Source organism: Nostoc sp. NMS7, from assembly GCF_017115085.1.
Lineage (GTDB): Bacteria > Cyanobacteriota > Cyanobacteriia > Cyanobacteriales > Nostocaceae > Nostoc.
Genome location: NZ_JABXKJ010000253.1, coordinates 1 through 57671, shown reverse-complemented (window position 1 = coordinate 57671; position 57671 = coordinate 1). Strand labels below are relative to the sequence as shown.

Genomic DNA, 57671 nt, shown 5'->3' with positions numbered 1-57671 from the left:
ACAGGTAACGGGGGCAAAGACATCTTAAGTGGTGGCAGTGGCAATGATGAATTTGTGATCGCGGACTATGACACTGGGCGCATCACCGATTTTGGTGGCATTGGTAAAGGAATAAACCCAACACCCGGAGTCATTGCGGAAGTGGATACTCTAAAATTCCAGGGCGATGGCTTAACTGCCCAAAATATGCTGCTGACCAAGAATGGCAGCAATTTAGAAATCGGCTTTGAAAATATATATGACATCAATGAAGGTGTATCTTATCCCAGAGTCATTCTGCAAAACTTTGCCTTGGAAAACCTAGATAACTTGAGCGAATCTACTGGAGCCACTGTAAACTTGGGTAATATAGAGTTTGATGGGCAAACTAGCATTACGGACAGCTTTGATGTTTTCAATGCCAACTCTACTCAAAGCAGCGTCTTCAAAAAGAACACAGTTACCTTCCTGAATGACCTATCGAACAATGTTAACGGCTTTGATAACTCAGATGATGTGATTAATGGTCAGGGGGGTGACGACATCATCAACGGCTTGAGTGGTAATGACATCCTTAGAGGTGGTGCGGGAAATGATACACTCAACGGTGGTGCCGGAAATGATACCCTCAACGGTGGTGCCGGAAATGACATCCTTAATGATAGTTTGGGCAATGACATCCTTAATGGTGGTGCGGGGAATGATACCCTTAATAATAATAGTAATGGTATAGGCAATGACACCCTCAGCGGAGGCGCTGGTAACGATTACTTAAATGTTAAGTCTTTGGAATCTGATTCCGCTTCAACGGGTAATAACCTGCTGTATGGGGGCAATGGCAATGATGTTCTTAGCGCCTCTGGCGGCTATTTAGACTATCGTGATGAGATCACAATTGACAATTATCTATCGGGAAATAATACCCTTAAGGGAGGCGCTGGTGATGATAATTTGTCCATTGCAGCATCAAATGGCAATAACATCCTCTGTGGAGATGATGGTGACGATACCTTGTCGTCTGAGTATTCAACAGGCAATAACATCTTCTCTGGAGGCAACGGCAATGATCATCTCTCGATCTTTAACTTCGGCCTCATTATCTACGAAGGTAATAAGACTCTTGATAAAGGTAATAACACTCTCGATGGTGGCGTTGGTAACGATACCTTGGATATTCTTTATTCAGCAGGTAATAACATCCTCTCTGGAGGCGATGGCAATGATCAACTTTATATATCAGTAGAGAAAGATTATGGCAGTAATACCCTCAATGGAGGGAATGGCAATGATACCATTACTATAAATTTAATAGGATCTACTACAGATTCCTTAGTAACTCAAGTGGTAGATGGAGGTAATGGGGACGATTTGTTAAACGTCTATTACGAAAAAACTACAGGGGGGATAACCTCTACAATCAATGCCAGTAATAATAGTGGATCGATTACGACAGGGAGCAATAGCGTTAATTACAAGAATATTGAACGATTAGATATTACTGGTACAGATTACAATGACAATATATTGGGAAGCAATGGCAACGATACTCTCTCCACTGGCGATGGTGGCAATGATACCATCGATGGAGGGAATGGCGACGATTTGTTGATTGGCTATTACGGTAATTCTACAAAGGGGATCACAACGACCATCAATGCCACTACTAATAGTGGAGCAATTACGGCTGGGAACAATAGCGTTAATTACAAGAATATTGAACGATTAGATATTTTTGGTACAGACTACAATGACAATATATTGGGCAGTAATGGCAACGATACTCTTGATGCGGGCACTAGTGGCAATGATACCATAGATGGAGGGAGTGGCGACGATTTGTTGATAGTCTATTACAGTAATTCTACAAAGGGGATCACAACGACCATCAATGCTACTACTAACAGTAGAGTAATTACGGTAGGGAGCAATAGTGTTAGTTACAAGAATATTGAACGATTAGATATTTCTGGTACAGTCTACGATGACAATATATTGGGTAGTAATGGTAACGATACCCTCTCTGGGGGGGGTAGTGGCAATGATACAATCAATGGAGGTAATGGTAACGATACCCTCTTCGATACCCTCTCTGGGGGGGGTAGTGGCAATAATAGGATAGATGGAGGTAATGAGGACGATTTGTTGATAGTCGGTTATGGGAATGCTACAAAGGGAATAATTTCCACAATCAATCCCACTACTAACAGTGGATCGATTAGGGCAGGAACCAATAGCATTAGTTACAAGAATATTGAACAATTAGAGATTTATGGTACAGACTACGATGACAATATAGTGGGGAACAATGGCAACGATACTCTCTCCGGGGGCTATGGAAATGACACCCTCAGAGGTGGGAACGGTAGTGATACTTTTGTTTTCGATAATCCATATGGCGGAGGTATTGATAATCTTTATGACTTCAACCCCACTAATGACCTGATTGAGGTATCTGTTTCATACAGTGAGCCATCACCACGTCCACTTCTGGCAAGTCAGTTTACTTTGGGAACATCTGCAACCACTAGCGATCAGCTATTTATCTATAACACCTCTACAGGTGCATTATTCATTGACGAAGATGGCAGTGGGTCTGCGTTCTCTCAGAAACAATTTGCACAATTCTCTCCTGGATTGTTATTAACCAACAAAAATTTTGTTGTGGTTACAATACCTTAGCCAAATTACGAGGGTTCAAGGGCTGTAGAAGCATTGTGAATACGACCAAAAGAAGTAAGCTTGGCAAAAATCTCGGCTAATAAAATAGGCTCTGGTGGTTCTGGAAGTATTTTTAACATTTCACGAACATATCGAAAACCACGACAGTAAGCCTTCAGATCAACAATGCCTGCACCAGGATTATCTTGACGAAACTGAACTAGAAAATAATGGGATAAATTGACCATAAAAAAAGAGAGATTAGCAGCATTAGTCATCGCAGTTTGACCCAGATTCATAAAATCTTCAAATCCCCAAAACTGTTTGGCATCACGAAAATTAAATTCGATTTGGAAGCGTAGTCTGTAAAAAATTTAATATACAGCGTATTTCAGATAAATGAAGTACACGGGTAGGGGCACAACATGTTGTGCCCCTACGATTATCTGTACCTCACTAAGTTGCAATCTGCTGTATATTCCCAATAAATACTTTTATGATTAAGTATAAAATTTGTAAATTTTTGTATGCTGAATCATAAATTAATAGTAAAAACTTTGACGTAATAATTAATTTGAGAGTATTATTTGAAACAACATAAATCTTTAAAATGATGTTTATACTTAAAATTAGGTAAATGAAAGTAGGTGCATAATGAAACTACAAGATTTTTTGGTAAAAGAGGAAAAATGGGGATTTGAGGCGATCGCTGATGACGCAGACTTGGCTCGTCAGATTCAGATATTGTTAATCAGCTTAGGTTTGCTAGAACCTCCAGCCGATGGGAAATTTGGCCCTGTTTCTGTGATATCTCTCAAAAAATTTCAACAATTAGCAAAGACTGGAGAGACTGACTTTTTAGGAGCAGTCACAGCCAAGAAACTGATTGAAACCAAACCAGATGATCTTCCTAAACCCCCCTTAAAACTTGGTAATGACATTGCTAGCAGGATTGTGAAATACTTGCAATCTAAAAATTATCAGGTATTCACCAATCCAAAAGAATATAACATTGTTTATGTAGAGGGTATAAATGCAGACTGGACTCTCAACAATGATGCACCGAATGAATTTAATGATCGGCGGATTGTCATTGAAGTAGTAAATGGTGTTCCCAAAATCGTAGAACACTGGGAAGCTACTACAGAACCAGGGAAATACTACACTTATAATTCGATGAATCCTAAAGGAGCAGCTAGGATTCAGTTTGGACAATACAAAGCTTGGGCTGTTGGCATCCACGGCACAGCAGAGCCTCACGAAGCATTAGTGCAAGTTGGAGATATAACTGTTTGTAGAGATTTCAACAAAGATTTTAAACGGACTGGCGACAAACTTGATACAGGTGATAATTTTTATGTGAATCAACATTACGGCTTTGATTTTCCCCGGAATGATATTCGCCTTGCCAGTGCGGGTTGTTTAGTGGGACGTACCCGTGAGGGACATAGAGACTTTATGGCGATTGTTAAACAAGACCGTCGTTATGTCGCTAATCGCAAATATGCTTTCTATACTAGCGTGATTCCTGGCGATGATTTACTCAAAACGTTTCCAAGATAAGTTCAGGAGTGCTGAGTAAGAAGTAGTAGTTATGAATCTTCACACTCAGCACTGTTTCGGTAATAGGCAATTGCTAGCGGTTGTTGTGATGATGCAATCTTTAGTAGAGTAGCACAGCTCTGCTACCCTACTTTGTGTTAATCTAACTTTGTTCTTGTGGTTGCCCTATCTCTGCCGTCAGCTTCTCTTTATCTTGCCTACGTTTTTTGGCGTAAAGTTGAATAGTTACTGCCATGAAAATAATCATTGCAAAAATGCCCCAGACAGTGATATCCGTAGGTAGATTATTCTTAAACACAGCCAGCAACACGATCGCTACTAACATAACTGTAGGTGCTTCATTTAAAGCACGTAATTGCTGACTATTCCAGCCACATTCATCTACTGCTAATTTCTTCATCAGCCGAGCGCAGTAATGATGATAGCCAATTAAAATAGCCACAAACAGCAGTTTGATATGCAACCACCCCTCTTTTAAAATATCCGGTTCAGTGCTTAATAAACCGATAGCCATTGCGATCGTCACAAACATTCCTGGGTTGGTGATAATATAGTAGAGGCGCTTTTCCATAATTTGATACTGGTTTTTGAGTATCGTTCGCGCTGGTTCAGGTTCAAGGTTCGCTTCAACGTGATAGATAAAAAGACGTACTAAGTAGAACAAACCAGCGAACCAAACTACAAATCCAACAATATGAAATGCTTTAAACCATGAATAAGCCATGAATTCTAATCTCCTTTACTTGTGGTTGTGAGACATTTTTAGTGGTAATAAAAAGTTCACAAATGCAGGTGGGGATAACATTTATCAATCTAGCAAAAATCCCGAATTCATGATTAACACAGATAAATATCTGTGTTAATCATGAATTCATTTTTATAATATCGATTTTTGCTAGAGGTAGATTGTCAATAAGCATCTTTACGACGCACAAAGGGTAAAAGGTCTTCTAAAATCGCTTCATGGTAGTGTTCTTGAGGATAATGTCCGACGTTATTAAGTTTTATTAATTCAGTATTGGGTACGGAATTTGCAAAATTTTGGGCAATTTCTACAGGTAGCCAAGGGTCAATCATACCCCATTGAATTAGAATTGGCTGTTGCCATTCTTTAAAGCCAGATTGGATTTCTGTCATTGCTGAATCAAGCTGTAAATTGCGAATACTTGCTAAGAGACTTCGACCAGATGTAGAAGCTTTCAAAAATGGTTTTCGATAAATATCTAAATCTTTATCTCCGATGCGATAACGGCTTCCACCTTCTAGCGTCCGGTCAACCAAAAGCGGGTCTTGGGTCATTACTTCACCTGCCAAAGGTAAACCCATTTGTTTAATTTTCCAGGGTAATTTGGCAGTAGTTGATATTGGTGTATTTAAAATAGCTATATTGGCAATTTGTTCTGGGTGACGCAAAGCATATTGTAATCCCACAGAACCTAAAAACCCTTGTACAACTAGAGAAAAATGTTCAAGTTCTAACGCTTTAATAAATCCTTCTAAAGCTGTGATAAAAGCATCAGGAGTATAAGCAAAATCTCGTTTTTCTGGTTTTGCAGAAAAGCCATAACCAATCCAATCAGGAGCGATCGCTCTTGTACCCTGATTCGCTAGAGCAGGTATAATATTACGCCAACTATAACTTTGTGAAACTAACCCGTGTAGCAACAACACAGGCGCTAAATCAGTTCTGCCGATTGGTAAAGATTCCCGATAAAACCATTCCAGTGAATCTACATTAATTTTATGTTCTGTTATTGACACGCTATTTTCCTATAGATTGAGCATGGGGCATTGGGCACTTGTACTGAGCGAACGCGAACAGCGCGGTGCCCTGAGCTTGCCGAAGGGTTTCGTAGAGAAGTATTGGGCATTGGGCATGGATTATTCTCCTTGTCCCCCTTGTCCCCCTCATCCCCCTTGTCCCCCTCATCTCCCCACTCCCTAAGAAATAATCATCTCACGAATTGCATAAGCTGTAGCGGGTGCTAGTAAAACGCCGTTGCGATAGTGTCCGGTAGCCAAGAGGACATTAGTAAACCCTGGCAACTTACCAATAACTGGAGCTGGGCGTCCTTCAGGACGGGGACGTAACCCCGACCAAGTGCGGAGAATCGTTGCTGTGGCTAACTCTGGGCAAAATGCGATCGCTTGTTCTCTAACAAATTCCAGCAGTTCTTGATTTGGCGGTATTTCATAACCATTGGTGGGAAATTCCACTGTCGCACCCACCCAATAATCTCCACCGCCCACAGGAACAATATGGACATCGTTACCCGTTATCGCTGGCTGGAAGTCGGGATTACCTAATGGATGCCCCACACGTAATTGCAACGCTTGCCCAAGTACGGGGCGAATATCAACCATCTGATTTAATTTTGCCGTCAGTGGTGTTGAACCTAGTCCGGCGGCGATTACAAACCAATCTGCGGCTATTTTTCCTTCTGTAGTCTCAAGTTGATTGCAAAATTGGGGAGAAGATTCAGGTGTTGAGGTTGGGGTATCCAAAACAGCGACACCAAATTTGAAAGTCACACCATTTTGCTGGGCAGCCTCAACTAAAGCTAATGTGAGGGCAGTTGGATCAAGTTGGCGGTCTTGGGGAGAATAGACAGCACCAGTAATTTTTTTGTGATTAATTTGAGGACAAATATTCTGGAGTTTAGCCGTGTCCCAAATTTCCAAATCCCAGCCTTGAGAGTGGCGAATTTCTACCAGTTTCTCCCATGCTGATATCCCCTCTAAAGAAGGGGAAAAATCAGATAAAAGCATGAGAATTCCCTGACGATTAAAAGGGATTTTGCGACCAGTTAAAGTTTCTAGTTCAGGAATCAAGGTTTCATAGCGTTGGATGCTAGTTTGTCGCATCTGCCAAGCCTTCCCCTTGATTTTTTGGCTGATTGCGCCCATCAAAACGCCAAGTGCAGCGCCCGTGGCAGCTTGTGCAGGTGGTTCTCGGTCGAAAACTGTGATTTTTAGTCCTTTAACTAGACTTAGTTCATAGGCGATCGCAGCCCCAACTACACCACAACCGATAATAACTACATTCATGACTTGTGCTTAAAGTTAGAAGTGAGAAGTTAGAAGTTAAAAGTGAGAAGTTAAAAATTCCTAACTCCTAACCCCTAACTCCTAACTCTTAACTATTAACTCCTAACTCTCTTCTGCTTTAGGAAGCAGCTGGAGGAATTTGTCAACGTCTGCGAAAGCAGCTTGGGAGTTAATCAAGGCAATTTGAGGATTGCTAGCACTAGTAGCTTTATCAAGTTTAACTAGGTGGTTAAAGAAATCTCGCGTTATTTGACGTGCTGTGGGTTGGTCTTTAGGTAGAAGGTTGGGAGTGACATAAGTCAGATTCAGCCTTGCTTCTGTTATCGGACCATGTATAAAGTTACGCACATTAATCCAATCACCTCTTTGGATCAGGGTTTTCAACTCTTGAGAGCGATCGCGCACAGCCTGAATTTCAGGAATATATGCCTGAATTCTTTCAAGTTGTGCTGCTGTATAAGTCGGAGGTGCCACCGCGACACCAGGACCGCCACAACTAAAGAGAAATGTGGACAATAATACTAGAAAAAATGAAAAAACTGAGCGTTGACGCACCATACATTTTGTTTGCCGATTACCAGTGTCATTTTAGATCGCTAGCGCAATTTATCCTTCTTGTCAGCCAAGGATTTTGCAGAAAATCTTGATATTTTTTATAAAGGGCAGAGTTTCATCTGCTTTTGAGGAATTTTTAAGTATAATTACTTAATAGGTGTTAGCCAGTCCCAAACAAGAAGCGATTTTTGGCATCTGTTTGTTACCAGGATTGTTAGGGAAGGATGATTTAGACTTGCTAAATTTCAAAGGTCTTTGATAAGCTGAAGCACCAATAATGTAAGCCTTGTGGCGGTTTTTCTGTCTTCACATCCCTGAAGATGCTGACGCAATATAGGAGTGTTTTTTAGTGAACGCAGCTGAACAGGCAACGAACCTTGAACTCGCCAGCAACATTGCTACGGTGGTTAATTTGTTCAAATTCGAGTTTCCTGATGCCAAATCTGATCTCAAACCCTGGAAGAATGACCCAGAAACCAGGGAGTTAGTCGATCCAGATTCTATAGATATTGGCTTTCACTTTCCTGGTATCAGCAAATCTTGGCGAAGTCGCAGTATTTTAATTCAAATCCGATTTTATCAAGATCCCATCAATAATTCCCGGCGGGCGATCGGCGTGGAGGTAGCTGGATTTGATCATCGCGGCGAAGCTTGGCGACTTTCTACAGTAGAAAACTGGAGTATTGTCGGCGCATCTTCGCCTTCTGGTGAAATTGGGGATAAGCTCAAACAGATTTGCCGACAGATTTTAGAAGTTTTTAATAAACCAACTGATTGAAGTCAACTTAAGGTTAAAAGGGCAGTTATAAACCTCAACTACACGAGGCTTTACCCTGCTTCGTAGGTTTCAAATGATTATTTGTCTCGTTCCCATTAGAGACTGGGAATGCCTAATGGGGGCAGTCTCTAGCTGGAAACGAGGTTTTTAGGACTTACGCAAACAATAGCTGAAACTATGATTTTTAGGTAGGGGCAATACCTGGCGGTCAGCTAAAGCTAGATGAATTGCCCCTACCGCGTGTAGTTTTGCGTAAGTCTTAGTTTTAAAGGAGTTTTATCTGAAGTTCACACGTATGTTCTTAAACTACGCCCAATTGCGATTATTTTATGCAAATATATCGCTTAATTTTCCAGGCGATCGCTACTTCGTGGTTCGGAATTGCAAAATACTTTTTAGTTCCTCTTCTTCTTCCTTGAGAACATGGTAAAGTTCCCAGTTTTGTTGGAGATTTAACCAAAACTCTGAGCTATTTCCAAAAAATTTTGATAACCTGATTGCCGTACTAGGTGTAATACCTCGCTTTTGATTTACAAGCTCATTTATTCGCTGATAAGGAACGTGAAGTGCATCTGCAAGTTCTCTTTGAGTTATTCTCATTGGGTCTAGAAAATCTTTAAGTAATATTTCACCTGGATGTGATGGGGATCTATACTTTGGAACTCTCATCTGTTGTTATCTCCTAATGGTAATCGACTATTTCAACTTCTGATGGACCTTGGAGTGTCCATATAAAGCAAATACGATATTGGTCATTAATCCGAATGCTATGCTGACCTTTTTGCTCACCTTTTAGTACTTCTAACCTGTTACCTGGTGGAACTTTAATGTCATCTAAAGATAATGCTGCATTAAGTTGATCCAATTTTCTGCGTGCAACTTCCCAACAGTATATAGGACATTGCTTTCGAGCTTCCTTTGAGTCATTGCCATCAAAAATATCTTCGGTTCCTTTATCCTTAAACGATACGATCATAATTAGCATGATGACACGGTTATCATGCTATCAAAAAACGGAGTAGCATTATAGTCCTCTGGTAGATTCCCATCTCCCTTATCTCCCCAACCCCCCTTGGTGTTCACAATGAAAACCTTGATGCTCCCAAGCTTGCATATCTACTTGGGTAAGCCTTGTCACATTTGAGCATTGCGGTTGAATAATTTGACTTAAAATCGCCCAAAATAGGCTGCGTGTTAAATCTAATCCAGTTTTAGGCCAAGATTCACGATTACCAGGAACACCCAACTCCTGAACAATCTCTGACTCTACCCAAATACCATGAGTGCCCAAAAGAATCTGTGCCATCCATTTGGCTCTGGGTAAGTGACTTGGCGAGGTAATCAACATGACTTTATGCACTCCCCAACGCCGGAGAATCGGGATACCATAATAGAAATTTTCAAAGGTAGAATTAGCGCACTTTTCTAACCAAACGTTTTGTAACTCTGCTAATTCCGGCTGAAAAATTAACCATATACAGGGGTCTGGGGAACCATGAGAAATTAAAATTGGGGTTTGCGGATATTGTTTTGCTTGTTGAGCAACATAAATTTCTCGATTAATACTGCCACCAAGCACAAACAAAGCATCTACTGGCTGCGAAGAAGCAAAAACTAAGGTTATAGTGGTAAAAATCAGCCAAGCGCCCAGAACAAAGTACAATCCAATAGTTAGTTTTTGTAACAATTGCCACAGATTAGCAAATTTTCTTTTAATAGAAATTAATAATTTGATGGTAAATTTGCGTTTCATGACTTAGGTAAGAAAACCGGATTTAATAGCTGTATAACAGTGCTGCAATTGAGCCATCCAAGTGCTATCTTATAAAAGTAATCAAGAAGTGCAAACATGACGCTAGTCAAAGTGTCACATATTCACTATAGGCTTCGGGAGAAAGCTAACAAACTGAGAAATGCTTGTTAACAATGGAGTATTTTCAGCATCATTCAACGATAAAAAGGATCGAGGGAGCATAGCTGAGTTTAGGGTATAAAAACTGAAATTTTCTGGAAAGCCTGATTGTTAAACTGTCAACAACACAATTATTCCAACTGATATAATACATGAACCAATCTGCCAAAAGTTACTCGCCGCTTCAAGTAGCCTTGATTGGTGGAGCGATCGCCACTACTGCTACAATGTCTGTGTTCGGTCCCGCCTGGACTCGTGATGTCCGTGCCGCTCTAGCCCTACAAGACAGCCCGAAAGCGATAGTTGATCAAGTCTGGCAAGTGGTGAATCACGAATATGTTGATGCTAAATTTAATCAACAAGATTGGCAAGCAACCAGACAAAGCCTGTTGAGCAAAGACTATTCTTCTCGTGAAGAAGCTTATACTGCCATCCGCGAAGCTTTACAGAAGTTGGGAGATCCTTACACTCGGTTCATGGACCCCAAACAATTTGAAGCCCTGACTAGCCAAACATCTGGGGAAGTTTCTGGCATTGGGATTCGCATGGAAGTAAACCAAAAAACTCAGCGGCTCACTGTTGTCGAAGCCATAGAAAATTCTCCCGCACTGAGAGCTGGGATCAAAGCAGGCGATGAAATTTTGGCAATTGACGGCAAACCCACTCTCAAAATGAAAGTGGATGATGCCTCTAAGCTAATTCGTGGCAAAGCGGGTACTCCCATCAAGCTACGGCTGGGACGGATGCGGCAAAATGCCTTTGATGTCAAGCTGACGAGGGCAAATATTGAGGTGCCAACGGTACGTTATACCCTCAGACAAGAAGGGAATCGCCGCGTTGGCTATATCCGTTTGCGGGAATTTAGCGCCCACGCCGCAGACCAAATGCAACGAGCCATCCGCGATTTGAACACTAAGAAAGTTGATTCTTATGTGTTGGATTTGCGAGGAAATCCTGGTGGTTTGTTGCAGGCTAGCATTGAAATTGCGCGAATGTGGTATGATAACGGTGGCATTGTCAAGACAGTAGACCGTGTGGGCAGCAGTGAGGTAACTAAAGCCAATCGGACTGCGCTGACAAATCGTCCTTTGGCGGTCTTAGTAGATGGTAATTCAGCTAGTGCTAGCGAAATCCTCACAGGGGCACTCAAGGATAATAAGCGGGCGGTAGTCGTAGGTGGTCAAACCTTTGGTAAGGCATTAGTCCAGTCAGTTCATGAACTCGCAGATGGTTCCGGCTTGGCTGTCACCATTGCCCATTACTACACCCCGGCGGGAACGGATATTAACCATAAAGGGATCACCCCAGATATTAAGCTAGACTTGACAGAGACACAAGAGCGTCAGTTGGCTTCTAATCCAGATTTAATCGGAACCAAGAGTGATCCCCAATATGCGCGTGCGATCGCAATTCTATCAAATAAGAACTTTGCCCAGCCGCCGGCAAATCAACCCACTCAACCCATGAGTCGCGCCAGTGACTTGAAATTGTAATTCAGGAGGGCTGAGTAAGAAGTAGTACTGATGAATCTTCCTATTCAGTACTGTTCATATATTCCCAAATCAAGATTTTTGGAGTTATAAAAACTGCTTGATATTGTCGTTCTAGGATTTTGGTTTGGGAATACTAGCTAGTAACCCCATCTCCCAAATCTCAGATTTATGAATCATCAGCCAGTTGATGCAACCACCGCCACCAGCTTTTTACCAATGGTGTCGGTGGTTGTTCCTATTTATAACGGTGAGGCGGATTTATCAGACTTAATCAATTGTCTGTTGTCTCAAACCTACCCAAAAGACCGGGTAGAGTACTTATTGGTGGACAATAATAGTAGCGATCGCACTCTTACCATCCTGAAAACATCTGCTGAAAATTGCCCAATTACAATTTACCCGTTGAGCCAAAACCAAATTCAAAGCTCATACGCTGCTCGTAATACTGGGATTCACGCCGCTAGCGGTGAAATTATAGTTTTTACCGATGCAGATTGTCGTCCACAACCGCAATGGTTAAATGCATTAATTGCGCCTTTTATCAACAAAGAAGTGGTAATTGTCGCTGGTGAAATTTTGGCACTACCAGGCACAACTCTGCTAGAACAACATGCAGACCGTCAAGAAACTTTGTCACAAAAGCATACCCTTGACCATTCCTTTCGTCCCTATGGTCAAACGGCTAATTTAGCGATTCGACGCATTGCCTTAGAAAAAGCGGGTTTATTTCGGCCTTATCTTACCACTGGTGGCGATGCAGATATTTGCTGGCGGATTTTGGGGGAAAACATCGGGCGTTTGGAATTTAGCGCGAATGCGATCGTTCAGCACCGCCACCGTGCTACACTTGAAGAACTCCAAAGTCAATGGCGGCGCTATGGACGCTCAAATCGCTATCTGCACGAACTGCACGGTGTCGATTTGATGCGAGAGATTACACCCAAAGAATGCGGCTATCGCTTAGTACGTTGGTTATTGAAAGAAATACCAAGGGATATTAAGAAGGCAATCGCGGGTCAAGCCACCCTTGTAGATTTATTAAATACTCCCATTGGTTTGTTCACAGCTAGGGCGCGTGCTGCTGGGCAACGAGATACCAAGCTGCCAGAGAATGCCAAGATCATTGATCGGCTGCAAGAATAAGGGACTGACAATTAACAATTCAAAATGACGCTCTCTACGAGACCCTTCTCTACGAGACGCTGCGCGAACGGCAAGCTCAGGGCATCGCGCTGCGCGAACGCGGACTCGCTAACGCTGCGTTAACAAAATTCAAACATTTTAGACATTTTCAGACGGAGATTTTAACCCTTTGATTTACGATAAAAAAATATCCAACTACTTATTGTGGGGTGAGTCGGAAAGCCATTGGTGTTAAGTTAAGAAAAAATCTGCTTTGAGAAGACGTTTTACCCTCATCCCCTAACCCCGAATCCCAAGTTGGGATTCGGGGAACTAGAGAATTTGCTCCCCTCTCCCAATTTTGGGAGAGGGGCTGGGGGTGAGGGTCAAACTCTTGATCAATGCCCGTCAACTTTCGCTAAATTGGAAAAAGGAAAACTCAAGGAAATTTTAAATGTCAGCACAATTGTTACTGGTGGATGATGAACCAGGGATACGGGAAGCCGTGAAAGACTATTTGCAAGAGAGCGGTTTCAGCGTTCAAGTCGCCAGTAACGCCTTTGAAGGTTGGGAATGGATGCAGCTGAATACACCGGATTTAGTGATTTCCGATGTGATGATGCCTCAAGTAGATGGCTATCAGTTCCTCAAGCAACTGCGAGAAGATCCCCGTTTCCAAGCACTCCCGGTAGTATTTTTAACTGCTAAAGGTATGACAGGCGATCGCATCCAAGGCTATCATGCTGGTGTTGATGCCTATCTACCCAAACCCTTCGATCCCGACGAGTTAGTGGCTATAGTTGAAAATTTGCTAGCCCGCCGCGCCGCTAAGTCCGCAAGTACCGGAGATGACGCTGAAACCCCCGATCTTGCTGAACTAGCCAATCAGATTGCCCAAATTAAGGCATTGTTAACTCAAAGAAATGCCATTTCCCAATCGCCAGCCCCTTTCAAAATTGATTTGACTCCCAGAGAACAAAGTGTTTTGAACTTAGTCGCTGAAGGGTTGATGAACAAAGAAATCGCCCGTCGCTTAGAAACCAGCGTTCGCAATGTAGAAAAGTACGTCAGCCGTTTATTTAGTAAAACTGGCACCAGTAGCCGTACAGAGTTAGTTCGTTTTGCCCTAGAACACGGTCTTGCTAAATAGGCATTGGGCACTTGTACTGAGCGAACGCGAACAGCGCGGTGCCCTGAGCTTGCCGTTCGCGCAGCGTCTCGTAGAGAAGGGTCTCGTAGAGAAGCCGTTGGCGTAGCCTCTCATAGAGAAGTATTGGGCATTGGGCATTGGGCATTGGGCATTGGGCATTGGGCATTGTTATTTTCCTTGTCCCCTTGTCTCCCTTGTCTCCCTTGTCTCCCTTATCTCCCTTTCCCCATCTGTAAAGACACAGGGGTTTGTTATTCCTGCAATGTTTTAATAAAAACTCGGTAAAATGCACCCGGCTGAATTTGCTCTCAGATTCTACCAGTACTCTTTGCTACAAAGTTTTTAATAGCGGAAACTGTTTCTGGGACTTTGTGCTGCTAAATAAGACCTTCACAAAGTAGAAATCACAATATTTTATGAATTCTACTTACTGCTAAGTTTTTATGGCAACGCAAGTATGGGATCAACATTTGATTTTGATGCCCAATTCACGTTGTTTAACTACTTAAATTACACCTTTAAGTTTGGGGATTTTCAGCAACATTACGCAAGCGCATTAGCTGACGCCGCATTTGAGGTGAGGCTTTGAACTCAGACACTTCCTGCGCTTTAACGGACGCTTGCAACGTCTCCAGAAAGTCATCAGAACCTTCGGTTAAAGCATCAAGTAACACCTGTAATAGTTGTTCGCGATCGCCCAATAGACTCTTTTCCTCAATCAACCGGAATTTGAGATGTATTTCGCACTCATAAACACCTACTTCGAGATTATTTATTTGGCGTGGTAATGCTTTGGAGTTCATAGCTATTGAGATTCCTTTACTTGGTGGTCATGAGGCTAAAGAGGTAGATGTCCAGCAAAATTATTTGTATCTTTTTTGAATCCAAAATGCTTCAATTAAGACTTTTCCTTTATCAATCTCCTTTGTATCCCATTTCACTCTCCTGTATTTTTTTTCAAGGTAGATTTTGATGTTCCTGTGCCAGATATAGCTTATGGTAAGCCATAACTATTATTCAGTTTTTAAAATTCTACACAATAAAGTTTCTGTAAGAAATTGCTCGACTTTTTTAAACCTTTTTACATCAACTTTATGTTAACGTCAACAACAGTTTTACTTGTTACTTTAATTTTGGTGTTTATACGTAAGTAAAACCGCTTAACTTTTTTGAGTTTATTAAAACCAGTGGTCGATGTAGCGCTATTCCGTAAAATTACTTGATGTACGTTTTTATCAACAGCAAATTCCGAATAAATTTCTGAACATAGTTATTAAGCTAAAAATTTTTGTTCTCCATTAAAAAATATACCCAGATGAAATTATTCCTGCCGAGTGCCTGCCCCTACTGTCTTTTGGGCTTAATGAATCCAAAAATCTTCGCAGTAGGTAAGATTAGTACCCTAAATAAAAACACTCTACCCAGTAATTTTTACAGAAAAATAATTGGACTACTGTCAGTACTAGCAGTAAGCTATGTCTTCAACTCTTAACAGAAGTATTAAGTTAATCAGTACAGGTGATATTTTTACTTATGCCCATTCAATATACTCTTTTAAAACTGCGTTCAAAGCTTGTAAATTGAGAGCATTCAAGCTTCAGATATAACGTCTACAATAATTTCAGTGTAATCCACCCAAATCTTACACCCTTTTATGGATAACCCAATGTTGCTCAAGTCCACAACCCGGCATGTCCGCATTTTTGCAGGCGAAATTGACCGGGATGGCGAACTGGTTCCTAGTCAACAGGTCTTAACCTTAGATATTGACCCAGATAACGAATTTAACTGGAATGAAGATGCGCTGCAAAAGGTTTACCGAAAATTTGATGAACTTGTAGAAGCATCTAGTGGCGTAGACCTCACCGAATATAACTTACGCCGTGTGGGGTCAGACTTAGAGCATTATCTGCGATCGCTCCTGCAAATCGGCGAACTCAGCTACAATCTCTCTGCCCGCGTTACCAACTACAGCATGGGAGTCCCTCAAGTTGCAATTGAGGAGAAATAAGCTCAATACTTGGTAGCGGGCTGGCTGAACCCTTGACAATTCCGGTCATAGGGAATCAGCCCCTTCCCGACGCTCTCAGGGGGAAAATTCCAAGTCTCTGACGCCACGTGCTTTAAGTCGGGCATTGCCCGCCCAACGCAGTGGCTCCTCCTTGTAGGAGAGAGATGAAGAAGAGAGGTTTTTTTAATTCGTCAGCTACTTTGGGCAAAAGTATATTCAATTATCTTAATTCTTAATTAAAGTTAATTGTTGCTATCCTACTTATAAACTAAATAAATACCAACATTATCTGTCTGTTGATGATGGGGTAATTCAGCAAAAGCAAATAACATAGTCATGCTTGGGTTATGCTTTGGGGACAGGGTTGGAGTTAGTTGCTTATTGATGGAGAGTCACAGAGCAATAGAAGCTATGATCAGGCTGTCGGGTTGACTTGGGAGCGTATTCTTTGGATAAATAAGCTTTAGCACCTGCTGATATCCGCCAGCTAAAATCATCATCTAAAGTCTGGGTATGTCAAATTTCAGAAAGATGAGCGGTCTAGATTGTCCCTACTAATGCTGTTAAAGAAATTGCCAATCGCTGATCGGTGGGAAAACTATGGAAAATGACGCGGCAACGCTCTACTGTCCAAATGAAAATTGTCAGGCTGCTAACCCCCTGACTCACAAGTTTTGCCAGCGATGTTCCACGCCCCTACCCAAAAATTACCTCTGGGCTGTGGTAGATGGCCCGAGTGTGGGTAGCCCTGGAGAAATATTAGCCGATCGCTATTTAGTCCTTGACAAATTTGTTCTTTTAGATACGAAGCCTGGTTTATTAGCCCTAACGCCTGAGTTAGATAATCTCCAGATCCCCAAAGCTTACTTGAGACTCATTCCTTACCGCTTACACGTACCGCAGTTATATGGAGTGCTTTTTGTAGGTGAGGGAACTGAGCATCGAGAAATATTACTCTTAGAAAAACCGCCTCTATTAGTAGATGACACAATCCAACAAGTGCATTTGTGCAGCGAGTTAACCACCGCTTGGCGTGATGCAACATCAATGCGCCAACTCAATTGGTTATGGCAAATAGCTCATTTGTGGCAACCTCTGACGAGTGAAGGTGTCGCCTCTAGCTTACTTGACTCATACATATTACGGGTAGAAGGATCATTAGTACGGTTGTTGGATTTGCGTTTCGATGTCGCAACATCACCAGAATTGCCCGAATTAGGTGAATTTTGGCAGCAGTTGGTCAGTGATGCCAAACCAGCTATAGCTGAATTTGTTGATCAGGTTAGCCTTTCCTTAATTCAGGGAAAGATGAATTCCAGCGAGCAATTAATCGGAGTTTTAGATCGGGGACTGGCTGGGTTAGGGCGATCGCAAACACCTACGATCCAAATTATCACCAAAACCGACACTGGCCCAAGTCGCCAACGTAACGAAGATGCCTGTAGCCCCCCCAGTGGTACTCTGGTGAGCAAACCACCCCAGCCAACAGCCTTAGCAATTGTCTGTGATGGCATCGGTGGACACGAGGGCGGCAATGTCGCCTCAAATTTAGCGATTGAAACGATTCAGCAGCAGGTACAGCAACTAACAAAAGTTCCCTACGACCACATAGACCCTTCACTGCTGCTTGATGACCTAGAAAAGGCAGTGGCTATTGCCAACGACAAAATTAGTCAGCGCAATGACGCTGAAAATCGCCAAGGGCGTCAACGCATGGGCACGACTTTAGTCATGGCTTTGCCTGTTGCACACGAAATGTACATTACCCATGTTGGTGATAGTCGTGCCTACTGGATTACACGCCACGGCTGTTATCAAGTTACCCTTGATGATGATGTCGCCTCCCGCGAAGTGCGGCTAGGTTATGCGATTTACCGCGAGGCTGTGCAACAGAGTGCTGCTGGCTCTCTGGTTCAGGCTTTGGGGATGGGTTCCAGCACTTCATTGCATCCCACTTCGGGACGGTTTATGCTCGATGAAGATGCTGTTTTTCTGCTCACATCCGATGGTTTGAGTGATTTTGATCGGGTGGAAGAGTGCTGGGAAACAGAAATTTTACCGATTCTGCTTGGAGAGACAAATATAGTAAATGTTGCCGATAGATTAGTGGAAATCGCTAATACTAAAAATGGACACGATAATGTCACCGTCGCTTTAGTCCACTATCAAGTTCAATACTGGGAACCAGAAATCACCATTAAAGCAGTGATTCCAGAGAGTTATTCCCCGAAAACTGTTGATTTGCCCTCCAGAGCGACAGATACGACACTTTTAGGTAGCCCAAACCATAAAACTCAGGTGATTCCCGAAAAGGAGCCGGTCAAAACTCGCCAATTGCCGCTACAGTGGATAGTTCCGCTAATATTTGTGATCGCAGCAGGTGCTTTAGGATTCTTCGTGAAGCAACTGCGATCGCCATCAGGGATACTTCCCATTGTTTCCAATCCCACACCAACTCAAAATCCTACCATTGAAGCGATACCCACAGCGCGATCGCTTGCTAACCTTTCTCTTGGTTGGGTAATTAAAACCAACAAGGAAATTCCCTTAGGAAACAACCAATCACTTCCCCGTGGGACTTTTTTAGAAGTTATTCAGAAAAAATCAAATCCCCAACCTGCTTCTGGGGATTTTTCGGTGTCTATGCGAGTCTGTGCCAATAAAAGCACACAAAGTTCAGCTAATACTAATAACCCAGCAGTAATTATCTCGGTTCCCCAAAATCCCAAACCTTTGCCAGCAACAGTATTGCTGAACTTGTCCCAACTGAGGAGTTTTGGCGTCTCTGTTTTACAATCAGACGTACCAAATCCATGTAGAACTGTCACACAACCGCCAGTTACTCAACCAACTGACAACAATCCTACTTAGATAACAGTAGGACTTAGGCAATAACTCTCTGAAACCTTATTCCTTTGCGTCCTTTGCGGTTCGTTTTTTCATGATTTTGCGTCGTTCACTTTAATTAATCCATGCCATCCCTGAATTTGGCGATCGCCCGTCTTTTAAACACTGGCACTGACAACTTCGCCATTTGGGTGGTCAAGGCTCCCTATCCCAGTGGCTACGTTTTACGTGACTGTGTATGGCCTGCTGAACTCACTCAAGTCTGGCAAGAATGGCAACAGATGTTTGCTGGTCATAGTCGCCTCGATATTTCCTCAAACTCAACATCTCAAAAAGCATTGCCCATAGATTGGATTTCACTCCCTTCAAGTGAAACCACCAGTCCCTACAGCAGTCGTCTGATGCAATACTTGGGAATGAATTTATGGCGCTGGGTATTCGAGGGACAAATTCTCGGTAGTCTAGAACGTAGTCGCGGGATTGCGATGGGTCAGCATACACGTTTGCGCTTTCGATTAGAAATTCGTGACCCAAATCTCATCGCTTTCCCTTGGGAAATTATGCAGTGTGAGCCAGGTCAATCGGCTATGTCTCTCTCCCCAAATTTGCTATTTAGTCGCACCAGCACTGAAGTTGACGCCTTACCGGATTTGCGAACTGACAAGGCTTTAACTATCCTGCTGGTTTTAGGTCATGATCAAAACCTGCAACTGGAACAAGAAGCTGCAATCTTACAGCAAATTCTTGCAGATACGTCCGTGGGTAGTAATTCCCAAAGATATGCACCTTGTATAGTGAATCAACTCCTACAACCAACTCCCCAGCAGTTGATTGATGAATTAGAAACCAAAGCATACAATGTTTTCTTTTACGCTGGGCATGGTTTGCCAGACCCAGACGGGGGCTTACTATTTTTACGACCAGATATGCCCCTGAATGGGATAGAATTGGCGCAAGTACTCACCCGTACAGGTGTGAAACTAGCGGTTTTTAACGCCTGTTGGGGCGCACAACCTGCTGCTAGGAATCATCAAGCCATACCTACCAGCAGTTTAGCAGAAGTCCTAATTCGTCATGGTGTGCCTGCGGTTTTGGGAATGCGCGATGAAATTGCTGACCAGGAAAGCCACAGTTTTATTCAAGCCTTTACCAAAGCTTTGCGATCGCACAAACCAATTGATGAAGCCGTAGCACAAGCTAGGCAAGAGTTGTTAACATTGTATAAATTTAATCAACCTGCTTGGACTTTGCCTGTTCTCTACCTGCATCCAGATTTTAATGGCGAACTCATTAAGAATCTGGATGAAGGTATTACGGAAATACCAGACACAGCCATTCCTGATCTAGGTTCCCCGCTTCTAACTGCTTCTTTGCGATCGCTGACTCCAAAAGGTAAAACCTGGTTGTTGCGTTATGGAGTTACCCGCATCGGTCGCACAAACGACAATGATATTGTCATCCCCGAACCATCTGTATCCAAACGCCACGCCGAAATCTTCTGCCGTAATACTGTTACTGATGCTACATTCATCCGAACTTATTACTTGCAAGATTTTTCCACCTACGGTACAACCTGGTTTTTAGGACTTAATGGTTGGCAACAAATCCTCCGAGAGGAAGTCCCTTTGAAATCGGGGATGCAGTTAAAGTTTGGAAGTGCCAGAGGTGAAACTTGGGAGTTTATGATTGAGGACTCGTAGTAGAGCGATCGCAGAAATGGATTTTGATGTTGAGCATCAGCTTTTGAAATCTGTTTTTGCGGAAATCTCTTCTCAGGAATTGTAGTTATCAATACTACCAAATAATATTGAGGCATAAAAAATGTCTAAAAAAATTAACGGCTCAGAGACTTTCTCTTCTTTGCCATCTCAAATAGAATTAGAGTTTTTAGAAGCGTTATTAGAACCAGAGGATGCTACCTATCCCTGGAATCCAGGTGATGAGCAATCAGAAGCTTATTTTCAGGAACTAGAACAACAGTTCGGAATGCCAGATTTCCTTGAGGAAGAACTGACAAGGCGATCATCAGATTTTTACAGCCATGTAGACACACTTTGGTCTGGTATTGCTTCTACACCAGACGACAATCACAACCAACAACAGGCAGTAGTGCTTAATCTTCAAGAAGCATTACGTACTACTTTTTCTGCCTCTGTCCCCCAAGTATTGCTCAACGCCATCGCTAGCAAAGCTGCTGAGATATTTGCTGCTGGCCAATTAATCGGTGAGCAACTGGTTGAGTGCGTTCAGACAGTCCTACCAACTTGGGGAAAAGAGGATCTTTTAGTTTTGGCTCGTCCTTTTACTTACGCGATGCGAAGTAGCGAATCGCAAAACGCGGCATCTGCGCCCAGTAATCTTCAAAATAGCGAGTGGACAGCTTTATCAGAAGTAGAGAAGGCAAAGCTGAGTTTAGCGATCGCTTCCTATGCTTTGACTCAACTTAACAAGTCTCAGTCGGAACCATAAATCGGGAACAGGTGACAGGTGAGAGGAAAAGTAGAGAAAGCTAAAATTTTGAGCATACCTTGTGTTGGCAGCAGCTCGCCTTTTGCATTTACTATGTTCAGAGGCATATCTTGCAAAGATATTGGTTTGCCTTACACAGAGTCAAAAATCAACACTTTTGCAACAAGTTTAATGATTTTTATTTTTGTAGGTATAGTTAACCCAGAATCAATTCAGGATACGCTGATATTCAAACTAGGCCATCTATCCCAAGAGATAAATACTGTCTTTTTCTTTGTAAGGGTAGAATTTTGAATTCTTATTTTGGGCCAATAAATCGGGTAGCAAAATTTTGCGATCGCGTCGGTGATAGCGCCCGTGCCTTGAGAATTGCCGCCATCAAAAAGGCGTAAGACAATACCCCAACAACTACCAACAGCAAGGCATTGATTGAGCCTGTAGCATTCCACAAAGCATGGAGCGCAGAGGCACTAAGATAACCAATAGAAAGAATTTGCCAACTTCTCCTGGGTTTGAGGACAGCCAACCCGATAAAATAACCCAGGTAGCCACTATAAGCCATGTGTCCGGCTACAGAGCCTAAAATTCGCGGAATTAGCAGTTGTAAACCCGCCAGTTGACCCGCCGCGCCTGTACCCACCTGTTGCGAGATATTTTGAGTAACATCTGGCACATATTGTCCGAGAGTTTCCAAGAGAGTGAAGCCCACAGCAGAAGCTGTTCCCAGGAGAATACCATCTAGAGGTTCCCAAACCCCGATGCGTTCCCGCCAAGGTGAAGACAACATTCTACCGATAGCAAAAGCCCCTAGTACAGGCAATGCCTTGAGTAATTCCTCCATCAAGCCAGCGCCAAAAAACATCCGCACCAGTAACTCTGTGAAGGTAATAGATTCTTGGGACGAGGGTAAGTTTCCAGGTAGGACGCCGCGAAACACGAAGATAAATAAACCCAACACCGGACTGAGCAAAATCAGCATCGTACCCAATGCCGCAGCTATTAGCACCCACCAAGGCTTCTGTTTGCCGCAAAGTTGGTAAACAAAATAGTAGGCAGCGAAGGCGATGTAAGTTGCGACAATAACTTGATTAGCTTGGGGCTGACCAACTGTAGCAAACATTAACACTACAAAGATTACGGTGAGTATTCCCGGTATGAGGTAAGCTTTCCGAGTTAAATCTTTACCAGTGGAAATAATCGGGAAAAGCTGGGTAAAGCTAACAGAATCTGGCTGCTTTAATTGCGTGTGGTTGTGGTAGTTCGTCGCCGAAGGTAATGGTGTAAGTTGGTTAACTGTCGTGGCCGGTGTCACTGAGGTAAACTCGTACTCAAAAACGTATTGTGGCCCATCAGCACCGAGAGAAATGCGATCGCCTGGGTGCAATTCCTGACATTCATACAAGCGTTGTCCATTCAAATAAGTACCATTAGCACTATTCAAATCACACAACACCCAGCTGAATTTGCTATCTGGAGATAGAGAAAGGGGACGAACCACCGCATGACGACGAGATACCATTCGGTAGATCATGGCATCCAAGACAACTTGGCAGCTGGGATCGCGTCCAATTACCATTTCTTTACTGGGGGGCAGCGAGTAGCGAGATTCTGATCCCAAATCTGCCCCATTACCAGACACTAGCCGCAGAAATGCATTATATCTCGCGTTTTTGCCTGTCATCGATAAGAAGTGCGTTTCTAAACTAATTCTTCACATAATTTGGCAGCAGGACTAACCTTAGCCACATTAACAGCAGCATTGCTAAATCCACTATAGCTTCACTTTCTGCTAAGAAATTTAAAATTTCCAGATGCAAAATTTCAAATTCTTTTACCTAATGTGAAAAAGTATTCGATCTACTGATACTTTGTCTTCAACTTGGCTTGTTACGCAGATGAATCCGATTGTATCGGTAGTGTACTTTTAATATCCTAACTGCTAAATTAAACACATGACAATTTATCAAAAAATAGTAGTTTTTACTGCATTTAGTTTCATTCCCAAAATATATAATTTTCAGTCGTCATCTGTCAGTTTTTTTGCCGATGATAATTGACTAATTTTGTCTCAGTAGAAATGGAGTTAAAAATTGCGAAGGAGTGCCGGAGGCACGCTACGCGATTGTTAATGACTATTGACTAATTAAAGTAAATGAAATTCTACCATTGCTGTAGGAAAATTTTTGTTTTCATGTCCGGCGCGGCTGAGTTTAATCAAGGCAAAACGCTGTAAAGGCGTTAAAGCTGCCCAATGTTGCTGTGTTAGGGTTACACCTATTTCTTGAGCTTTTTGTTGAAGGCTGGCTGGTACAGTGGCAGAGTCAAGCCATGCAGGATGAGGCTCAATGGGCAATTTTGTTGCTGGTATACCTGTGCGTTGTACAATTAAGTCCTGGATATACTTGCCGTAAGACTCAATTTCGGTTTCTGTAGTGCAAGGTAATTCGACTAAAGCTTGACGCTCTGCTGTAGTCATTTGATTCCAATCAGACAATTTTAGCTTGATGCCACAGCTATCTAATTTGCAACGCACCTGCATGGGGATGCAACGCAAAGAATCAACAAAGTCTGCTTCAAATTGAAAGAAATCTGTCATTGTTCGACAAATCTAAAGTTGATGGGTGAGAGTGGGGAGTGGGAAAAGCGGGAAGTTTTGTGGCTCTTGTCTTTATCCCCATTACGAATTATTTTAACTTCCATCTTTGGAATTACTGATCCGAATTATTAAATAACTAATTGATAGGGACAGAATAGCTATACCTAGACCAATTATATCAAGACCTCCAACCTTGTCAAAGTCAAGAAGAATAATTTTTCTGGCTACAGCAATTAAAGAAGTAACAATGACTAACTCAACCTGAAAAACGTGTTTTCGTAAATAGGCTGTAATATTTTCTAAAATCTCTAAAGCAATTAAAATATTTAAAAATAAACCGAAAATCTTATATAAGGTTGTGTTAAATGTACCATAAGGCGCTGTAAATAACTCTTTAAAAATAAATATTCCTAAATCTGTAATCGCTACCAAAATCACAATTACCATGAAAATAGATAAAGCTTTAGAAACTAGCACTTCTATATTTTCGATAACGTGCATGAAGTTCTCATCTCTGGTAGTTACTAAAATTCGCCTCAGTAGTTTTTTCATGTGCTGCACCCGATTCTAAAATAAAACAAAATCCCATAGATATATCTAGAGGATTAAAAAAAAGATGCGTTGCGAATACTTTGTAAGTTTTCTATCTGTTTTTTATTCTTTATCCATAGTTAAAATCTCCGCTAGTAAAACCTCTTTTCACTAGGTATTTTACCTCTTTAGATATGATAATTGGTATCAATCAAAAGTAGAGAGTCATAAAAAATGATCATAACTATTGACTATTGATTATTGACAAAATTACCTATTGGTGGTTAGAAATTACCACTTTCTAGGTACACTTTGCGGCTGACGATTGTGAGGACTGGAGTTGATGATTTTTGATTGTAACTTCCACCAAAATTGGTATCAGCTGCACTGCACAGGCTTTTAATTCTGGTTGCAGCGAATCAGGGCAAGATTCTGGATGGGTGAGGGCGTTAGCTTCGGCATTGTCTGCCCACAGCGAACCCCAGTGCATGGGGACAAAAACTGTACCAGGCGCGATCGCTTTTGTGACTTTAGCCGGAAACTTCGCTTTACCCCGACGCGATCGCACTTCTACATACATACTATCTACAATATCTAACTTAGCAGCATCACGGGGATGAATCTCAATAAACGGTTCAGGATGCATTTTGCAAATTTTTTCAATTCGCCCGGTGCGCGTCTGCGTATGCCAATGTCCGTAAAGTCGTCCATTAGTTAGCACAAAAGAATAATCTGGGTCTGGTGGTTCTGCCAATCCCTTTGAGTAATATGCCCCAAATCGAGCGCGTCCATCAGGGGTGTGGAAGCGGAGATTGGTGTAAAGGCGTTTGTTAGAGACGCGATTAATCGCGTCTGTACAATTAGGACTCTCTTCAGGATAAGGCCATTGAGTCGGGCCTTCAGCTTGTAATTGCGCGTGACTGATACCTGTCATATCGCAGGGGCGAGTTTTAGTCAGTTTGACAAACTCAGCATAAACTTCAGCCGAGTTAGTAAAGGCAAATTCTTTCTCAAAACCTAACCTACGTCCAACTTCGGCAAAAATTTCCCAATCTGCTTTAGCTTCTCTTGGCGGTTGGCGGAATGCTTGAGATAGAGTTAACACCCGTTCGGAATTTGTCATCACACCAGTTTTTTCACCCCACTGGGCTGCTGGTAGCAGAACGTGAGCGTAAGCAGAGGTTTCTGTGGGATAATAAGCGTCTTGGTAAATGGTGAAAGGCGATCGCAATAACGCCTTTTTAGTTCGCTCTAAATCTGGCATACTCACAGCTGGATTAGTCGCTGCAATCCACAATAACTCTACAGCGCCATTTTCCAAGCCAGTAATCATGTCCCAAGCAGTCAAACCGGGATTGGGCGAAATTTGTCCTGGCTTGAGTCCCCAAAACTCCTCAACTTCTGCACGGTGCTGAGGATTTTTCACCACCCGATAACCCGGTAATAAATTCGCCAAACCCCCGGCTTCCCGTCCTCCCATCGCGTTTGGCTGACCAGTGAGGGAGAAAGGACCAGCCCCAGGTTTGCCAATCTGTCCAGTCATCAGGTGCAGGTTAATGATAGTTCTGACCTTAGCTGTCCCTTCTGAGGATTGATTCACACCCATTGACCACAAAGACAGTACCCGCTCAGATTTACCCCAATAGCGAGCTGCTGTTTCTAAATCTTCAATGCTGATTCCACATTGATTTGCTACTATTTCTGGGGAATAGTGGCGAATCACTTCAGCATAAGCCGGAAAGTTGCTGGTGCAGTCGTCCATGAACATGGTATCAATATAGTTCCAGCGCATCAACAAATGGGCGATGCCGTTCAATAAGTCGATATCTGTACCGGGACGAATAGCTAAATGCAAATCAGCGGCTTCTGCGGTTGGTGTGCGACGGGGATCAACCACAATCATTTTGACTTTGCGGTTCTTTTTGTGATGTTTTTGCAGTCGGTTAAAAACGATGGGGTGACATTCGGCTGTATTAGTGCCAATTAAAAATACACAGTCTGTTAACTCCAAGTCTTCATAACAACATGGCGGTCCATCTGAGCCAAAGCTTTGAATGTAGCCAGACACAGCACTAGACATACATAAACGTGAGTTGGCATCAAAATTATTAGTACCCAGACAGCCTTTCATGAGTTTCTGGGCTATGTAGTAGTCCTCGGTTTGAAACTGACCGGAACCATACATACATAAGGCTTCTGGCCTTTGGGTGAAACGCACGGTTTGAATGCGCTTGGTGATCAGATCAAAAGCTTCATCCCAACTAACGCGGCGAAACTCTTGATCTAAGGAGTCTCGCACCATTGGGTAATGTAATCTATTTTTATCTAAAGATTCTGCGATCGTTGCACCTTTGACGCAAACCATACCCTGACTAGATGGATGGGCTTTATCGCCCCGCACCCGCCAAATTGGATTTCCTTGGCTATCTCGATTAGTTGCTTTGCCATGTTGGGCTGGAGGTGAAACTTCTAAACCACAGCCAACACCACAGTAGGGACATCAAATAGGCAACACCAATACCTGCACTGATCATTGTCATTGTCCATTTACGGGAGCTAAATTTATCAGAAATTAACCCCCCACTCGGACGAGAAATCAAATTTAAGAACGGATAGGTAGCAGCAATCATCCCAGCAACAACATGCTCTAAAGCAAAGGTTTTTTCAAAAAATGCTGGGAGCATAGAAACAACTGCCAGTTCACTGCCAAAGCTAGTTATATAAGTGAATTCGAGTAAGGCTACTTGACCAAATTTGAAGCGTTCAGATGGAGCGTAGGTTTTTTTGCCAATTAAAAGTTCTCGGTTTACCACCCAAGCTTTGTAACTTTGGTAAGCAAACAATCCTGCTAATAGCAACCAAGTAAAATACATTTGGCTCAGAGTCAGGAAGTGAATGTTCTTTTGTTCCAAGCGCCAAGCTAATAAACCCAAGGCGAAAATCAAGCCGAAATTTGAGACAATCATCGCCCAGAAGCTTTTAATACTGGTTACTTCTAGAGAACCATTTTTCTGAGGTTTCTTGTAAACTTTCCCAGTGGGTGTATCTTGGACGCTGTTGTAATAAATTACGCCGTAGATGGCTGCAATAATCCCTGTAAGTGCGATCGCAAACCTCCAGTTAGAAGCACCACCAGCGAAAAAGCTAGTAGAAACTGCCAGCATCGGTAAGGCAAACTCTGCGCCAAAAGCCCCAAAGTTACCCCAGCCGCCATAAATGCCTTGGGCAATGCCCATTTCCTTCGGCTGGAACCATTCCGCCACCATGCGAATACCAACCACAAACCCAGATCCAACAATTCCCATCAGCAAACGGCTGATGACTAGTTGATTAAAGTCTTGCGCTAGCGCCGTCGCCAAACAAGGAACAACCGCAAACATCAACAGCATTGAGTAGGTGATTCTGGGGCCAAAACGATCCAGAAGCATCCCAATAATTAGTCGTGCGGGGATTGTGAGAGCAAGGTTACAGATACCCAAAGTTTTGATTTGCTCTGGCCCTAAATGTAGCTCTTTGCCAATGGTTGTCGCAAAGGGAGCAAAGTTAAACCAACAAACAAAGGTGAGAAAGAAAGCAAACCAAGTCTGATGTAAAATGCGGTAGCGATCGCTGAATGAAAATAATTTTTTAAGCATTCTAATCTTTATGAATTGAATAAAACAGTGAGTTGAGCCTTTGAGGTTAAAGTATGAGTTTTGCCCAATTCCGAATGGCACTAAGTTAAAATACAGCCCTTGCCCTGACTGGTTAAGAGCCTCTAGGCTCTTAACCCATTCTGGGAGGCTCCGCCTCCAGTGGCTTGACCAGAGGCAGAGCCTCTCAGAATACATTCCCAGTCTTAAGACTGGGAACGAGGCGAACTCGGAAGTTGCACCTTTGCTCAATGCCCCATGCCCAATTCCCCCGATAAGCACTAGCAGTTACTAACTAATAGGGTTTCTTCTTTGAGTTTTGCCCCAAAGTTTTTGATGAGTAAGTCTTGTAATACTGGCTGCAAGTCTTGGCATGGTATGCCTTTGATGACGCAAGTTCCTAAATGGGCATCTTTGCCAACTTTGCCGCCCATATATATGTCAACGCCTTCTAAGGTTTTGCCATTTTTGCGAGTTTTAGTTCCCATCAAGCCAATGTCTGCAACTTGGGGCTGTCCACAGGAATTGGGGCAACCTGTCCAGTGAATTCGCACTGGATTGGTGAAGGTTAACTCTTCTTCCAAGGCTTTAATCATTGCCAGGGCGCGGTTTTTGGTTTCGATGAGAGCAAAGTTGCAAAATTGTGCGCCTGTGCAGGATACTAGCGATCGCGTCAACAAACCTGGATCAATAGAAAATCTTTCCAGCAAAGGTTCTATTAAAAATGTTGCTAAACGCGAGTCAGAAATGTTGGGGATAACGATGTTTTGTTCAATTGTAAAGCGGATTTCGCCACTACCGTAAACTTCTGCTATACGTGCGATTTCAAACATATCTTCGGCATACAACCGACCAACAGGAATGTGCAAGCCTGCGTAATTTAATCCTGGCTGTTTTTGTTTGTATACCCCGATGTGGTCACGTTTTTCCCAGTCGATTTCGTCTTTTGCAGCTACGGGTAATAATGATTTACCCAAACGGTTTTCTACTTCTGCTCGAAACTTTTCTAAACCCCATTCATCAATTAGCCACATCAAGCGGGATTTTTGCCGATTAGCACGCGGCCCGTGATCACGAAAGACTTCCAAAACCGCTCTACATACAGCTACCACATCTTCTGGAGCCACCCAAGCATTTAGGGGAATCGCCGCTTCACAACGTTTAGCTGAGAAAAAGCCACCTACTAAAACGTTAAACCCGAAAACTTTTCCGTGGGAATGGGCAGAGGCTAAATTTTGCTCCCCTGCTTCTTGAAATGCTGGCACAAAAGCCAAATCGTTGATTTCAGCGTGAACTGAATTGTCTCGTCCGCCTGCGATCGCAATGTTAAACTTCCGTGGTAAGTTGCTAAACTCTGGATTTCCTTCCCCTTTGTTGGTGAGCATATCTTGAATTTGCTGTACCAACTCTCGCGTGTCGTACAACTCATCTGCATCCAACCCCGCCACGGGATCACCTGTAATATTGCGGACATTATCCATCCCTGACTGGACAGTAGTTAAACCAACTGCGTGAAATCTATTAAAGATATCTGGCAAATCTTCAATCCTGATCCCGCGTAATTGGATGTTCTGTCTCGTAGTAATATCAGCGCAACCATCATCTCCGTAACGCTGCACCACTTGGGCTAAAACACCCATCTGACTGCTGGTGAGAATACCGTTGGGCATCCGCAATCGCATCATAAACTTACCTGGGGTAACTGGGCGAAAAAACACACCCACCCATTTGAGTCGATGATCGCGGTCTATTTCGTTCATTCCTTCCCAGCCCAAAGCGGCAAATTTCTCTATCTCACTCTTAATGGCGAGTCCATCTTTTTCTGCTTTGAATTTCTCGAACTTATTCAGGCTGGTGGTGGTAGTTGTTGTGTCTGTCATCAGGCTGACTCTCGTTTTAAATTACTGAATATGGTGAGAATTTGTGGTGATAATTGCCCAATATCAACCAATGCGTAGTTGCATCAGATGTTGTATCTACGAGGCTTAGGGAATAAAAACTTAATATTTGCTTACGGCTGATTATTTTTACTCAAGAGCATTCCAAAGCGAAACTTTAAATCCGTGATTAGTTAAGGAAAACTTGTTGCCATTTACGTCTTGAGAATTTGTCAAGCAGCTTTGGATAATGTTCATGTAACAATTTTGATACTCATAACTTAAGCTGATATTTCTGTTAAAATCGTATAAATTGTTACGGTTTTATAGTAAAATTGCTGAAAATGCATGAAACTTATGCATTTTTTGCATGAAAGTCACCAATAAGTGACGCAAACCGCTTGATTTGTGAATCCAAAATCTAAAATCGTTGCATTGAGTGCCAGATCTTAACTAAAACTTAGAGATTATTTCAGTAGCTATGAAACGTCGTGATTTTATTAATTGGGTAGGTTTGGGTTGGATAGCGAGTTCTCTACCTGTAGCGATCGCAGCTTGTTCTTCTGGGACAACTTCAGCATCTAAGGATTGGCAAACAGTGGGTACATCGGCACAATTAGATAAAACAGGTCAATTGCTGGCGAAAAATTCACCCGTCGGGCCTGTGCTGGTAGTCGGCACATCTAAAGCCAAAAATCTGACTGCTGTTAACCCTACTTGTACTCACGCAGGTTGCACGGTAGGATGGCAAGCTCAGGCAAAAAAATTCACTTGTCCTTGTCATGGTTCCGAATTTGGGGCTGATGGAAAAGTGCAAAAAGGCCCAGCGACAGAAGCGCTTAAAACTTACGCTGCCAAGATTGAGGGTAATTCAGTTGTAGTCAAGCCAACTTAAAATAATTCGTAATTCTGATAGGACTTACGCACAGGTAACGGAAAATCGAACCACAGAGACGCAGAGAACACGGAGGAATAAGAGTTTAAGAGGTATTTTGCGTAAGTCCTGTCTGAGTTCGGCGGGCTTTTCGGCCCACTCCACAAGATATTGAGTTTAATATGCTTTCTTAGATGTGTTTTAGCTTATGCACTTTAGTGCTTAAATCAGAGCTAAAGCCCTCGCTCAGAGCCGATCAAAATTGGTGTGGTGATGTAGTAGGAAGCAGAGTAAGGGCAGAAAAACGTAGACATTTATTTACGAATTTGTGCTTTTGTTGTATTCATATAATTTACAATTCAGGGTGTCGTGAGTAACATCAATCAGCTTTTGGTACAAGCCCAGACAGCATATGATGGAGCTGATTGGTCATCGCTAATTCAATATTTACAACAGTTAATTTTAGGGCAAGATTGTGAACATCCAGAGATAGTTAAAAATCGAGAATATCTGCTGAAATTAGCCATTTCAATGTTAGAGATGGGGAATTTTCAAGAACGCTGGGAAATTACCAAGGTGTTAACTCGCTTGGGAAATATTGCCATTCCACCACTCATTGAGATATTAAAAGATGAAGAAGCAGAAGAAGAATTGCGCTGGTATGCTGCACGAACTTTAGGCGAATTCCAGCACCCAAAAGCGATCGCGTCTTTGGTGGAATTGTTGAAAACCGATGAGGATGAAGAACTCAAAGCGATCGCAGCTACAGCACTGGGGCAAATGGGTACTGTTGCGATTACTTCACTAACTGAACTTCTAGCAGATGAAGATACAAGGCTTTTAGCAGTGCGATCGCTTTTTTGTATTCGGCAACCAGAAACCATCACACCGCTATTGAGTGTAATACAAGATCCACAAGCAGCAATCCGCGCCGCCGCAATTGAAGCCCTCAGCAGTTTTCATGACGAACGTGTACCGCCAGAATTGTTAAACGCTTTAGATGATATAGCCGCCACAGTTAGGCGTGCAGCAGTCCTTGGTTTAGGTTTTCGCCCCGACTTACGCCAAGCATTAGATTTAGTGACGAAACTGCAACCCAAGCTTTACGACTTTAACCTTGAGGTTTGTTGTGCAGCCGCAGTTTCCCTTTCGCGGATGGGAAGTGATGATGCAGCCAAATACTTATTTGATTTGCTGATTTCACCTCAGACACCGATAAACCTGCAATTAGAAACCATCCGCGCTTTAAGTTGGGTGGGGACGTTATCGAGTTTGAAATATTTGCAAACAGCATTTAACCAAACCACATCCGAGACACTTTGGCAACAAATTGTCACAGTTCTGGGACGAGTCCAAAAGCCGCAGTTAACGACACCAGCCACAGAAATTTTACTGCAAATACTGCGATTGCAACATCCAGCCATAGAGATTGCTAACGTTAAAAGTGCGATCGCCTTATCTTTAGGAAAGTTAGGTAAAATGCCAGCTATTGAACCATTGATTTCACTGCTAGCCGATTCTAATGCATCGGTGAGACTACATGCGATCGCGGCACTGAAAAATTTAGACGCTGAAGCCGCACATCAACAATTGCAGCAGTTAGCAAATAACGCCACACTGACACCAGATTTGCAACAAGGAATAGCGATCGCTTTGGCTGAGTGGTAACTTTCGCGTATTTGTATCCAATTATTAGCGGTTAATCAGTTAATACATCGTAAGTAAGCCACAATCAGAATAAGAATTAATCATGTGGGATTGTAGTGAATTATGGCAAAACCTAAAATCCTTCAAGAAGACCGCGAATATACCTTTTGCTCGTATTTTGAAATGACTTATGAGCCTGAAGAAATCTTAGCAGAGCTTGGTTATGCTTTGGTACGGTCAAGGTTATCGCTACCAAAAACACAAAAGCCTTTAGACCGATTAGAAGAATTAAGAGACCGAATCGAACGAACGCTTCCACGGGTTAGTTTGACAAGTGAAACAGCACGTCGAGAAACTTTGGTTGCACCAATTCTATTAGAAGTTGCTACATACTATTGTGACTGTCAGCTACGAATTGAGTACCCACTGGCGGTAAGTAAGTGGCTCAAAGGAAATCTTGATTATCTTCTTCGTGCAGACCAGAACCTTTTAGTTGTGGAAGCAAAAAATGATGATATTACCAGAGGATTTACACAACTAGCCGCTCAATTAATTGCTCTATCCCAAATTGAAGAACAGCCTTTTCAGTATGGAGCCGTTACTATTGGTGATGTTTGGCGATTTGGGAGACTTGATGTTAAAGGCCAACAAATTATAGAAGATATCAAAATTTATTCATTACCCGATGATTTAGAAGCTTTAATGAACATTTTAGTCGGAATTGTTGAGCGAAATAGCAGTTCGTAAAAACTAAGTGGGCAATAATAAATCAAACTATGGTTACTCAATGTAAAAATAATTAAATTGAAATCGGGCGTTGCTGATTGTGGTATGAAAACCATTGTGCGTTGCGGTGAAAATCCTTGTAGAGACGTAAAATTTTACGTCTCTACATCCACGCCTGAAGTCGTATTAGAATAGCTGTAACAAACTATACTAAATTTCGATTAAAAAACCGTTAACTTAAGGAAAGCTATAAATGTAATTCAGGTTACATAAAAATGCGCCTAGAGCAGTTGCAAGCCTTTCTGGCGATCGCCCAAACCGGCAGTTTTCAACAAGCAGCGCGAACATGTGGTGTTACCCAATCGACAATTAGTCGCCAAATCCAGGCATTGGAAGCAGATTTGGGTGTAGAACTGTTTCACAGAACAAGTCATGGAAAATTGACACTAGGAGGTGAATCTTTATTACCGCGTGTCCGCAAAATTTGCCAAGAATGGCAGACAGCTACAGAAGAATTAGCTGATTTAATCGCCGGAAAGCAACCAGAACTTTGTATTGCTGCGATTCACTCGCTGTGTGGATATTACTTACCACCAGTGTTGCAAAAGTTTTGTCATGATTATCCAGATGTGCAATTGCGGGTGACTTCATTGGGAAGCGATCGCGCCCTGAAAGTCCTCAAAGATGGATTGGTGGATTTAGCAATTGTGATGAATAATCGCTTTTTAACCACTGGTAGAGAAATGGTGGTAGAAGTACTTTATGATGAACCGATAGAAGTTCTAATCGCAGCCAATCATCCACTAGCCCAATATGAATTCGTCCCTTGGTCGGAGCTAATTCGTTATCCTCAAGTGGTTTTTAAAGATGGTTATGGGATGCAGCGCTTAATACAAGATAGATTTGAGCGAATGGAAGCTACACTCCAGGCGGCTTTAGAGGTAAATACCCTCGATGCTTTCCGGGGAGTGGTGCGCCAAGGAAAACTGATAGCTTTGCTACCTCAATCAGCATTAGTGGAAGCACGCCAAGATCCTACCCTAGCGATTCGCTCCCTAGCCAGCAATAATATTAGTGGTTTAGCAGATAGTTCTAGTTTGACTCGTCGAGTAGTTATGGTAACAACTCAAGATCGGCTGCAAATTCCCCCGATCAAGCACTTTTGGCAACTCGTGCGGGAAAATATCCCATTACAAATTCAGGACTTACGCAACTGGCACAAGCAACGGCGTGATACCGCCGCGCCGAGTGCCTAACAACTAAACGACGAACATAGGAACATTCGGGCGTTTTAGTTGTTTTCTTAAATAATTTGACAGGAATCTATGTTGAATTTGATAAATTCAACGCCACTAAGGGATTTCCAACAAATAAATTACTACTACTTGTGGGGTAGACATCTTGCTATTTATGAGTGTCATTAGTTATTAGTCATTAGTCATTGGTACTAATGACTAATGACTAATGACTTCGATTTACCCCCGGCTTCAAGCCGGGGGATGAGTTAACGATGCGATGTCTACGACGGGCTATTCGGTGTCGCCTAAACTCAATATTCGCTTGGCGTGGGTGGAAGTAGCTTTACAAGGTCTAAATGGGGTATGTGCTTTTGCTTCACCAATACTACGATAATTCGATAGGCATATAGTACAATACTTGCATTTATTTGCTTAACCACTATCGCTTGTCAGGAGGCAGGTCTGTTGAACAGAAAACGGAATCTATCATTCATTCAAAAAGTCAAGCAAAAACTTGTTTCACCGACCGCTTGGTTAGCACTAGTTGTGTTTAGCATCTTGCTGATTACTGGCACAACGATCGCCAGCAGTTTAGCCCAGAACCCTCCTAAGGGAGTAGGTAATGCAAGTACGCAAGCTTACGCTGGATTTAAAGGCAAAATCGGCAGAACCTTAGCAGAATCAACGCCTTGGTGGACTCCACAGCCCCCATCGGTTTTAGCCAACAAACCTCTGCCTTCATCCGGCACAGCACCAAAAGGGGCCCCCAAAATTGTTGTTTTCCTAATTGACGATTTGGGGTTTTCGGATTTAGGCCCCTACGGTTCAGAAATCAGTACACCGAATATTGATAAATTGGCAGCTAACGGACTGCGGTTTAGCAACTTCACAACGCACCAGCTTTGTTCTCCCACACGAGCATCTTTATTGACGGGATTAAATGCCCACTCTGCGGGTGTCGGTTGGGTTGCTGAGGGAAACCCTGGTTTTCCTGGTTATGCGGGTGAAATTCAGAGCAATGTCGTCACTCTGGCAGAAATTTTACGTAGCAATGGCTATTCTACCCTGCTGACGGGTAAGTGGCATTTGACTCAGACTTACGATCGCACCCCCACCGCTTCATTAAATTCCTGGCCGTTACAACGCGGGTTTGAACATTTCTTTGGCTTCTTAGATGGATTGGAACATCCCCAGAAACCCCATATTCTCTACGAAGACAATACGCCGATTTCAGTTGATCGCTATCCTGAGAATTTCCTTACCACCGATTACTGGACAGAAAAAGCGATCGCATTGCTCAAACAGGCAAAAACTAAGTCAAAAGACAAGCCATTTTTCTTGTATTTTGCCAACAATGCTGTTCATTCACCGTTTAATATTCATCCAGCAGACCTTGCTAAATACAAAGGCAAGTATGATGTCGGCTGGGACGTGCTACGCCAGGAACGATACCAGAAGCAACTTGCATCAAAGCTAATTCCTGCCGAGACTCAACTACCACCCCAAAATACAGGAGTTAAAGGTTGGGATACACTATCGGCTGAGGATAAAAAGCTATTTGCTCGTTACCAGGAAGCCTATGCAGCCTTCGTTGATAATCTGGATCAAAACTTTGGCAAACTCTATGAGTATTTGGAGTCCACCGGGGAACTCAACAACACAATTATTATTGTTGCTTCTGATAATGGGGGTTCTGGAGAAGGCGGGGCAAATGGCACGACGAATGTAGCCCGACATTACTCCGGTTTACCAGACGATAAAGCCCTGGATATCAGTCGGTTCGAGTTGATAGGTAGTCCTCAAACTGCGCCTCACTATCCCATTGGCTGGGCAACCGTTTCTAATACACCCCTGAAGCGTTACAAGTCCCTTACCCTTGGGGGCGGTAGACGGAATCCATTGATTGTTTCCTATCCAGCAAAAATCAAAGATTTGGGTGCTACCCGGACACAGTTTACGCACATTACAGACATTACACCTACCCTGCTGGAATTGACGGGTATCAAGCATCCCGACTGGTTTAATGGTAAACCCACGAAACCTCTAGAAGGTATCAGCTTTGCCTATCTCTTGAATAATGCCAATACGCCCTCTCAAAGAACTGAACAATACTATGAGAATTCAGGCAATAGAGGGTATTACAAAAATGGTTGGTATGCTGTCACCGAACATCAGATCGGGAAACCATTTAGTAACTCCGAGTGGCAGTTGTACAACCTGAACAAAGATTACTCCGAAACCAACAATGTGGCGAACCAGTATCCAGAGAAAGTCAAAGAACTGGCAGCAGCCTTTGATGCTGCGGCATTCAAGTATCAAGTTTATCCCCTGTTAGAATCCACGCAAGATGGAGGAGTGCCGCCTTATATCAAAGAGAAAGTGAAACCGAAGACATTCCATGCAGGTGAGTTGGTACTGGAAGCGGACATTTTGCCGTTGGTGAGCGATCGCGATTATACCATCCAGGTGAAGGCTCAGTATAAAGCAGGCGATCGCGGGGTGATTCTTGCCCACGGTGGACAGGAAGTTGGTTATATCTTCTATATTGAGGATGGCAAGCTGTTCTACGAACACAATAACTATGGTCAGCCAATTAAGTTTCCCGCAGTCCCGCTACAGCCAGGTCAACTTCACATCGATTTGAATTACGATGCACTGGGCAAGCGCCAAGGGTCTGGAACACTCTCCGTCAACGGAAAGCAAGTCGCGGCAGGTAAGCTGGGGCTAACGTTTGGTGGCTTTCCCTATGAAGGATTGGACATCGGTAAAGATGCCCGTAGTCCTGTGTCATGGGATCTCTACAAAAAATATGGGGTCTTTAAATACACTGGTGCGATCGAACAAGTCAAATACGTACCGGGTTCACCCGCACCTGATGCCAAAGAGTAGTAGGCAGTAGGAAAGAGGGTTGCCCGAAATCCTTGGTAGGCACAATTCATGAATTGTGCCTACGTCATTTTGGGAGATGTCTAATGTCGCATTCTTTTTTCAAATTGGTATTATCTTGAGTTCAGAAGAACTGAACCGTTGACCTTTTACCTTAAAGTTTAGCTGTATCTGCTGATGTTCTTCCGGTGCACTGGAGGTATTGCAGCAGCGATTGGGCATTAAGTATTAGGGGTTGGGAGGTCTATTATTCATTTTCAGTTATTTACAAAGGACAATGAACAAATGACAGTGGACAAAAGACAAAGTACAAATGAGCAATGTATTTCGGGAATTCCTCCAAAAAGTAGGTAGCGGAAATCACACAGCCGAGAATTTAACTCGCGTCCAAGCAGCCACCGCTACTAAAATGATGCTCCTGGGTGAAGCTACACCAGCCCAAATCGGAGCGTTTTTGATTGCTCATCGAATCAAGCGTCCTACAGGGGAAGAGTTAGCGGGAATGTTGGATGCATATCAGGAACTGGGGCCAAAACTGCAACCAATCGTCTGTGCACGACCTGCGATCGCTCTTGGCATCCCCTATGATGGCAGAACACGCACAGCACCAATTAGTCCCGTCACAGCTTTACTACTCGCCGCAGTTGGACAACCAGTAATAATGCACGGTGGCGATCGCCTACCGACAAAGTACGGTTTACCCCTGATACATATTTGGCAGGGTTTAGGGGTCGATTGGACTAGCTTACCACTAGCAAAAACCCAGCAAGTGTTTGAGCAAACGGGAATCGGCTTTATTTATCTACCTCAGCATTTTCCCTTAACTAAAAGTATTTGGGAGTACCGCGACCAACTCGGCAAACGTCCGCCATTGGCGACAATGGAGCTAATTTGGTGTCCTTATGCTGGGGATGCTCACGTAATTGCTGGGTTTGTTCATCCGCCAACAGAAGGGATGTTTCAGATTGCTTTGGGGCTGCGAGGAGTAAAAAAATTTACATTCGTAAAAGGATTGGAAGGTAGTTGTGATTTACCGCGCGATCGCACTGCGATCATCAGCTTATCTTCATCCGTAGCATCCCAAGAGGTAGAACGATTGCACCTCGTACCGCGTGATTACGGCTTTACTACCAAGAAAGTACCCCTTGGGACTACTGAAGAACTGCTGGCGGAGATTCAGCAGGTTTTGGCAGGTAAACCAGGTGAACTAATGCAAACAGCCTTGTGGAATGGCGGATTTTACCTCTGGCGGAGTGGTATTTGTCCAGATATGTTAGAGGGTTTAGCTAAGGCAGAAGAATTATTAACCACTGGTGTAGTAGCAGCTAAACTCCAAGAACTCAGCCAGTCAGTAAATTCACACTCAACATAATTCGTAATTAATTACGAATTACGAATTATTTCGTCAGCGACTTCTCCAAAATAGATTTTTGTTGCAACCAATCTTGACCCACTTGGATACTGATATCCGAGCCTAGGTTGCCAGTACTTTCCACACGCACTTCTCCAAATCCCAAAGTGTTGCGAATTGATTGGGCAGTGTCACCATCTCCTTGCTGGGCGACAATATGAGTTACCTCTAGAGGTTCACCCCATGCTTTGGCGACATAGATATTGCGATACCCAGATTTTTCCAAGGCTCTAATTAATGGTCGCAGGTTAGAGCGATCGCCACCTGTACTATCTTGAATTGCTACACGCAAAGAGCGCGGGTCAGATGTCGTCGCCAGCTGTTCCTGTTCTGACTCCAAACCAAAGTGTTGAGCCATCAATTTCGCAATACCCTTTTTGTTGGGCAACCAATAGCTAGCATCAAACTCGCTTTTCTCGCTAAAGCGACCTGGCAGCATTAACATTTGCATATTAGAGCGATTTGTCCGCACCCCAAAACCCATTAGCGCCACTAACTCCTCAACCGTCAAATTGGTATCGATGTGGTCTTTCACTACATCCATAACTTTAGGTAATTGAGCAACAGTAGCTGGGTTGAGTGTTTGATCCATCAAAGCCCGCATGACCATTTGCTGGCGCTGAATCCGACCAATATCACCGAGTTCATCATGGCGAAAACGCAGCAATTGCAGTGTCTGATCACCGTTGAGATGCTGCTTACCCGCCTTCAAATTGATGTACAAATGCTGAGAATCATCTTGGTACTTCATATTTTTGGGGACGTAGACTGTGACACCACCCAAAACATCGATCAGCTTGGCAACTCCCAGAACGTTAATTCGGACATAGCGATCAATTCCCGCCCCACCCAAGAGATTACTGACAGTTCTAGCAGTCAAAGCTGGCCCACCGTCAACATTGGCAGCATTAATTTTTTTTACCCCATGCCCTTCTATTTCTGTGCGGGTATCTCTGGGGATAGAGAGAATAATTATTTTTTTCGTCTCTGGATCAAATTTTAGCAAGAGCATCACATCCGAAAGACCATCAAAGGAGTTTAGCTCGGGCTGGTATCTGAGGTTTTTGGTTTCTGGGGGAGGGTTTTGGATATCCGGGGGAAGTACGCTCATCCCCAAAACTAAGAGATTCACCGGGCGAGTTAATTCTGAAAATCGCAGCACACCTCCAGAAATGCGATCGCCATCAAACGCCGCCTCATCCTTGGGACTTAGCTGGGCTTGTTGCAAAGGCGTACTTGTCAAAGACACCGCCAAAAGCGCCCCTGCTGTTGCTGACACCATTGCAATACCACTCATACCTACCCAAAACCATAGCCAACGTCCTGATTTCGAGTTCTGGGAAATTTTTTCACTGGGCTTTGAGGCTTTTCCCGACTGGTTTTCTTCCGCCGAACTTCTTTGAATGGTCACAGACTTCCTCACACTTACTCACTAATCAAATTCGGTAAATTTGCAGACTAAAAACATGCTGACAAATCAACTCATAATAGCTAGCTCTTAATTATCACTGCTAACTTTTTTAATCTAGTGTCAACCACAACACTTATAGCAGCATTTATCCTTCTTTTGCGGCAATCTGGAGATGTTTTACTGAAGTATGGCAATCATAAACTGGATTTGACCAGATATTATGGATAAATCAAGCCTAATTTTCCCGAAATAAGTAAAAATACTGGCAAATCATCACCCGAAACAATTAAGATAAATACTTGCCAAGCACTCGTTCTGCTAAAGTACTAAACCCTGGTAAACGCCCAGATTTGCCCTGCATCAGCCGCAAAATTAACCAGACACTCACTAAAAAGTAACCCGATGTGAGAAAGCTATTGAGGATAAATAGACGTAGCGTCAAAAAATCTGAAGTTGCTGCACCGCTAGCTAATAATAGATATCCTAACAGCCAAATAAGTGCCAAAGTAATAGACAGACGACTAATAGCAAGTTGTTCCCGACTACCCTGGCCCCGATAGAGAGTCCACAAGGACGGAAAAAAGCCGATGATCGGAATCAAATATAAAAGCAATTGTGTTTTGGGCATGGGGCGTTGGGCACTTGTACTGACTTGTACTGAGCTTGCCTGCCCTGAGCCTACGTCGAAGGGTCGAAGTAGCGAAGTCGTTGGCGCAGCCTCTCGTAGAGAAGTATTGGGCATGGGGCGTTGGGCATTATTATTCTCCCCCCACTCCCCACTCTCTTTCGGTTCAAAATTCTCCATTGGGATTAGTCTAGTTCCTAAACTAGAAGGATGAATGAGACTCATATAGTTAGAGATAATAAGCTGTAAAGAAAGATTTCATTTAGTTCTATCCGCAATCAGCTCAAAATGCAGACACGCAAGCTACTCGACTGGTGGCAAACATTTACACCAATAGCGCGAATCGGGGCGATCGGGTTATTCGTTCCGCTATTAGTTCTCAATGGTTGGACACTTTCGGTATTTTTTAATTATTTCCATTCTCTCATAGTCATTTTAGTTGCAGCCTCAGTACTAGCATTTCTGCTCAACTACCCCGTGAGTTGGATGGAGCATCATGGTGCTAGGCGAGAGCAAGTTTCTATCCTAGTATTTCTCTTGGCTTTATCGATTTTATTGGCGTTGGGTGTTACACTTATTCCCCTAGCACTTACCCAAGCTCAACAATTGGTGGCTCGTTTACCAGAGTTGATCGATTCTGGACGCTCTCAGTTAATGATATTAAACGAAAAAGCTGAGACTTTTGGCTTACCGATTAACCTCGATGCTCTGGTAGTGCAGATCAACGATCGCGTCAAAGGACAATTGCAAGCGATCGCTGGACAAGTTTTAAATCTAGCGGTAGTTACAGTCACTAGTCTGCTAGATATTCTCTTGACGATAGTTTTGACTTTCTATCTCTTACAGCATGGGGGTGAACTCTGGCAAAGTTTAGTAGAATGGCTACCGAATAAATTTCGCGATCCTTTTTCCAAAACAGTCCGCCTCAGCTTCCAAAATTTCTTCATCACCCAACTGATTTTATCTACCTGTATGGCCTCAGCCCTCATTCCTACCTTTTTGTGGCTGAAAGTGCCATTTGGTCTACTATTCGGGCTGACTATTGGACTGATGGCTCTCGTTCCCTTTGGTGGTTCTGTAGGTATCGCCCTGACTACACTATTGGTAGCTTTGCAAGATTTCTCAATGGGTGTGAGAGTCTTGATAGCAGCAGTAATTGTACAGCAAATTCTCGAAAACTTAATTGCCCCCCGAATTTTAGGCAGTTTTACCGGTTTAAATCCAGTTTGGATTTTAATCTCAGTCTTGACAGGGGCAAGAATTGGCGGGCTGTTGGGTGTAATTGTGGCAGTACCCACAGCTGTTGTGATTAAGACTGCTTTAAGTGCCTTGCGTCCTGGTAGCCAGACAAACGACAGCACCACCGGAGAGATAACTGCACCCGTTGCCGCAAACGAGTTACCAAAAGCTGACGCTAAGAACACATTGAGTATTTCTGAAGCGACATTACCCTAAAATTAAATTCAAAATTCAAAATTCAAAATTCAAAATGAAGAAATTTTGAATTTTTTACTATGGCTCAATGATCGAACCCATAAATAAAACGCTTCCCGTCTGATTATCCCTAATCGCAGAGAAGAAGGGACGATCAACAATCATTCGGAATGGTTCTGGTTCTTTTCTCATAGATGTTGCTACTATTCCCACAGAAGTAGCCGCAGCCGCTTCGGTGCCTTCTTCGTTCACTTCCACAAAAGTTTTATGCTTAACTTCGCTAATGGTAAGATTTTTACCCATGCCAGAAAAATTGGCATTGCCGCTAAAAGCCTCTTTCATGCCTAAAGTTTTTAAGGCATCATTGAGTGTAATATCATACTCTGTTTTCAAGCGGGGTAAGCGAATAAACCCTTTTTGTTTCCTGAACTGAGTCATCCATTTTTCCCAGTTTTCAACATTCAAGTTTTGATAGAAGGCATTGAGGTTAGAGTTCTGTTTGGGCAGGAATATATAAAAACTGAATTTACCATCTTTGCCGTAAGGTAAACTAACTGCCTGAAATTGTTTGCTTTCATAGTATTTATAGTCACCGTCCTGTGACATCATCGGGTGTTGTTTTTGCCTGCCAGAACCCATGTAAAAGGGATATTGAGCGGTTTGACTTTTGTCAAATTCCTTACTCCATTTTCCTTTAAAATATATAGCATTAATCAAAAATAACACCGCGTCTAGTTGGATGGTTTCAACTATCTTAGTGATTTTACCGCTAGTATTTTCTTTGACCCAGTTATTGATAATATTAGGTGCGGCGGCATCTTTAAAGTTTAAATTGCTAACTTTGGCTTGATAGAAATCCTGTGTTCTCTGGAGGAAGTCTGGCGCAAACCTAAAATCTTGATTTGCCCAAAGTGAGTTAGCAATATTCAGTTGCACTTTCGCATCTGGATTGTCTAAAAGCTGCTTTAATGCCGCCGCGTAAGAAGAGTTGATTTCTGGTAGATTCATCCCCTGTAATTCCAGGGTTTTTGCGATCGCTTGTTGAGTCGAACCGCTAGCGCCATTGTAGGTCATAGCCAGAGCCAGAGCGACACTCAAAGGTGAGATAAAAATATTCTTCTGACTCGGATCATTTTTCCGAACTTCTGAAAATAGTTTGAAGCCAAACTTATTGCTAGACTCAACGATTTTTGGATCAGTCTTGAGTGTTTTTTTTTGCAATGGAGTTTCTGGGTGAGGTAAACTAGATTGGGCAAGGGCACTTTTATTACTATCGACTTGAGAACACCCTAATACACCGAGTAGAACAACACTTGCAGCTGCCAGAGCATAACGTCTGCCCAGACTAACACCGTAACGCCTTTGCAGGAAATTTTCTTTCGCATCACTCAATTTCTGCCTATTCATTCTCTTACCTCACTTGCCAAAGATTCCCGATCTGTGCTTAGGGTTGACGCAGATAGTGTGTCAATGATTAACTATTGCATTTGCTCCAATACAAAAATGGGACTGTTACAGAAACTGTAACAGCAAGTTAGTAGCTCAGAAGAATTAAACACAACTTGTTATAGTTGCAAATTCCTTATTCAGGCGGCTATGCAGATGAGTTATGAAGAATTTTGATTTTTAGGAATTTTCCTATTTAGGAATAAACGTATTGTAAGCTACCTAATCACAAAATAACCACTGTTCTGGGGTTTTTATAGAGAAAATCAAAATAACGTTTCTTAGAAATACAGAACTTTCGTAGGGACGCACAGATGTGCGTCCCAATTTCAATTGATAGGTACACTCCACCAAGCTAAACTATAGGGTTGAGTGGCTTCATTGAGCTTTTGACGAAACTGGACACGGATTTTGTAATTGCCAGTAGCAGCAACAGGACAGAAAATATGTTCTACACTATCGATTTGGCTGATTGAGGAGCAAACGACACCAGCATCTGAATTTTGAGTATTAGCTTTTACTAAATATAGGTCGAGATTATTCAAACCGCGATCGCGAAAATTTTCGCCCACATCATATTGCTGGTTTTTATTTTTATCATTGAGTTCCACCAATCGATCCCAACTCAGGGTAACAGCAACAAAACTCCCCTGCTTTAACGGTTTTGCTAAAATATAGTCAACAGATGCTCCAACATCGACTGTGCGATAATCCCAACCAATAGCCGGCACCGCAGCTGATGGCGGCCATTCACCAGCACTAAATTGCTGATAAGCGCGAAATGCGTTTAAATGACCCGCTCCCATTTGGGCATCCAAGGGAATCTTCGGATCTTTATAAGCATCAGAATCTAGCCAGTTTTTATTTTGTTTATCAATTAGCGTCCGAGTCATTCCCAACCGTAAGCCATCACCGCTATCTTGGATTTTGTCTGCTGAATTCAGCAATACAGCTTTCATGACTTGATGATGTCGAGAATCGATGCTCCAGTGGGGTTGTTTTGTCCGCGTCTGTCGGTCAGCAAATTCCTGCAACAGAGCAACAGTAGCCGTAACTTGAGGCGCAGCAAAACTTGTCCCTGTAACTTTGTTCACTTTGCCATCGGGATTGAGCAAAGGAATGTTATTGCCAGGAGCGACTAAACTGATAGCGCCTCGCCCACCAAGATCAAATTCCCTTCCAGCTAGCCTTCCACTCACGCCTTGGTTAGCAGCCGCCAGATTAGCCACGTCTACTTTATTAAAAACTCCTCCTCGGCGGGATGAAAAAGCCACGTTGACTCCGTTAAAATTATCTGTAGGAATCGGAATACCCCCCTTACCTTGGTTGCCTGCGATCGCATATAAAACATCATGAACGTGACTAGACCAGTCAACACATAAAGTTAGTAAAGCATTGCCGTCCAAAGTAGCCTCCGGCCGAGGATCGCGGCTCAGAGGTTCACCAAAGCTAAAGTTAATGGCACGGACATCACTACCATTTTGTAACGCTATGTGCTGGGCTGATAAGCACTCTTCCGCCTGACCCATGTTTTTAGTAGAACCTACCGCAGACGAATACAGTCGCGCTCCAGGAGCAACTCCCGGCAAAGCTTTGTCTTGACTTACCATCACACCAGCGACATTGTAGGCATGGGAGTCAACACCGCTATTTGATTTAGCTGGTCCATTGCGTAAGAAGACCCCCGCTAAAGATACAGCACGATTTTTAGACGCCGCCTTATCCCACCCAAACATTCCCGGTCGTCCCACTTCCACTTGACCAATAGCAATCTTACGACCGATTAAATTATAAGGAGCTTGGTGTAACTTCAGAGCATCAATGCCGTTAGTTCCCATGATAGATTCTAAAGCTGAAGCAGTTACCGGCGCACTCACACAGAAAGCACCTAATCCCCAAATTATCCAGGTTAGTTTTTTTGTCATTTGTCATTTGTCATTAGTCATTAGTCATTAGTCATTGGTCATTTGTCATTGGTCATTGGGCACTTGTACTGAGCGAACGCGAACAGCGTCTCGTAGAGAAGCCGTTGGCGTGGTCACTGAGCCTTGCCGAAGTGCAGCCTCTCGTAGAGAAGTATTGGTCATTGGGCATCAGTTATTCCCCTTGTCTCCCTTGTCCCCCTTGTCTCCCTCATCTCCCTCATCTGCCCACTCCCATTTGGCTACGCTCACGGCAAGCCCACTCCCCATCCTCCCAAAAAAGCCGAGATCAAAATTATGAGTCTTGCTCAATGTTTTGTTACAATGCGTACAGATGAGGACGCTTAAAAACCCACTAGCCATGACCCAAAACCTATCTCAAAAGCCCATTGTAATTGCTCCATCTATCCTATCAGCCGATTTTAGTCGTCTGGGTGACGAAATTCGCGCCATAGATGCGGCTGGAGCAGATTGGATTCATGTTGATGTAATGGACGGTCGTTTTGTACCCAATATTACGATAGGACCTCTGGTTGTGGAGGCGATTCGTCCGATTACGACTAAGCCAATAGATGTCCACTTGATGATTGTGGAGCCAGAAAAGTATGTAGAGGAATTTGCTAAGGCGGGTGCCGATCATATCTCCGTACACTGTGAGCATAATGCTTCCCCACACCTGCACCGCACCTTGGGACAAATTAAAGAACTTGGTAAGAAAGCTGGAGTTGTACTTAATCCTGGTAGCCCTCTAGAGCTAATTGAATACGTTCTAGATTTGTGCGATTTAGTACTGATTATGAGCGTCAACCCTGGTTTTGGTGGTCAAAGTTTTATCCCTGGTGTATTACCCAAAATCCGCAAGCTGCGTCAAATGTGTGATGAACGCGGTCTTGACCCTTGGATTGAAGTGGATGGAGGATTGAAGGCAAATAATACCTGGCAAGTTTTGGAAGCGGGAGCTAATGCAGTTGTTGCCGGTTCTGCTGTATTTAACGCTAAAGATTATGCTGAGGCGATCGCAGCAATTCGCAGTAGCAAGCGTCCTACCCCAGAATTAGCCAAAGTTTAATTCATTTTTAGATTAACTGTACTCTACAAAAATCAGGTGGGCAAATTGCCCACCTGATTTTTATTTAGGAACGTGGATTAAATAAAATGCAAAACTTCATCCTGTATCTAGCTTCCCTCTCCAATATATCGGAGAGGGATTGAGGGTGAGGTAAGCCCATAAATTGTATGTTATTTAATTCTTATTTCTTAGACATAAAAAAACTGGAAGCTATTCAAGTTTTGAACTTCCAGTAGTTGCTATATAAATTCAAAGTTGAGAAACTAGAAATAATCCAGGTTGGGAGGACTAGGATTACAATAGTCGAAAGAGAAGCGTATGATCTACTAGTTCTACCAGCCACGACAACAATTTAACCGAAACTTTCTATTTCCGTTCCTGGTGTTGGTGTTAAGCGTTTGCTTTATTAACTAAAGCAACACCAACTACAGGATATAAAGTTTTATAAGCATTACTCGCACCGTCTGCAGTCGATGAAAGCCGTGTAAAATTTGGATTGGGAGAAGCTACCGCTCCAAGTTCTTTTTGCTTAGACTTCCTCGAAAATAGAACCACCAGTAGCAACGGTTGAGTCATCGGTCTTGGTGTAGGAGTTATTTACTCCCTGAAATGCTGACTACTTTTGTAATCAGGTTGATTTATTTCATAGTCAGAACTAATCATTGATTTTATTTTTTTAAATTAAGTTGCTTGCCAATCACCTCTATTTTGGTTGAAGTTGTAGTTGTTATTAGTTTACCAATCTTATCAGTATATATTTGCCATTTTGGCAGATTTTTGAAAATAATATCAAATTAATCACTGCGATAGAAAACCTGCCATGCTCGAAATTTTAAATTAGCATAGCAAGCTCTCAGACACTCAATCAACTCTAGGGCAGAATCTATTGATTCCAAATAGGTTTTAATTGAATCCACAGCGTTTCAAGGAAATCTCTTGAGTGTTTTCTGGTTTTAATTGCGATTTCATTGATTGATGATCGTTAACTTGCTGTGCCAATCTCTGATCTAAATTACCACCACGAATTTCTGTTTTTTGCTTACAAACTACTTCCCGATAAGCTAAGTCTTTGATTTTGCTTAAGCAGTTTGATGATACATTACTATCAGATATTGAATCATTAGTCTGTTTCAGCATTTTTAGATTTTCACTTTGCTGTTGATTTGTCCTAATGGCATTAGAGTTTTCTTTTAGGACTCGATTGTAGGTGCGATATGGAATGTAATGCAGAGGATTATACCCAGCAAATCGCAGCATTAAAACACATGCCCAGGAATATTTTCCAGCAAGAATTGCTTCAACTACTTTGTCAAATTGTTGAGCCTTCACTGTCTTATCTAAGTTACTAGTAATGCCAGCAATGTCTTGATTCATCATAGTTTTTAGTTATCTGGAATGAAGTAAACTAGTTCAGTTTCTGCGATTGTTGGTGTTTCAATTGAGATTTACAAACTGCACTAGCCTTTTTGCAGATGTTCAATCGCTTGTGGGAAAATATCATCAATGGGAGTAAAAGATAAGTTTTTACCTTTTGTCTTGTCATCTAACTGGTAGGACAAAAGTCTCGCATGGCTTTTGGTAGATACAATTTTGTCCTCTTAAACTTTTTAAACTCCTAATTAAATAAATTTTATCTGTTCACCTGCTTGTATTTCTTACTACTGTTGAATTAAGCATTTTCCGGGAATTTTGCATATTTTTTTTGGATAGGAGATAAAATTTATTTATCTTTGACTGTTAACAACGCTATTCGCATTTATACTATTTTTTGTTGCCAATGTCATCTACTAAATTAGCAGATTTATAAGTTAAATTTACTGAATGTATTTCGAGCGATACTTGCGGATTGTGCAACTTTTAATTTTGTCCCCCTTTGCTAATTAATGAGGGGTAAGACCCCTCACCCGATATCAATTTAGACGCTTTATTATTGTCGAGTCACTAGAAAAATATTACCATTAACCATGAGCTAAAACAACTTCTAAAAATAGCAATATATAGAGACTTAAAAAAAGGTGAGCAGCCAAAGGTATTAAAAATATTTTTTAAATATTTTTAATAAGAGAATGTTATTTATTAGCCTTGGATCTATTGATTTACAAAGACTACAGCTTTAGCTTACCTAAATGAAATCGCTGTAAACTGCTCATGAATATTTCATGAACATCATCTAGGAATCCCACATAGCCTAGTTTTAAACTAAAATTAGTGGTTAGTAATAATATATAGTTTTAATTATTATCAACTCAGGGAAGCAAAACACCCGTAACAGGATGCTTTCAACAAAAAAGATGTAGCAGGCTAAACCTGTATAACTTTAGATATTTTACTAATAGAGAGAAAGCTAATTAACAGAGAATATGGCTAAGTTAATTCAGCAAAAGTTTGTACGTCTGTTAATATCTAACAGATTTATAGCGGTTCTCGGTTTATTGAGGTACAAAAACCCCACCCCCAACCCCCTCCCCGCAAGCGAGGAGGGGGCTAAGATATACCTCATGTGATTAAGAAACGCTATATACTTTTGGTCTAATAAGCTGAAAAACATCTAATTTGCATAACCAAATTAAACATAACTCTTGTGGGGTGGGCATCTTGCCCGCCCTAATTATGCAAGTTAAATGTAGAACAGCTTAGTTGCGTTAAACATAAGTAATCGCACTTGACCCTGGCAAACGAAGTACAGAAGATTTTGGGAAATATTAGCAAGATTTATGGCTAAAGCTAGTAATATTTGCATTTTTTGAAAGAGTAGTCTTAAATTCTCAATCCTTCAACTCTTACCATTACTGAAATTTTCCTTTGCTTCCGGAAACACTCGGAAAATAAAATCACAAATCTAGACTCTGCTTTCTCAGATGAACATGGGCTAAATTTGGCAACCTACTTTACGTGGAATACGCCGTTCGTAGGGGTGAACATCTGTGCGCCCCTACGTGTGTTACATCAAAACGAGAACCGCTTTGATAGCCAATCAATTAATAAGTAAGTAAATTCCCCAAATCGCCATTGCGCGTAAGTAAGTGCTAGCGCGGAAAGTACCAGCTGCGGTGATAGCTTCAGGTGTGCGAAATTGCAGACCATTGTCATAAATTTGCTGCACTACAGCTTCCGTCAACCTCAACGCTTCATCCTTCATTCCCATCTGCACAAGAAAAGCCGCCAGCCCAAAGTTTATCCCCGTCCAGACTTCTAAAGGATGAGTAGCTTTAGGGTTTTCCGGTGAACCGTCAGGACGAACACCATTAGCAGCACCAAACTCACCATTGCAGAATTTCAAAAAGCAAGCATCATAAACAGTTTTCAGCGCAGAGAGAGCGCGATCGCTCGGTACAATATCAGGTAAGTCCAGCAGACGCGCATAAAACTGTCCGCACAGTTGATCTGCCATGACCACATCGGAACCACTTTCACTATCAAGTTTGTAATATTGCCCATTCCAGAGTTTTTCTTGGTAGATAGGAAGAGATTGTTGTAACCAAGTTTCATAAGTGGATTTTTGCGCCGCTAACTCTGCTGTGTTACTTGTCTGGTAAGTTAATAAAATATCGCTGATTGCGATCGCAGCCTCCAACGCTGCTAACCATAACCCACCACAATAGGCACTGACACCCTGCAACCGCCAATCATCAAAGGTTTGATCGGGTGCGCCGGAATTTTCGGGAATCCCATCGCCATCAAGGTCAAAAGTTTTCAGGTAGTCGAGAGTTTGAACGATCGCATTCCAGCAATCTGCCAGGAATTCTACATCGTCAGCACCCGTGAGCAGAAAATCACGGTATACTTGCAAGACAAAATCACTACTCAAATCCTTCCACAAATTGCAATCTTGATAGCTGGTGTAGTTGGTTTTCTCCCAGACGTGTTCATTTGGTGCGCCTAAATCGTGGGGTGTTGCACCTGCGACTTTACGAACTGCGATCGGGCTTTCTGCCTTAATTGTCATGTAATAGCCAATGATTCGGGGAGTATCATCACCTTCAGGAATCGCCCGTGCAAATGCCCGCATCACCGACTTTTCCAGTTCTGGAAACAGCATCAGCAGGGCGAAAGAGCCATATAACCGCACATCTAAACTTTCATACCAACGGTAATCTAAGCACTCCAGCACTGCAAACTGACCGATGGGGTCAAGTTCCGATGCAGCACTCCAGAGAGTACCGCCACTGGTGAGGTCGTAAAGCTCATTAAATAGAGCCATTTTAAACCAGTTGGGTAAATCTTCGCGGTCGAGAATGGGTTTTTGCCAACTTTGAATTTGCGATTGCCAACTTTGATATTCTTGTAACGCAGTGGATGCGATCGCCCAAGCATTGTTACCACTTTTATTAAAAAAGTCTGTATATCTGCGGTAATAGTTAACTCCAGCCGCAAATTCTGTAATCGGCAAATCCCAAGCGACGACAAAGGGGATTTCGAGAGTTTCGCCTGGTTGGAGAGTAAAACGGATTACGAGCGCCGCCCCTAATTGTGTATTCTCTGTTGTTGGAGTCGTATCTAGATAATTGGGCAAAGAACCATCTTTAGCAAAGCTTTGCCATATTTCCTCACCCGTTCCTTCAGGATTCCATCGGCTGTGGTGGAATATTTCCACCTGGGGATGCTTCAGCGTGGCAATACACCAAGTTCCGTCACCTTCTTGTAAAAGTTCATTACTACCAACCCGACCTAAAACACAGCCAAACTGTTGTGTATTTTCAACTATTTGGTTATAGTTTCCTTGACTTTCGCCCCAGCGCGGTTGGTATTCGTAAACCGGACTACCATCATCGCGTACTCGTACTTGGGGAGATTTGAGGGAGTTTGTAAACCAGCCCACCATATTTTGCCAAGTGAGCATAATGCTAAGAGTAATAGGTGCATCTGTGGAGTTATGAGCATTCCAGAGAAATATCGCCACAGGGTAGCTAGTTTCTTGGTAATTACCTGCCCAGATTGGGGAAAACTGCTCACAAGTCAACTGTGCTTGAAATACATTTTCATACACAAACCAGCTACGTGGGTAGAGCGCGTGATAATTGCCTGTCCCTTTTGTGCCGGAGAGTGTTGGATACCATTGCCAAGCTTTGAGAGTGCGATCGTCGGGCGCTTGGGTAGATAAAGCGTAGGCTTGGGAAGATGAACCATTGGATTCAAACACACTAAATTGACAAGCGGGGACATTTTTGAAGGTATGCTCACCGCCGTCGATGTGCCACAGGTTAAAATCTCCCCGTGAAGAACGACCGATGCAACCTGCACCAAAGCCGCCTAAAGGCATACCATGCCAAGGGCCATCATCGATATTACTTGCGTAGCGGACAGTATAAGGTTTGTCCCAGCCTAAACCGATGGGACGGTTCCAAGTGCAAGAGGGAATTTCTGGAGAGAGTTGATTTGTCATCACCTGATGTTACAGCGTGCAGTTACGTCAATGCAGACTAGCGCGATGTGTGATTTTTCTCAAGTAAAACGCGGTACTGGCATAACAATTAACTTTGTACTGGACGGAAGCTATTGAGATAGCATTAAATTGAGTGCAATTGTAATGTATGATCAACCCTATGCTAAATATTAGTCGAGACATCCATTCACTCTCTAGCTTTAAACGCAATACATTGGAATTCCTACAGCAGATGAAGCAGACAGGAAAACCCGTAGTGCTGACAGTTAATGGCAAAGCCGAACTTGTGGTTCAGGATGCAGAGTCTTACCAAAAACTACTGGATGCCTTGGCAAGATTAGAAGCGATCGCCGGAATTAAGCAGGGACTTGAAGATGTAGAGGCTGGTAGAACCAGTACTCTTAGAGAATTTGAGCAAGAAATGCAGCAAAAGTATGGCATTTCAAGTTAGGGTGACTCAGACTGCAAAAGCTGAAATTGATACTACTTACTCTTGGTTGAAAGAGCGCAACCCAGTTTATGCGGATAAATGGTTTCGGGAGTTAATGGATAGTATTGCTACTGTGCAAGAAAAGCCTCTAGGTTGCGCTCTAGCTCTAGAAAATGACGCACTAACTGAAGAAATCCGTCAACTTATTTACGGTAAGTCAAGAAATAAGTACCGAATTTTGTTCGTTATTCGGGAAGATACTGTTTTTGTGCTTCATGTACGTCATAGCTCGCAACCTCCACTGATAGGCGAGGAACTGATAGGCGAGGAAGTTGACGAGGAAGAAGAATTTTGATTGTTAAAAAGGTGGCGTAGACGAGTTGGCGTAGCCTCTCGTAGAGAAGCGGCTTGTCGTAGACATCGCTCACCTTTTGAACTTGGTAATCTTTATTGGTGTCATGGAAATTTTAATTGTATATGTGGGCACTCTAAAAGTAAGAACCATACCAGAGACTAATTTTTATGTCCACAGCCCCAATTAGTGCAAGACTAGCGCAATCAGAGAGAGATGCGGTGTTGCAAGCGATCGCCACAATTAAAGAAAAGCTACCATTTTTGATTGATTTAACTAACGAGGAACGCAAAGCTTTACCCAAAATGGGAGATAAAAGCCGCGCCTTTGTCAGCAAAGCATTGGAGGTGGCGACACAGAACCCAGAGTTTTTACCGCGATCGTTTGACCTGGATGAAATGCGGAAGGATGTACAATTGTTTGAAGCGTTGTATCCAGTATTGCTGTCGCTGACACAATTCCATGAATTGGTGGATGATACATTTTTAGCGGTGGGCAGTGAAGCCTATGCAGCCGCGTTGCAGGTGTATACTTATGCCAAAGCTAGTGGACAAGGTGGTGGTTTAGAGACAGTAGTTGAGGAAATGGGGCAAAGGTTCGCCCGTAAATCTCGAAAAGTCAAGCCTCAAGCAGCAGCGTTGTAGAAAATAACTCGGCGATTGCACTTCTAAAATGCAATGTTAAAGCTCAGAACTCGGATGTTGGAGTAAATTGCTCGACGTTCCGAGTTCTGAACTCGGATGTTGGAGTAAATTGCTCGGCGTTCCGAGTTCTGAACTCGAAGCTTCAACCTCTGAACACGAAATTTCGAGATGAGAACACGAAACTTCGTGCTTTGAACAGCAACATCCGAGATCCAAAGGCGATCGCTTACCCTTTTAACTCGGAACTTCGTGCTTTGAACAGCAACGTCCGAGATCCAAGAGTGAATGATGGTGAGTTTAGGGCGTAGAGTTATGGTTTTTTCTGCGCCAAGTTATACTTAACCTGAATTTCAAAGTTACTCTCAGCCGAACCCTCAGTTAAAAAGGGAATGCCGGTTTTACCACCCAGCTTGATGCCAAATTTAACTGTTACCTCTTCAGCGTCAGGTAAATTCTGAAATGCCCCAACCGCTAACTTGGCATAATCACGAACTTTGTTTTGAAATTCTCTGATATTAACCGTAGGTAAACCATCACGGTATCCTGGTTCCTCTTCTTCTGGAACGTCTGCGGCTGTGTTTGATTCCACATAGATTTCGTACTCTTGATCATCTTCTTTGACAATCAGGCGTTGCACTTGTGACATTAGTAGCCTCAGTTAATGTTTAAGTTGTTACTCTTGTAATATTACGCGCCATGTACGACTTTCTCTGAAACCTAACCCCCAACCCCTTCCCTACAAGGGAAGGGGAGCAAAATCAAAGCCTATCGACCTTTCGGGGAGAGGTTTGGAGAGGGGTTCCAAGAATAAGTCACACATCAAAACAGATACCTGATTAGACGCTATGCCTCGATATGCCCTGGTGATTGGCATTGCTAAGTATGACAATTTGACAAACTTACCAAAAGCTGTCAACGATGCAGAAAAAATAGCACAGCTGCTGCGTGAACATGGTCGGTTTGATGTTCAGCCGTTACCGGGTAAGCTAATCGAGAGTGAAAATCGCTGGCAAGTCACACCGGATAAAAAGTTAATTGGTAAAGAACTCGGTCAAACACTGAGAACGTTTCTACTGGAGAAGGCCAAAGGTAGTGAGGCACTGATTTATTTTGCCGGACATGGCTTTGAAGCACCCAGCCTCATAGGTGAACCGAAAGGCTTTTTGGCAACATCGGATTGTAATAAAGCAGATGGACAGAATGCGATCGCCTTTGATGATCTCAACACTTTAATTGTTAAATCTCAACTCAGCAGCTTAGTAGTACTGCTGGATTGCTGCTATGCGGGGTCTTTTCTGGAGAGGAGTTTTATCAAATCTGGTTTCTCTGTTTTCAACAGCAAACAAGACTACAGCTTAATTACAGCCTCTCGTGCCTTTGAAAGAGCGCGTGAAGATGCAGAAGGCGGAATTTTCACCAAAGCTATTCTCAAAGGACTTGCTGAGGATAAAGCTGATGAAGCTACCGGGGAAATTAATGTCAATGACTTGATCAGCTTCATTTCACGAGAACTCAAGCAGAGTGGACAAGAAGCAATTTACATGGGTGGCGGTAGGTCAATTCCTTTGGTTTGGTATTCAGCGAAGAATCCCGTAGCGGCTGTGGTGGTGAGTGAAGAATGTCCCTATCGGGGATTACAACCTTTTGACAAAGAACACGCCAAGTTCTTTTTTGGTCGGCAAAAAGTAGTTAGCTTAATTCAACAAAAACTCACTCAAGCTAACTTTATTCCCATCATTGGCGCTTCGGGGAGTGGTAAATCTTCCGTAGTGCGGGCAGGTTTGATTCCAGTGTTAGAAAAAAATGGTTGGCGAATCTTAGAACCAATTTTGCCTGGAGTTGAACCTTTAGCAGAGTTAAAACGAGCCTTTACACAGTTATTTAAACGCACGGAAATTAGGGAAATCTCGGCTCTCATTGACACAGAAGGTTTATCTCCCGTAATTTCTAGGCTGACTGGTTCTGAGCGTTGCTTGTTGGTGGTAGATCAATTTGAAGAAATTTTTACCCTTGGTTCTCAGGAAGAAGAAAGACAGCGATTTATTGAGTTGTTAACCCAAATTTCTGAAGGACAGTTAGCAATTGCCACCACGATGCGAGCGGATTTTCTGGAATACTGTTTAAACTATAAATCGCTGACGCAACTAATTCAGGAACAGGCTGTGTATATGCCGCCATTACTAGGGGCAGAATTAGAAGAAGCGATCGCATCCCCAGCAAACTTACAAGGTTATCAGTTAGAAAAAGGATTACTCCCAACGATCCGGCAAGAAGTGGTGGGGCAAGAGAAAGGCTGCTTACCATTATTACAGTTTGCTCTGACTGAACTTTGGGAACAGCGCGATCAGCAAGCACATCAGTTGACAGTGGCTAAGTTTAACGAACTTGGTGGAGTCATTGGGGCATTGGAGCGTCATGCAGAAAAGCTGTATGTAGATTTCACAGAGCAGCCGCAAGCGTGGGTAAAGCGAATTTTCTTAAAATTGGTGCGTACTGGTGCAGAAGGAAAGGATACCCGACAGCGACAACCAAAACAGGAATTGTTAAGTCTTGCTGGTGACAACTCAAATGAGCAGACAGTCATAAAACAAGTTTTAGAAAAGCTGATCCAAGGACGCTTAATAGTAACTTACACAGAAGCTAGAGAAGAAGTTTGGATTGATTTAGCCCATGAAGCCTTAATTGATGGTTGGCAGAGGTTGCGAGAATGGCGACAACAAGACCGAGATTTGCGGCAGTTGAGTGATAGATTAGCAGATGCTTTGCGAGAATGGTTGCACAAGGAGGAAGATGAAAAATACCTCATGCCAAGAGGATTGTTAGCAGAGGTGCAAAAAAATTGGGAAAAGTTAAAGCCTGATTTATCATCTCCAGCCCAGAAATTTTATCAGCGCAGTGTTGCTTATGAAACAGAACGGAGTGATGAACGACAAGTTGCTCTCAGAGTAAGCCATGAAGCCTTCTTGCTGGATAAAACAGCAACTATCAAGAAAATACTTCCTGTCCAACCCCTCACAGCTTCAGTTATGGCAATACAAGCAATAGGTGAGAATATCGAGAGATTGCCCGAGCAAATTCTCACTCCAGTTCAGAATAGCCTGCAACAAGCGATGGAGGTCTTAACTCCCTTCCGTGGTCATGAGGGTGTGGTCATTTCTGTCGCCATCAGCGTGGATGGGCAGACGATTGTCAGTGGCGGTAAAGATGGCACTGTGCGGTTGTGGAATCTCCAAGGTCAGCCTTTGGCTGAATCCTTCCGTGGTCATAAGGGTATGGTCTATTCTGTCGCCATCAGCGCGGATGGGCAGACGATTGTCAGTGGCGGTAAAGATGGCACTGTGCGGTTGTGGAATCTCCAAGGTCAGCCTTTGGCTGAATCCTTCCGTGGTCATAAGGGTATGGTCTATTCTGTCGCCATCAGCGCGGATGGGCAGACGATTGTCAGTGGCGGTAAAGATGGCACTGTGCGGTTATGGAATCTCCAAGGTCAGCCCTTGGCTGAACCCTTCCGTGGTCATCAGGGTTGGGTCAATTCTGTCGCCATCAGCGCGGATGGGCAGACGATTGTCAGTGGCGGTGAAGACGGCACTGTGCGGTTGTGGAATCTCCAAGGTCAGCCCTTGGCTGAACCCTTCGCTGGTCATCAGGGTTGGGTCAATTCTGTCGCCATCAGCGCGGATGGGCAGACGATTGTCAGTGGCGGTGAAGACGGCACTGTGCGGTTGCGGAATCTCCAAGGTCAGCCCTTGGCTGAACCCTTCGCTGGTCATGAGGATAGGGTCAATTCTGTCGCCATCAGTGCGGATGGGCAGACGATTGTCAGTGGTGGTGAAGACGGCACTGTGCAGTTGTGGAATCTCCAAGGTCAGCCCTTGGCTGAACCCTTTGGTGGTCATCAGGGTTGGGTCAATTCTGTCGCCATCAGTGCGGATGGGCAGACGATTGTCAGTGG

Annotated in this window: 44 protein-coding genes and 3 pseudogenes (1 of these 47 running past the window's edge); 23 read left to right on the top strand and 24 right to left on the bottom strand. The window is 43.0% G+C overall.

Annotated features, from left to right (window positions below):
* Nucleotides 1-2658, top strand: the 3' portion of a protein-coding gene (locus HWQ38_RS36600; protein WP_292804203.1) for a calcium-binding protein. 93 nt of this gene lie to the left of the window's left edge; 2658 of the gene's 2751 nt are visible here — the last part of the coding sequence; the start codon falls outside the window, past its left edge; its stop codon occupies nucleotides 2656-2658.
* A gap of 5 nt (nucleotides 2659-2663) precedes the next feature.
* Here the strand turns inward: HWQ38_RS36600 and HWQ38_RS36595 are convergent.
* Nucleotides 2664-3008 (bottom strand): annotated as a pseudogene (locus tag HWQ38_RS36595) (IS4 family transposase); the annotation flags it as partial.
* Nucleotides 3009-3291: 283 nt separating this feature from the next.
* Here HWQ38_RS36595 and HWQ38_RS36590 point away from each other — a divergent pair.
* Nucleotides 3292-4200: a peptidoglycan-binding domain-containing protein gene (locus tag HWQ38_RS36590; RefSeq protein WP_292804200.1), complete on the top strand. Its 909-nt coding sequence runs from the start codon at nucleotides 3292-3294 to the stop codon at nucleotides 4198-4200.
* Nucleotides 4201-4342: 142 nt separating this feature from the next.
* On the opposite strand, the gene hemJ is transcribed toward HWQ38_RS36590, so the two are convergent.
* The 4 genes from hemJ to psbQ all read right to left on the bottom strand — a co-directional run bounded on the left by hemJ (nucleotide 4343) and on the right by psbQ (nucleotide 7806).
* The gene (gene hemJ, locus HWQ38_RS36585; RefSeq protein ID WP_292804197.1) at nucleotides 4343-4924 is read right to left on the bottom strand and encodes a protoporphyrinogen oxidase HemJ; all 582 of its coding nucleotides are present in this window, start codon (nucleotides 4922-4924) and stop codon (nucleotides 4343-4345) included.
* 185 nt (nucleotides 4925-5109) lie between these two features.
* Nucleotides 5110-5961 carry an alpha/beta fold hydrolase gene (locus HWQ38_RS36580; RefSeq protein ID WP_292804194.1) on the bottom strand — a complete coding sequence of 284 codons (852 nt, stop codon included), beginning with the start codon at nucleotides 5959-5961 and terminating at the stop codon, nucleotides 5110-5112.
* A gap of 180 nt (nucleotides 5962-6141) precedes the next feature.
* On the bottom strand, nucleotides 6142-7248 hold the full coding sequence (locus HWQ38_RS36575; protein ID WP_292804191.1) for an FAD-dependent oxidoreductase: 1107 nt from the start codon (nucleotides 7246-7248) through the stop codon (nucleotides 6142-6144).
* 102 nt (nucleotides 7249-7350) lie between these two features.
* Entirely contained in the window at nucleotides 7351-7806 is a 456-nt protein-coding gene (gene psbQ, locus HWQ38_RS36570; RefSeq protein ID WP_292804188.1) for a photosystem II protein PsbQ, read from the bottom strand.
* Between the two features lie 346 nt (nucleotides 7807-8152).
* On the opposite strand from psbQ, the gene HWQ38_RS36565 reads away from it, so the two are divergent.
* On the top strand, nucleotides 8153-8581 hold the full coding sequence (locus tag HWQ38_RS36565) for a hypothetical protein (RefSeq protein ID WP_292804185.1): 429 nt from the start codon (nucleotides 8153-8155) through the stop codon (nucleotides 8579-8581).
* A gap of 363 nt (nucleotides 8582-8944) precedes the next feature.
* Here the strand turns inward: HWQ38_RS36565 and HWQ38_RS36560 are convergent, their stop codons facing one another.
* The 3 genes from HWQ38_RS36560 to HWQ38_RS36550 form a co-directional block, all read right to left on the bottom strand.
* The gene (locus HWQ38_RS36560; protein WP_292804182.1) at nucleotides 8945-9250 is read right to left on the bottom strand and encodes a HigA family addiction module antitoxin; all 306 of its coding nucleotides are present in this window, start codon (nucleotides 9248-9250) and stop codon (nucleotides 8945-8947) included.
* 13 nt (nucleotides 9251-9263) lie between these two features.
* Nucleotides 9264-9557: a type II toxin-antitoxin system RelE/ParE family toxin gene (locus HWQ38_RS36555; RefSeq protein WP_292804180.1), complete on the bottom strand. Its 294-nt coding sequence runs from the start codon at nucleotides 9555-9557 to the stop codon at nucleotides 9264-9266.
* Between the two features lie 78 nt (nucleotides 9558-9635).
* A complete protein-coding gene (locus tag HWQ38_RS36550) occupies nucleotides 9636-10334 on the bottom strand; it encodes a YdcF family protein (RefSeq protein ID WP_292804178.1) in 699 nt (232 codons plus the stop codon).
* 311 nt (nucleotides 10335-10645) lie between these two features.
* Here HWQ38_RS36550 and ctpB point away from each other — a divergent pair, with 311 nt between their 5' ends.
* The 3 genes from ctpB (at nucleotide 10646) to HWQ38_RS36535 (ending at nucleotide 14258) form a co-directional block, all read left to right on the top strand.
* On the top strand, nucleotides 10646-11986 hold the full coding sequence (gene ctpB, locus HWQ38_RS36545; RefSeq protein ID WP_292804176.1) for a carboxyl-terminal processing protease CtpB: 1341 nt from the start codon (nucleotides 10646-10648) through the stop codon (nucleotides 11984-11986).
* 168 nt (nucleotides 11987-12154) lie between these two features.
* On the top strand, nucleotides 12155-13129 hold the full coding sequence (locus tag HWQ38_RS36540) for a glycosyltransferase (RefSeq protein ID WP_292804174.1): 975 nt from the start codon (nucleotides 12155-12157) through the stop codon (nucleotides 13127-13129).
* Nucleotides 13130-13562: 433 nt separating this feature from the next.
* Nucleotides 13563-14258, top strand: coding sequence for a response regulator transcription factor (locus tag HWQ38_RS36535; RefSeq protein ID WP_292804172.1), 696 nt, complete (start codon nucleotides 13563-13565; stop codon nucleotides 14256-14258).
* Here HWQ38_RS36535 and HWQ38_RS36530 read toward each other — a convergent pair.
* Complete coding sequence (locus HWQ38_RS36530) at nucleotides 14251-14550, bottom strand: hypothetical protein (protein WP_292804170.1); 300 nt, start codon at nucleotides 14548-14550, stop codon at nucleotides 14251-14253. The two genes, HWQ38_RS36535 and HWQ38_RS36530, sit on opposite strands and share 8 nt — an antisense overlap.
* A gap of 226 nt (nucleotides 14551-14776) precedes the next feature.
* Nucleotides 14777-15061 (bottom strand): Npun_R1517 family heterocyst differentiation transcriptional regulator, encoded by a 285-nt coding sequence (locus HWQ38_RS36525; protein ID WP_292804168.1) that lies wholly within the window; start codon nucleotides 15059-15061, stop codon nucleotides 14777-14779.
* A gap of 851 nt (nucleotides 15062-15912) precedes the next feature.
* Between HWQ38_RS36525 and HWQ38_RS36520 the strand changes: the two genes are divergently transcribed.
* The 5 genes from HWQ38_RS36520 to HWQ38_RS36500 all read left to right on the top strand — a co-directional run bounded on the left by HWQ38_RS36520 (nucleotide 15913) and on the right by HWQ38_RS36500 (nucleotide 21879).
* On the top strand, nucleotides 15913-16269 hold the full coding sequence (locus HWQ38_RS36520; RefSeq protein ID WP_292804166.1) for an NAD(P)H-quinone oxidoreductase subunit M: 357 nt from the start codon (nucleotides 15913-15915) through the stop codon (nucleotides 16267-16269).
* Between the two features lie 600 nt (nucleotides 16270-16869).
* A complete protein-coding gene (locus HWQ38_RS36515) occupies nucleotides 16870-19140 on the top strand; it encodes a protein phosphatase 2C domain-containing protein (RefSeq protein ID WP_292804164.1) in 2271 nt (756 codons plus the stop codon).
* Between the two features lie 101 nt (nucleotides 19141-19241).
* The gene (locus HWQ38_RS36510; RefSeq protein ID WP_292804162.1) at nucleotides 19242-20816 is read left to right on the top strand and encodes a CHAT domain-containing protein; all 1575 of its coding nucleotides are present in this window, start codon (nucleotides 19242-19244) and stop codon (nucleotides 20814-20816) included.
* 121 nt (nucleotides 20817-20937) lie between these two features.
* Nucleotides 20938-21585, top strand: coding sequence for a hypothetical protein (locus HWQ38_RS36505; RefSeq protein WP_292804160.1), 648 nt, complete (start codon nucleotides 20938-20940; stop codon nucleotides 21583-21585).
* Nucleotides 21586-21603: 18 nt separating this feature from the next.
* Nucleotides 21604-21879, top strand: coding sequence for a hypothetical protein (locus HWQ38_RS36500; protein ID WP_292804158.1), 276 nt, complete (start codon nucleotides 21604-21606; stop codon nucleotides 21877-21879).
* Nucleotides 21880-21883: 4 nt separating this feature from the next.
* Here HWQ38_RS36500 and HWQ38_RS36495 read toward each other — a convergent pair whose 3' ends face one another.
* The 6 genes and pseudogenes from HWQ38_RS36495 to HWQ38_RS36470 all read right to left on the bottom strand — a co-directional run bounded on the left by HWQ38_RS36495 (nucleotide 21884) and on the right by HWQ38_RS36470 (nucleotide 30224).
* Nucleotides 21884-23266 carry a PrsW family glutamic-type intramembrane protease gene (locus HWQ38_RS36495; protein WP_292804156.1) on the bottom strand — a complete coding sequence of 461 codons (1383 nt, stop codon included), beginning with the start codon at nucleotides 23264-23266 and terminating at the stop codon, nucleotides 21884-21886.
* Nucleotides 23267-23728: 462 nt separating this feature from the next.
* Nucleotides 23729-24181 carry a nitrate reductase associated protein gene (locus HWQ38_RS36490; RefSeq protein ID WP_292804154.1) on the bottom strand — a complete coding sequence of 151 codons (453 nt, stop codon included), beginning with the start codon at nucleotides 24179-24181 and terminating at the stop codon, nucleotides 23729-23731.
* 93 nt (nucleotides 24182-24274) lie between these two features.
* Nucleotides 24275-24733 carry a phosphate-starvation-inducible PsiE family protein gene (locus tag HWQ38_RS36485; RefSeq protein WP_292804152.1) on the bottom strand — a complete coding sequence of 153 codons (459 nt, stop codon included), beginning with the start codon at nucleotides 24731-24733 and terminating at the stop codon, nucleotides 24275-24277.
* Between the two features lie 280 nt (nucleotides 24734-25013).
* Nucleotides 25014-27212, bottom strand: a pseudogene (locus HWQ38_RS36480) (nitrate reductase); the annotation flags it as partial.
* Nucleotides 27208-28347, bottom strand: a pseudogene (locus HWQ38_RS36475) (MFS transporter); the annotation flags it as partial. The pseudogenes HWQ38_RS36475 and HWQ38_RS36480, both read right to left, overlap by 5 nt.
* Nucleotides 28348-28625: 278 nt before the next feature.
* Entirely contained in the window at nucleotides 28626-30224 is a 1599-nt protein-coding gene (locus tag HWQ38_RS36470) for a ferredoxin--nitrite reductase (protein WP_292804150.1), read from the bottom strand.
* 478 nt (nucleotides 30225-30702) lie between these two features.
* Here HWQ38_RS36470 and HWQ38_RS36465 point away from each other — a divergent pair, with 478 nt between their 5' ends.
* The 6 genes from HWQ38_RS36465 to HWQ38_RS36440 all read left to right on the top strand — a co-directional run bounded on the left by HWQ38_RS36465 (nucleotide 30703) and on the right by HWQ38_RS36440 (nucleotide 38964).
* Nucleotides 30703-31116, top strand: coding sequence for a ubiquinol-cytochrome c reductase iron-sulfur subunit (locus HWQ38_RS36465; protein WP_292804148.1), 414 nt, complete (start codon nucleotides 30703-30705; stop codon nucleotides 31114-31116).
* A 348-nt stretch (nucleotides 31117-31464) separates the two neighbouring features.
* Nucleotides 31465-32763, top strand: a complete 1299-nt coding sequence (locus HWQ38_RS36460) for a HEAT repeat domain-containing protein (protein ID WP_292804147.1) — start codon at nucleotides 31465-31467, stop codon at nucleotides 32761-32763.
* A gap of 102 nt (nucleotides 32764-32865) precedes the next feature.
* Nucleotides 32866-33489 (top strand): hypothetical protein, encoded by a 624-nt coding sequence (locus HWQ38_RS36455; protein ID WP_292804145.1) that lies wholly within the window; start codon nucleotides 32866-32868, stop codon nucleotides 33487-33489.
* Between the two features lie 254 nt (nucleotides 33490-33743).
* Complete coding sequence (locus HWQ38_RS36450; protein ID WP_292804143.1) at nucleotides 33744-34724, top strand: LysR family transcriptional regulator; 981 nt, start codon at nucleotides 33744-33746, stop codon at nucleotides 34722-34724.
* A 447-nt stretch (nucleotides 34725-35171) separates the two neighbouring features.
* Complete coding sequence (locus HWQ38_RS36445; RefSeq protein WP_292804141.1) at nucleotides 35172-37595, top strand: arylsulfatase; 2424 nt, start codon at nucleotides 35172-35174, stop codon at nucleotides 37593-37595.
* A gap of 310 nt (nucleotides 37596-37905) precedes the next feature.
* Nucleotides 37906-38964 (top strand): anthranilate phosphoribosyltransferase family protein, encoded by a 1059-nt coding sequence (locus HWQ38_RS36440; RefSeq protein WP_292804139.1) that lies wholly within the window; start codon nucleotides 37906-37908, stop codon nucleotides 38962-38964.
* A 25-nt stretch (nucleotides 38965-38989) separates the two neighbouring features.
* Here the strand turns inward: HWQ38_RS36440 and HWQ38_RS36435 are convergent, their stop codons facing one another.
* The gene (locus HWQ38_RS36435; RefSeq protein WP_292804137.1) at nucleotides 38990-40414 is read right to left on the bottom strand and encodes an LCP family protein; all 1425 of its coding nucleotides are present in this window, start codon (nucleotides 40412-40414) and stop codon (nucleotides 38990-38992) included.
* A 286-nt stretch (nucleotides 40415-40700) separates the two neighbouring features.
* A complete protein-coding gene (locus HWQ38_RS36430; protein ID WP_292804209.1) occupies nucleotides 40701-41042 on the bottom strand; it encodes a hypothetical protein in 342 nt (113 codons plus the stop codon).
* A gap of 285 nt (nucleotides 41043-41327) precedes the next feature.
* On the opposite strand from HWQ38_RS36430, the gene HWQ38_RS36425 reads away from it, so the two are divergent.
* A complete protein-coding gene (locus tag HWQ38_RS36425; protein ID WP_292804135.1) occupies nucleotides 41328-42494 on the top strand; it encodes an AI-2E family transporter in 1167 nt (388 codons plus the stop codon).
* 57 nt (nucleotides 42495-42551) lie between these two features.
* Here the strand turns inward: HWQ38_RS36425 and HWQ38_RS36420 are convergent, their stop codons facing one another.
* Complete coding sequence (locus tag HWQ38_RS36420; protein ID WP_292804133.1) at nucleotides 42552-43880, bottom strand: serpin family protein; 1329 nt, start codon at nucleotides 43878-43880, stop codon at nucleotides 42552-42554.
* A 368-nt stretch (nucleotides 43881-44248) separates the two neighbouring features.
* The gene (locus HWQ38_RS36415) at nucleotides 44249-45844 is read right to left on the bottom strand and encodes a S8 family serine peptidase (RefSeq protein WP_292804131.1); all 1596 of its coding nucleotides are present in this window, start codon (nucleotides 45842-45844) and stop codon (nucleotides 44249-44251) included.
* Nucleotides 45845-46202: 358 nt separating this feature from the next.
* Here HWQ38_RS36415 and rpe point away from each other — a divergent pair, with 358 nt between their 5' ends.
* On the top strand, nucleotides 46203-46910 hold the full coding sequence (gene rpe, locus HWQ38_RS36410; protein WP_292804129.1) for a ribulose-phosphate 3-epimerase: 708 nt from the start codon (nucleotides 46203-46205) through the stop codon (nucleotides 46908-46910).
* Between the two features lie 390 nt (nucleotides 46911-47300).
* Here the strand turns inward: rpe and HWQ38_RS36405 are convergent, their stop codons facing one another.
* From HWQ38_RS36405 to HWQ38_RS36395, 3 genes are all read right to left on the bottom strand, one after another.
* Nucleotides 47301-47486: a hypothetical protein gene (locus HWQ38_RS36405; protein WP_292804128.1), complete on the bottom strand. Its 186-nt coding sequence runs from the start codon at nucleotides 47484-47486 to the stop codon at nucleotides 47301-47303.
* Nucleotides 47487-47813: 327 nt separating this feature from the next.
* Entirely contained in the window at nucleotides 47814-48284 is a 471-nt protein-coding gene (locus HWQ38_RS36400) for a HetP family heterocyst commitment protein (protein ID WP_292804206.1), read from the bottom strand.
* Nucleotides 48285-49884: 1600 nt separating this feature from the next.
* Complete coding sequence (locus HWQ38_RS36395) at nucleotides 49885-52293, bottom strand: GH116 family glycosyl hydrolase (protein ID WP_292804127.1); 2409 nt, start codon at nucleotides 52291-52293, stop codon at nucleotides 49885-49887.
* Nucleotides 52294-52453: 160 nt separating this feature from the next.
* On the opposite strand from HWQ38_RS36395, the gene HWQ38_RS36390 reads away from it, so the two are divergent.
* The 3 genes from HWQ38_RS36390 (at nucleotide 52454) to HWQ38_RS36380 (ending at nucleotide 53719) form a co-directional block, all read left to right on the top strand.
* The gene (locus HWQ38_RS36390) at nucleotides 52454-52744 is read left to right on the top strand and encodes a type II toxin-antitoxin system Phd/YefM family antitoxin (protein WP_292804125.1); all 291 of its coding nucleotides are present in this window, start codon (nucleotides 52454-52456) and stop codon (nucleotides 52742-52744) included.
* Entirely contained in the window at nucleotides 52728-53078 is a 351-nt protein-coding gene (locus HWQ38_RS36385) for a type II toxin-antitoxin system RelE/ParE family toxin (protein WP_292804123.1), read from the top strand. The genes HWQ38_RS36390 and HWQ38_RS36385 overlap by 17 nt, the downstream gene beginning before the upstream one ends.
* Nucleotides 53079-53245: 167 nt before the next feature.
* A complete protein-coding gene (locus HWQ38_RS36380; RefSeq protein ID WP_292804121.1) occupies nucleotides 53246-53719 on the top strand; it encodes a hypothetical protein in 474 nt (157 codons plus the stop codon).
* Between the two features lie 310 nt (nucleotides 53720-54029).
* Here the strand turns inward: HWQ38_RS36380 and HWQ38_RS36375 are convergent, their stop codons facing one another.
* Nucleotides 54030-54365, bottom strand: a complete 336-nt coding sequence (locus tag HWQ38_RS36375) for a CU044_2847 family protein (RefSeq protein ID WP_292804120.1) — start codon at nucleotides 54363-54365, stop codon at nucleotides 54030-54032.
* Between the two features lie 199 nt (nucleotides 54366-54564).
* Here HWQ38_RS36375 and HWQ38_RS36370 point away from each other — a divergent pair.
* Nucleotides 54565-57671 (top strand): caspase family protein (locus HWQ38_RS36370; protein ID WP_292804118.1); only part of this gene is annotated, 3107 nt, incomplete at its 3' end.

Bases quoted from the DNA above. Each gene is read 5' to 3' on its own strand.
- HWQ38_RS36505 (WP_292804160.1), top strand. From the start codon at position 20,938: ATGTCTAAAAAAATTAACGGCTCAGAGACTTTCTCTTCTTTGCCATCT.
- HWQ38_RS36450 (WP_292804143.1), top strand. From the start codon at position 33,744: ATGCGCCTAGAGCAGTTGCAAGCCTTTCTGGCGATCGCCCAAACCGGC.
- HWQ38_RS36485 (WP_292804152.1), bottom strand. From the start codon at position 24,733: ATGAAAAAACTACTGAGGCGAATTTTAGTAACTACCAGAGATGAGAAC.
- HWQ38_RS36400 (WP_292804206.1), bottom strand. From the start codon at position 48,284: ATGAATCAAGACATTGCTGGCATTACTAGTAACTTAGATAAGACAGTG.
- HWQ38_RS36540 (WP_292804174.1), top strand. From the start codon at position 12,155: ATGAATCATCAGCCAGTTGATGCAACCACCGCCACCAGCTTTTTACCA.
- HWQ38_RS36415 (WP_292804131.1), bottom strand. From the start codon at position 45,844: ATGACAAAAAAACTAACCTGGATAATTTGGGGATTAGGTGCTTTCTGT.
- HWQ38_RS36430 (WP_292804209.1), bottom strand. From the start codon at position 41,042: ATGCCCAAAACACAATTGCTTTTATATTTGATTCCGATCATCGGCTTT.
- HWQ38_RS36555 (WP_292804180.1), bottom strand. From the start codon at position 9,557: ATGATCGTATCGTTTAAGGATAAAGGAACCGAAGATATTTTTGATGGC.
- psbQ (WP_292804188.1), bottom strand. From the start codon at position 7,806: ATGGTGCGTCAACGCTCAGTTTTTTCATTTTTTCTAGTATTATTGTCC.
- HWQ38_RS36455 (WP_292804145.1), top strand. From the start codon at position 32,866: ATGGCAAAACCTAAAATCCTTCAAGAAGACCGCGAATATACCTTTTGC.
- HWQ38_RS36560 (WP_292804182.1), bottom strand. From the start codon at position 9,250: ATGAGAGTTCCAAAGTATAGATCCCCATCACATCCAGGTGAAATATTA.
- HWQ38_RS36510 (WP_292804162.1), top strand. From the start codon at position 19,242: ATGCCATCCCTGAATTTGGCGATCGCCCGTCTTTTAAACACTGGCACT.
- HWQ38_RS36390 (WP_292804125.1), top strand. From the start codon at position 52,454: ATGCTAAATATTAGTCGAGACATCCATTCACTCTCTAGCTTTAAACGC.
- HWQ38_RS36405 (WP_292804128.1), bottom strand. From the start codon at position 47,486: ATGACTCAACCGTTGCTACTGGTGGTTCTATTTTCGAGGAAGTCTAAG.
- HWQ38_RS36420 (WP_292804133.1), bottom strand. From the start codon at position 43,880: ATGAATAGGCAGAAATTGAGTGATGCGAAAGAAAATTTCCTGCAAAGG.
- HWQ38_RS36470 (WP_292804150.1), bottom strand. From the start codon at position 30,224: ATGACAGACACAACAACTACCACCACCAGCCTGAATAAGTTCGAGAAA.
- HWQ38_RS36465 (WP_292804148.1), top strand. From the start codon at position 30,703: ATGAAACGTCGTGATTTTATTAATTGGGTAGGTTTGGGTTGGATAGCG.
- ctpB (WP_292804176.1), top strand. From the start codon at position 10,646: ATGAACCAATCTGCCAAAAGTTACTCGCCGCTTCAAGTAGCCTTGATT.
- HWQ38_RS36575 (WP_292804191.1), bottom strand. From the start codon at position 7,248: ATGAATGTAGTTATTATCGGTTGTGGTGTAGTTGGGGCTGCGATCGCC.
- HWQ38_RS36590 (WP_292804200.1), top strand. From the start codon at position 3,292: ATGAAACTACAAGATTTTTTGGTAAAAGAGGAAAAATGGGGATTTGAG.
- HWQ38_RS36440 (WP_292804139.1), top strand. From the start codon at position 37,906: ATGAGCAATGTATTTCGGGAATTCCTCCAAAAAGTAGGTAGCGGAAAT.
- HWQ38_RS36385 (WP_292804123.1), top strand. From the start codon at position 52,728: ATGGCATTTCAAGTTAGGGTGACTCAGACTGCAAAAGCTGAAATTGAT.
- HWQ38_RS36375 (WP_292804120.1), bottom strand. From the start codon at position 54,365: ATGTCACAAGTGCAACGCCTGATTGTCAAAGAAGATGATCAAGAGTAC.
- HWQ38_RS36535 (WP_292804172.1), top strand. From the start codon at position 13,563: ATGTCAGCACAATTGTTACTGGTGGATGATGAACCAGGGATACGGGAA.
- HWQ38_RS36520 (WP_292804166.1), top strand. From the start codon at position 15,913: ATGGATAACCCAATGTTGCTCAAGTCCACAACCCGGCATGTCCGCATT.
- HWQ38_RS36490 (WP_292804154.1), bottom strand. From the start codon at position 24,181: ATGACAGATTTCTTTCAATTTGAAGCAGACTTTGTTGATTCTTTGCGT.
- HWQ38_RS36515 (WP_292804164.1), top strand. From the start codon at position 16,870: ATGGAAAATGACGCGGCAACGCTCTACTGTCCAAATGAAAATTGTCAG.
- rpe (WP_292804129.1), top strand. From the start codon at position 46,203: ATGACCCAAAACCTATCTCAAAAGCCCATTGTAATTGCTCCATCTATC.
- HWQ38_RS36395 (WP_292804127.1), bottom strand. From the start codon at position 52,293: ATGACAAATCAACTCTCTCCAGAAATTCCCTCTTGCACTTGGAACCGT.
- HWQ38_RS36380 (WP_292804121.1), top strand. From the start codon at position 53,246: ATGTCCACAGCCCCAATTAGTGCAAGACTAGCGCAATCAGAGAGAGAT.
- HWQ38_RS36525 (WP_292804168.1), bottom strand. From the start codon at position 15,061: ATGAACTCCAAAGCATTACCACGCCAAATAAATAATCTCGAAGTAGGT.
- hemJ (WP_292804197.1), bottom strand. From the start codon at position 4,924: ATGGCTTATTCATGGTTTAAAGCATTTCATATTGTTGGATTTGTAGTT.
- HWQ38_RS36550 (WP_292804178.1), bottom strand. From the start codon at position 10,334: ATGAAACGCAAATTTACCATCAAATTATTAATTTCTATTAAAAGAAAA.
- HWQ38_RS36495 (WP_292804156.1), bottom strand. From the start codon at position 23,266: ATGACAGGCAAAAACGCGAGATATAATGCATTTCTGCGGCTAGTGTCT.
- HWQ38_RS36425 (WP_292804135.1), top strand. From the start codon at position 41,328: ATGCAGACACGCAAGCTACTCGACTGGTGGCAAACATTTACACCAATA.